Here is a 57671-nt window from a genome sequence, read left to right as displayed (position 1 = left end):
ATCTGTTCCGAGCGTTTCCAGAACTGCCCTCTGGCTCACTCTTGCCTCCGGGATAGTCGAAGTCATGATCCTCCAGTCTCTGTACATCAAAAACTGCCCTGCTGCCACACATACTATGCACAATACCACAGATATCTTCGCATCCATATGCCTGAGTTTTCCTGCTGAAATGATCCACAGCATCACGAGACATGCGCTGAACCACAGACCGACATCGACACGGTTCACCATATACCGCCCCTGATAATACAGGTAAAAATATACCGCCATGAGCATCATCCACTCTGCCAGCACAGAAAGTACGGAAAAGATATCTTTCCGTCCCCAGATCAGCCAGACCAGCACAAAAACAGCAAAAACATAAAACATCGGCATTTTGAGAAGATCAGAAGGATACCGCTTCAGAAATGCCGTCACAGTCTTTCCTGTCAGCGGACGCTTCTGTTTCAGATCCACCAGTTTCTTCATGACATCTGTATTAAATTTCTCTGTGTCATTGAAATTCCAGCTTCGGTACAGTTCATAGGCATCCCTGCTGATCCCGAGTTCTTCATAAATTTCCTGATTGCTATCATAATCCGGAAATCCATAGTCCAGAAGCCTGGAACGAAACTGGTTGAACTCCTGGTATTCTTTCCACTCCGCACTCTGGTAATTTGAAGCATCCCATCTGTCCACGCCAAACACACACGCCAGAAGGACTCCAAATGTCAAAACACACAGTCCCAGTCTGCGAAGTTTCCTGCCCTTATATTTCCTGAGATCAAATAAGAAAAGAAGTCCTGCTCCTGCCATCAGACCGCAGCTTGCCCAGAACTGGTCCTCCCGGTACATATAAGCCATAATTCCGAGGCAGATACCAAAGACAGCCTCAGCCCAGGACCATCTCTCCTTCTCCAGCACATAAAGCAGTAAAAAAACGGATGCCGCCGCTGCAATTCCTGCTGTCTTGGTAAACTGCAGATGAATGTATCCTTCATAACCAAATCCACATACAAGGATCAGAGAAAGACACAGGCCGGAAATTCCTTCCAGCCTGTTTATTAATACATAAGTCACTGCAGTAAATGCCACCAGAAGAATCACATACTGAAAAATCGTGTACCACGGCAGTCTGCCTGTCACTGCGTACAGAAACCGGTAGATCACACCCAGCCCGTAATTCTGAAATACCAGGTGTGCATCCTTCACTCCTCTCAATCCGCTTCCAAGTTCTGCAAAAACAATATCATCATTTGTCTCAAACGATGGGCGCATTACCAGCACCATCGCAAACAGCACCAGAAGATTTGCAGCCAGTGCCATGGATATTTCTTTGCATTTCTGTTTTAAATTCATTCTGTCATTTCCTGTCAACTTTATTTGTTCAGATAATTGTATACTGTTCCCGAAATACTTTTGATGCGCGGGATCGCATAGCCTTCACTTCCGGTTCTTGAAAATACACAGATCACATAATCTGTCTTTTTTCCAAAAACAATTGCCATGTCATGGTCAACACTTGAAGTTTCTCCTGTCTTGTTTGCAACTTTGACTCCCGATGGAAGCCCTGACGGGATCTTCCATCTTCTTGTCTGTCTCAGAAGAAGGTTCAGCATTGCTCTGGAATAGCTGGATGACACACAGGTTCCATTATAAATACGCTCCAGAAGAACTCCGCAGTCCTTTGCAGAAGATACATTGCTGCTGCCATCACCGACATAAGAAGAAGCTGCCGGATGAAGGCTGTGATGACAGCCTGTCTCAGTGTAGCCTTTGGCACTCAGATAGCGGTTAATCGTCCTTGCACCATCGAGGAAACTTCTGGATTTGCTGTTGTATCGGATCAGCTGATTGCATGCCTCATTATCACTTACTGTGATCATATCTGTCAGAAGGCTTTTTACAGTTGCATTATAGCTTAAATTTCCCCGCTTGATCTGGTCGAACGTCGATGCCATGACAAATGCCTTGATCGTACTCGCCGGATACATTTGCTGGTCATTCAGATTGATCACGCCGCCATTCTTAAGGTCTTTGACATAAACGGACCAGGAACCGCCGTAGCTGTTCAGCATCTGACTCAGTTTCTTCTTGAGACTGTTCAGTTTCATATCCTCTCTGGAGCATTTATGCCCCTCAAAGTCCACGTAACTTCCGTCCGGTACTTTCTTACTTCTGGCAATAGTTCCGTCTGACTGAAGATAACAGCCGTATCTCCAGCAGTTCTCATAACGCTTGCCATAAGGTGTGAGTAGATACTTCTTCCCTCCGACAGTGATCCAGCCTTTCTTCCGGTAGAGACTTCCGTTCTGTCCGCCAAAATAATAGGTTCCCTTAAACTGCTTTCTGCCAAGTGTCGTGTTTACCTTGTGGAAATGTTTGCCTGTACAGAGACGTCCTCTGTTGTCAAACATATAGTAGCCACTCTTTAATCGGTTCCCTGCTGGTACTTTGACGTAGTTGAAACCGCCGACACCTCTGCCATTCTTGTCCCTGAGCCACCAGTTATAGCCTGTATCAAGGATATATCTCCCACTGGAACCCACCAGTTTGATCTTTACCGTCTTTTTTGTCGTTGATGCGGCCTGTGTTTCTGATGTCGGGACTGCCACAAGACCCGCAGACAAAATCATAAACAATACTGTAAGCAGCAGACCCCTTGCCAGCCTGCCGCCTGATCCTGCCGTCCGTTTTTCTTTCTCTTTCATAACCGCCACTCCTGTTATCTGATTTCGTTATTCAGTTTTTTCTTCCTGTACACTGTCTTCTTTCTCTGGAACTTCGTTCGCCTCTGACTCTGATACTTCTTCCTGTACAGTCTCTTCTTTGGAGAGGCTGACTTTACTCCCTGTCTCCTCTGTGCCGTCTGTCACATCAACTTCTTCGGAAGTTTCCTCGGTCTCATAAATCTCCTCGGCTGTTCCGTCCACAGTATCACCGGCTTCTTCCTCCGGTTCCGGAATCGGGCAGGCTGCCCCGCATCTGGAACAGAACGCATCATTTCTGCCAATCGGATTACCGCAGGATGGACAGAATCTGTTTCCTTTGACACCGTCCATCTCTTCTTTGTATTTGTCTACCTGGGCCATTCTGTCATCGATCTGTTCACAGATTGCCTTCTCCTCTTCGTCTACCGGAACGCCATCTCTGTAGCGTTTGTAGATGATCTTGCCGAGATCTGCCATCGCCTTGTTGATCTGTCTTTCTTCACCGGAGATCTTGTTTCTGAGGCGCTGTGTCTCATAGACTTCCTCTGCACGGCCGCTCAGTTCTCGTGCTGTCTTTGTGAGTGTTTCTCCTAAGGTGCCAAAAAAATCCTTTGCCATAATAAAATTCCTCTCTTTCTTATGAAATCCTAGTTATTCTCTGTAAGAAGTGGAACTTCCTGCCCGCGGAGCAGGATCTGTGGTCCTCCGGTTCCTTCAATATATTCCTTCGTAATGATAACTTCACCAATGCTGTCATCCTTCGGGATCTCATACATGATATCCAGCATATATTCCTCCAGAATTGCACGAAGTGCTCTGGCTCCTGTATCCTTCTCCATGGCTTTGGCTGCGATCGCATGAAGTGCACCGTCGTCAAATTCCAGTTTCACCTCATCCAGTGCCAGAAGCTTCTGATACTGCTTGAGAATTGCGTTACGTGGCTCAGAAAGGATCTTGACCATCATATCCTCATCCAGTCCGTTCAGCGTAAAGATGATCGGCAGACGGCCAAGGAATTCCGGAATCATTCCGAAGTTTCGAAGATCCTCTACGGTCACTTTCTCCAGAAGATGTGGATCATTGTCGTATTTGTCCTTCAGGTCCGCATAAAATCCAATGGATGCCTGCTTGTTCAGTCTCTCCTTAATGATGTCTTCAATATCCGGGAATGCACCGCCACAGATAAACAGGATATTTCTGGTATTTACTGTAGTCAGCGGAACCATTGCATTCTTGCTGTTTGCTCCGATCGGAACCTCTACATCAGCTCCCTCCAGAAGTTTCAGCATTCCCTGCTGTACAGCTTCTCCACTTACATCTCTCTGATTGGTGTTTTTCTTCTTGGCGATCTTATCGATCTCATCGATAAAGATAATACCGTGTTCCGCCTTCTCCACATCGTTGTCTGCTGCTGCCAGAAGCTTGGAAACAACGCTCTCAATGTCATCCCCAATATAGCCTGCCTCAGTCAGAGAAGTCGCATCCGCGATCGCGAGCGGCACATCCAGAAGCTTCGCCAGTGTCTTGACAAGATAGGTCTTGCCACATCCTGTCGGTCCGATCATAAGCATGTTGGATTTCTCGATAGCGATATCGTCCATCGTATCTGTTGCAACTCTCTTGTAGTGATTGTAGACCGCCACAGACATAACCTTCTTGGCATGCTCCTGTCCGATCACGTACTCATCCAGTGTTGCTTTGATCTTGTGCGGTGCAGGGATCTTCTTAAGATCCAGAACCGGCTCAGCTTTCTTTTCTTTTTTCTTAGGTTTGACCTTCTGATGCTGTGTCGGGTTCTGTAAACTGCTTAAATCAATCATGCTGATATTCGGCATGTTAAAAAGATCATTATAATTAAAATTGCTGCTGCTCATCTGCTGGTTCATGCTGTCAAAACTCTTCTGCATGCAGTCCGAACAGATATGTATGTTATTTGGAAGATCGATCATCTTACCCGCCTGCTTCTCTGATCTGCGGCAGAGGGTACAGAATTTCTCCGATTCATACTTGTTGTCGTCATCCTCATTTTGAATCTCTTCCTCTATGATATCATCGTTGTATTTATCTGACATAATTTGCTCCTTTCGGTTTTGGTTCTGTAAAATACAGAACGCACAGGCCCCCGAACCTGATCCTGGTCCAGAGCCTATGCGTTCATTATATCATAACCATCCAAACTGTAAACTAAAGTTTTTATAAAATACTTATCCTATAACCACGCTTCAGTCTCCATATCCTGACTTCGGGCGTTTCCCCAGAGTTACCTGCACAGTCTGTTCCTCGTACTGTCCATCCTCTGCCCTTGAAATCGTCACATCAACCGTCTCACCGGCTGCATAATAGACCATCTTGCTCTCAAGATCATCCCTGCCAGTAACTGCCTGTCCGTCAAATCCCGTGATGATGTCACCCTTCTGGATCCCTGCGTTCGCAGCAGCTTCACCTTCGCTTACTTCGCTTACAAAAACACCTACAGGCATGTCAAACATCTCCATTGTCTCAGAAGAAAGATCTACTGGTGTAATTCCCAGATAAGACGCTTCCGAGCTGTCTACCTTGTCTCTTGTCTGACGGCTCATCAGTTCCTCCAGGATCGGCTGTGCTTTGGAAATCGGAATAGCATATCCCATTCCTTCTACTGCATTACTTGCAAACTTGGCTGAATTGATTCCGATAACCTCACCCTTCATGTTGAGAAGCGCACCACCACTGTTACCCGGGTTGATTGCCGCATCTGTCTGAATAAGTCCGGATCCGGTCGTATCATCTGTAGAAATGGTTCTGTTCAATGCGCTGATCCAGCCGGAAGTTACAGACTGTCCGTAACCAAGCGCATTACCAATTGCAACTACCTGCTCTCCAACATCCAGATCATCTGAAGTGTCAAGCTGTGCGATCTTAATACTGGAAAGTGTATCTGCCGGAATATCCGACTTCGCAACTGCGATCACCGCCAGATCGTTTGTCTCATCTGTTCCCTTGATCTTGGCACTGACAGCATCCTCTACATTGACATCTCCGGTGCTGTCAGAAGCAGTCTCTGCTGCTTCCTGCTCTGCGCTGACCACATCATCGCCCATAAAGCAGACACTTAAGGTCGTCGCTCCGGATACTACATGATTATTGGTCGCGATCAGGAGTTCGTCGTCATTTTCCCCAACGATAATGCCTGATCCACTGCCCTCACTGGAATACTGCTGTGTGCTTCTGGAAGAAAATCCAAATCCGAAATAATACGGAATTTCCTGAATGCTTACTGATGTGATCGCCACGACCGTCGGCATCGCTGCCCTGGCCACACTTGCTACACTTCCTGCTGTTCCCGTGGCAGCTGTGTCTTCCTGCCCTGTTCCTGAATCAGCAGATGCTTCTGTCACAAGCTGTGCTGTATCTATCTGTTCCTGCACGGTATCTGTCTGTGTCGTATCTGTTATAAAACCTGCTGCCAGATTCACACCCTGAAAAACAATGCCTGCTACCAGACCAAATACAACTGCAAGTCCAATCGTGGTGCCCAGTCTGTTCTGTGGTTTCTGTTTTCCTGGAGTCACTCTTTTATCTGATGTTCCTGAATTCTGCGTCGTTGTTCCCTGATGCATATGATAGTGTGCGTAGGAAGGCGGCACATTCGAATCTTCTACTGTCTTCTCATACTGCGGAGCCGAATTCCATCTTCTTTCATCGTCCATCTTTCTGCTCCTTTCTCTTATCCTTTTCTTGTATGAAAACAGTGTATCAGTCAATTGTGTTCAAAGTGTGATAACTCCTTTAAAAAAGCGTGTGTTGCTGTTTGTTTCCCTTCTCTCAGTCTGGTCAGAATGCCTTCCAGTAATAGGGACTCATTGTACACCACATAACGACTCTGCGAGGAAGTTTTTGATATTTTTTACCTGCCAGATATCCCGCATATTTGCATCCTGACTGCATGACAAAACCCGGGATCAGCCAGATCTTTCCTCTGGAAAGGAGATAGCGGAATGTCTGCTTCACCAGGCGGATGCCCTCACCTTCTGATTTCACCGATGCAAAAATTTCCGGATGCTCTGCCTGTGAAACACCCAGGTCAAAGTTTCTGTGAAACTGCTGCATGCAGGAATAATTGTGAGAATGGATCACCTTTGCATCTGCGGCATAGGCGATCCCGTATCCTGCCTGGATCAGATTTCCGGCATAGATCATATCCTCATTAAAGATCGTACGCTCTACAAAGCCTCCAAGCTTCTCAAAAATATCTTTCTTATAAGCAGCACATACATTGGAGCAGAAATATGTCTTGATACCATACCTGGGAAGATCAGCCTTCGTCTTAACGCAGGAAATTTCCGGATAGTTGAAAGATCTCGTGTAACGCTCCACAAAACTACACTCGGCATTCGGAAACTGTCTGGCATAGGCAGCCCCAATCTGCTCATCAGAACAAAGTGCTCCTGTCAGATTCTGAATCAGCTCTCTGTCTGCCGGAAGTGCATCCTGTGTCATAAATACCATGATATCTGCCTCAGACAGCGCGGCTGCTTTTTTCCTGGTGCCGCCGTGATCAAATTCTGCTTTCGGGATATGATGAACTTCCAGAAATGGATATTTCTCATCCCATTCTTTATTCCAGAATTTCTCCTCTGTATTCATTATGATGATTCTGTGGATCGGGCAGCTCTGTTTCTGAAGACGCTCGATCAGCCTGCCAAATTCTTTTCCCGGGCGATATGTGGGAATGATCACATCTGTTGTTTTTTCCATTGTATAAATCTCCATTTATAACAGAAGGGAATTCCTGCCTGAGAAATTCCCTTCTGATCATCTTATATCATTGTTTCGTAGCTTAAGCTGCTTCTACGGATTCTGTTGCAATGTCTTCACCGCCGCCGTCTCCGCCATAATCAGGTTCGGAGTAATCACCGCCGTCATCGCCGCCGTAGTCGCCGCCATCATCACCGCCGGAAGTATCTCCTCCGGTTGTATCTCCTCCGGTTGTATCTCCTCCGGTGTAATCATCACCGCCAGAGGTATCTCCTCCGGAAGTATCTCCTCCGGTTGTATCTCCTCCGGTGTAATCATCACCGCCAGAGGTATCTCCTCCGGAAGTATCTCCTCCGGTTGTATCTCCTCCGGTTGTATCTCCTCCGGTTGTATCTCCTCCGGTGTAATCATTATCATTGCTTCCACTGTCGTCACTTCCGGCAGTATTTTCCCATGTTGTTCCGTTATTCTCATAAATAACGGTATCATTTGCACTGTTTTCCTCGGTTACTTTCTGTGTATCATCCAGACTTGCCTCACCGCCGACGATTTCAAGGATTCTCTGGCTGTTTGCAAGTACTGTTGCAGAAGGTGTATAGTTCGGATCGTCATACAAGAATTTGTGAAGTTCAATAACGTTTGACTCCAGTGAGGTCGGCACGATAACGCTTCCCTTAACATTGGAGAACTTGAAAGAACTTGGAAAACCGGTTGTATCGTTGACGCTGTATCCGATGAGTGTCGGAAGCATCTGAAGGATCTCTGTCTTGTCCATGGAAGTGGTTACCATCGGGAATACATCATCCATGATCTTGAAGATCGTGCTCAGTCCTGCTGATTTTGCTTTGTCAACGATCATCTGGATAACTTTTCGCTGACGTTCTGTACGTCCCATATCCAGGCTTGCTGTATAACGGATACGGCAGTAAGAAGTTGCCTGTACACCGTTCAGATGGTAAGTATACTGGATTTTTTCGATGTCCTCCGGTTCTTCCGGAAGTTCGATCGGTGTGTAATCTTTTTCTGTTTCTTCTGCGGTTTCCACACAGTAGTTGTTCATATGAACGATCTCTGCATAGGACATATCCATATCCAGACCGCCAAGGTCATCAATAATGGTTGTCAGCGCATTGAAGTTTACGGTCGCGTAATCAGAAATATTCAGGTCAAGGTTTGTATTCAGCATGGTGATTGCCTGCTCTGCTTCTCCATAAGCATATGCGGCATTTGCCTTGGAATAGGTTTCCTTGTCACTGAATCCCATGTTCAGAAGTGTATCACGGTAAACAGATGCAAGTTTAACGTCCTTGGTGTCGTTGTTGACACTTGCAATAATAATTGTATCACTGTTTTCTCCACCAAGAGCAGTGTTCTTGTCACGGTGGTCAATACCAAACAGAGCGTATGTGGTATATCCGGTCAGTGTGGAGGTCTCAGAATCAATGGAATCCTGTACTTCCTGGTTTACCTGGATCTTGCTTTCGTCCAATACCGGCTGCTGGATCTTGTCCAGTTTGGTATTCAGCTGACCGTAAACATAAAGTCCGCCGATAAATACCAGAAGTACAATGATCTCAACCGCAAAAAGTATCTTTTTCTTTTTTGATTTTGGTTTTCTTGCCATCTTTTCTCCTTCTTACTTAATATGCATTTTTGTTAATAAAGCCTTTGAAAATTGTCAGGAACAAAATCTTTATGTCAAATCCGATGCTCCAGTTCTCAATGTAGTACAGGTCACAGTCTATACGCTTCCTGATGGATGTATCTCCGCGGTAACCATTGACCTGTGCCCATCCTGTAAGTCCGGGACGCACCTGATGCTTGACCATGTATCTCGGTATTTCCTCACGGAATTTCTCTACAAAGAAAGGTCTTTCCGGTCTTGGTCCTACCAGGCTCATATCGCCTTTCAGAATATTAAAAAGCTGTGGAAGTTCATCGATACTTGTCCTTCGCATGAACTTGCCGATTCCGGTAACTCTCGGGTCGTTTTTGACCGTCCACGCTTTACGCTCCTCGGCCTCCGGCTGAATCTCCATGGAACGGAATTTGTACATACGGAAAGTCTTGTTGTGAAGTCCCACTCTCTCCTGCTTATAGATCAGCGGTCCTGGTGAGGTCAGCTTGATAAGGATACACATCAGAAGCATGACCGGCGAAGAAACAATAATCGCCATAATAGAACCTACAACATCCATAGTTCTCTTGACCATGGCATTAAATGTATTACTCAGCGGCACATAACGGATATTGATCACCGGAAGTCCCAGTATATCCTCCGTATATGGCTTTGTAGGAATGATCTTATTGTAGTCCGGAATAAACTTCGTGTGTACTCCGGATTTCTCGCACATTGCAACGATCTCCTCCAGACGATAATATTCACTTAATCCCAATGTAATTGCAATCTCATCCAGTCTGTTTGCAGGAAGGATCACGGTCAGATTCGCAATACGTCCGATCACCTTTACTCCATTATAGAGGGTTCCCGCCGGTACATTGTCATCCAGAATTCCACGGACGATATATCCCCACTGAGGATTCTCCTTAATTCTGTCAATGTACTCTTCCGCTGCACGGCTGTAACCTACCAGCAGTATCTGCTTCTGGTTCAGTCCCCTCTTTCGCATATCCTTAAGGATAGAATAGATCAGAAGTCTGACTCCCCATTCCATAAAGATGTTAACTACACAGAAAATATAGACCGTAAGTCTGGAAAAATCAGGCTCTCCGATCATATAAAGACTGAATACTACAAGAAGAAGTCCCAGAACATTTGCCTTGACAATATTGGCAAGCACAAGCCGCCGCCCCTGCAGATGCAAAGGTTCATACAAGGTAAACGCCTGGTATAGCAGCAGATAGCCCGGAATAATAAAGATCAGGGCAAACATATACTGCTCAAACGCCAGTGCCCGGACTGCCGAATACGAAAACGGTCCGATAAAACGGATCATCCACGCAAGGACATAAGCAACCGCAATTACAACGGCATCAATTAACATCTGGAGACGACTGAAATTCTTCTGATTATCCTGAATCAATTTCTGTCACCTCACTGTTTCATTATGTGTGTTTATCTTATAATAGTTGACTGTCAAAATCAATAAAATACCAAATTTTATTTTATAAAATTTAGCTCTGCGATCTGTAAATCCGCCTTTACGCAGTAAATCTGACAAAAATATTCTTCCATAATTCCAGCTGAATCCTGGCATAATTTGGCAGATGTTTCATCGAAAACGGGACTTTTCGACCCTTGTGGCTGATGGAAAATCCATTCTTGATACCTGCCAGATATTCTTTGCCCATGCCCTTGACAGCAAAAAACAAAAACTTGATCAAAAATCCTGCTGCCAGGAACGGAAGATTCAGAATAATCTGAAGCAGCGGCATATTTTTGTAGATCAGATAAACGTTGTTTCTTGAAGAATATCTGGTCTTGAAATAATTATACCTGGATCCGCTCGTGCCGCTTCCCACATGGTAAACGACCGCCTTTGGCGCATACCAGTTCTCGTAGCCGTAGATCCTTGCACGGTATCCGATATCCGTATCTTCCAGATATGCAAAATGTTCTTCGTCAAAATATCCGATCTTTTCAAAAAGTTTTCTTCTGTAGATCGCAGCACCGCCGCAGGAGGAAAATATCTGTTCTTCCTTCTCATACGTATGGATATCCCTGCCCTTGCCTCTCGCAAAAGACCAGCCAAGTGCATTGTAGAAATTGCCTGCATCATCCAGGCGGTCTCTGTCATGATACTGCACCATTCTCGCCGCACAGGAAAAAGCTCTCTTGTGCCTGCGGATCGCGGCGACCATCTCTTCCAGAAAATCCTCTTTCACTTCTGTATCATTGTTCAGAAGAAGGACATACGGTGCTCTGGAAGCTTTGATCCCTTCATTAACTGCCTTGCAGAAACCATAATTTTCAGGCAGTTCAATGATATGCACCCACGGATAATTGCCCGCAACGAAAGAACAGCTTCCGTCAGAAGAACCATTATCCACAAAGATCACTTCGAAATTTTTGAGTGTCTGCCCTTCCAGACTTGCAAGTACGCTGTCCAGAAACGCAATTCCATTATAATTCGGTATGACAACCGATACTTCCATATTATTTCTCCTTATTCTCCATTCCCCGGATCGGACGAAGGGAGTAATTCCATTTGGTCAGAGACAGATTCTTGTTATAGTAAGGATCACCTTTCCTGAGGATGTCGATCCACTGACAGCGCATGTATTCAATTTCTTCCTGAAAACGTCTGACCTTCGCCTCGCTGTCCTCTGCACCTCTCGTCTTGGATTCCATATGATATAACTGAACATATGGATCATACACGATCAGACTTCCATTCTTACGAACTTTCAGACACAGATCCACATCGTTAAATGCAACAGACAGTTTCTCTGTAAATCCGCCTGCTTCCTCAAATACACTGCGCTTCATCATCATGCACGCCGCAGTCACAGCACTCATATCCTGAAGGATCGAAGCCTTGTGGAGATACCCGGTTCTGTTCGCCGGCATGTCAACAAACATATGGCCTGCAATGCCGCCGATACCGATCACACAGCCTGCATGCTGGATCGTATTGTCCGGATAGATCAGCTTCACGCCGACCGCCCCGACCTCTCTTCGCTGGCAGACACCGAGCATTTCTTTGATCCAGCCCGGTGTGATCACCGTCACATCATTGTTAAGGAACAGTAAGTAATCGCCCTTTGCATGGCGGACACCATAGTTGTTGATGGCAGAATAGTTGAATTCCTTCTTCCATCTGAGCAGACGGATCTTTGGATCTCTGGAGAGTTCTTTGTAATAATGAAAGATCTCCTCGGAAGTACTGTTATTCTCAATGATCAGGATCTCGTAATTCTGATATTCTGTTTTTTCCCTGATGGATTCTATGCATGCCTGTAAGGATTCCTTCTCATCCTTATTTGGGATGATGATAGAAACCATAGGCTCTCCGTGGACCGGATATTTCACGCGAAAAAATCCAAGATCCGGTGTATGGCTTACTTCACCCTCTACGCCCACGCGCTTGAGGTGTGCTTCGATTGCTCTTTTGCCTGCATCAAACGCATACATCTTGCTGGCAGGATTATCTGCAGTCGATGCCTTGTGTGTACGCCAATGATAAACGATCTCCGGTACATGTCCGACTCTGCTGGAAGCTTCCTCCACACAGCGGAAAATAAAGTCATGATCCTGTGCCCCGTCAAATTCCTGACGGAAACCGCCGACCTTATCCACGATAGTCTTGCGGACTACAAAAAAGTGGCAGATATAGTTGTTGGACCTCAGGAGATCCAGGTTGAAATCCGGTTTCAGATGAGGCTGGAAATGTTCACTTAAGTCTGTTGTGACCTTGTCCTCGTCTGTGTAAACGGCATCCAGTTCTCTGTCCTCATTGAGTTTCTTAACGATCTCATAAAGGGCATTCGGTGCCAGAAGGTCATCGTGATCCAGAAGACCCACAAACTCTCCTGATGCCATCGTAAGTGCCGCATTGGTATTTCCTGCGATTCCCAGATTCTCGCCCAGATCTCTGACGCAGATCCTCCGGTCTGCTGACGCATATTCCTTAAGGATGGCTGTCATCTCCGTATCATCCGGACTTCCATTTGCAATACAGAGTTCCCAGTTCGGATAGGTCTGGTCAAGAAGTGACTGGATCATCTGGCGCAGAAAAACCTCCGGTGTACGGAATGCCGGCACAGCAACACTGATCCGCGGTGTGTATGCAAACTTATGTTTCTTCTGCTTCTCAAGTTCCGCCTTATCCGGAATATACGCTTCATACCACGGACCATAGGGAACTTCTTCCGGCTCAAAACGTTCATGGAGACGGATCCAGAATTCCTTCGGTCCATAGTGCTTCAGATAGCGGAAGCCCTTCTGGATCGTGTAGGGATTCAGTTTCTTGAGCATGCGTCCCCACTGGATCCCGCCTCCTGCCTGTTGTTTTTTATTCATATATTGTGTCCTCAGACTTTACTTATTTGTTACTGCTCACAGCAACACATATTTTACAATAATTTTACTCATAATCGGCTTTATTTTATCATTCCAGGCCTGTTTTTGCAAGGGGCTATATCATTCTGCTTGAATTGCGTCGAAAAATGGGATATGATATGAATTGATATGTATTTTTTTGTTAAAAACGACACACTATTTTATCAGTCACAGGAGATAGATTATGAGATTAAAAAGATTATACAGCGGTCTTCTGGCTCTGGGACTTTCTTGTTCTGTATTGTTCCAGACACCGGTCCTGGCCGCCGAGGAAACAGCCGCAGATACTGCCCAGGCTGCTACTTCTGCTATAACAACAAACAGCATTCCGGGATGGCCTCAGGGACCAGAGATTACTTCCACAGCGGCCGTAATCATGGAGGACAGCACACAGACGATGCTTTATTCCAAAAACATGGATCGGGAACTGTATCCCGGTGCTACAGTCAAAGTTATGACTGTCCTGGTCGCTCTTGAAAATTCGCAGCTTACTGATGAAGTTACCATGACAGAAACCGGTGTTTCCGGTGTTACTGACGGAGGTGCCAATATTTCCGCACAGCTTGGAGAGGTTTTTACAATGGAACAATGCCTCTATGCGATCATGCTCTCCTCAGCAAATGATATCGCACTTCAGGTTGCAGAACACGTTGGCGGTTCTGTTGAAAACTTCGTTCAGATGATGAATGACCGGGCTGCACAGCTTGGCTGTACCAACACAGTATTTACCAAGTCTACCGGACTTCCAGATGAAAATCAGCATACCACCGCACATGACATGGCACTTATTATGAAGGCAGCTATTGATAATGAATCCTTCCGGACCATTTCCAATACAGTTTCTTATACGATCCCAGCGACTAACGTATCCGGTGGTGAACGTGTACTGACCAACAATTTTCCATTGATGTCTTCATCCAATGCAGCCTATTATCGGTACTGTCTTGGTGGAAGGGAAGGTTATACAGAAGCCTCCGGCAGCACACTCGTCTGTGCAGCCGAAAAGGACGATGTCACCTTGATCGCTGTTGTTCTTCAGGGTGCTTCCGGTGTAACTACAACAGAAGCAGTCAGCCTGTTTAACTACGGATTTGATAATTTCCAGATGCTCTCCCTCGGAGACAACGACTTCAACATGGTTTCCGGCGGCAATGTCTACGTACCTGTCGGCGCCACAGCAGACAGTCTCACTACTGAAGATGGCGAAGAACAGGAAAACGGACAGTACAGCCGTCAGTATTTCTTTGGTGGTACTCCTGTCGGAACAGCAACTATGGCAGCCACCCATGAAGACAATTCTTCTTTTTCTACTGAAAGCAACCAGAATATAGAAGCTGCCAGAGAATATTCCGCAGACAGGAACAATCTTCCATACATCCTGTTCGGCGGTGCCGGTCTCATACTCTTCCTTCTACTTCTCTGGAGAATCATCAAAGTAGCAAAATCTTAAATTTTTTTCACTTCTCATAAACCAGAAAATCAGCGGTGTGCCCTCAAGCACCCGCTGATTTTCTGGTTTTATTCTTTCGTATGATCAGGAGCCTGCTCTGTGCAAACAAGATCCAGAACAGCACACTTCCTATCGTGCCTGCCTTTAATCCCGGTGCCTCGAAGGTAAGAAGGATCGTATGATCTCCCTCTGGCACTTCACATGCAAGGAATCCGATATCGCCGCGGAGCAGTTCCGCTTTTTCTCCATCGATCGTGAGACTCCAGCCTTTTTCATATGGGATCATAAACAGGGCATATCCATCTGCTTCTGCATGGACACTTCCTGTCACAACAGAGTCTTTCTGCGGCGCATCCAGCGTCACGGAAGAATTTTGCTCTGCTGTCTCCTGCTCCTCGGATTTGAGTGTCTGGATCTCAGATGCATCTCCGATCTCCGTTCCATCCTCCAGGGCGATCGCCTCTCCGAGAAGTTCTTCCCTGTTCTCCTCTGTGCAGAGTTCCTTAAGGCTCTCCTCTGAAATATCCTGCGTATAGAAATGCGCTGTCTGTGCATCCAGTACATTCACATGGATATAAAGACTTCCCACCTGATCCAGCAGCTTATATTTTGTCTCGTCCGGTTCTCCGTTTCCGGAAAGGATGTATTTCACGCCCAGGAAAGCAGCCAGCCAGTTATCGTCCACATTGTTCCAGAACGTATAATGATTGTGATCTGCAAAAAACAGTTCCGGATAACAGGTCTCGACAAATTCTTTGACATTTCCGTTCATGACAGAATTATAAGTCGAAATCCCGCGGTATCCCTGCCCGGAAGAATCCATCGAAACAGTTCCCGAAATATAATCCTTCTCTACACGGTAGAACGTCGGATCATTTTCTTTGAGATAGTTCAGGCAGTCCGCAAGATCGACACGGTACATCTCCCGGAAAAAATCCTGCGGTTTCTCGATCTCTGCGCGGTATTTTATCTCCTTGTCATCAGAAGTCCGCATCTCCTCATAGCGCTGTGTTTCCTGCACCATCACTTCTGACGGAACATCTGTCTTTTTCATGGTGACGCGGTTCTGATAATTTGTTCCGCCCTCAGAAACCACGTTCACGACAAGCACAACGCCCATAACTCCTAGGATCACATTTCTTATCTGTGTATCCTTCAGGAAACAGAGCAGCGTCAGGCAGACGGCTGTCAGAATTCCTGTGACGGTCAGGATCAGGATATTTGTCCTGTATTCCTGGAAGCCCGCCTGCTCATATCCGCACCAGTATGCCCAGCCCATGAGGGCAGTCACCGCAAGAATCAGCACAAGGTTCAGCTTGCCGCCTTTTCGCATGTAATCCCACATCCACGCCATCAAAAGCAGAAAGACCGTCATCAGCACAAATGTATAACGCTGTGTCGGCAGTGTGAAGTAATTAAAGACCGTTCCTCCGACCGGGAGTGCAGTTCCGACAAGGATCAGGGCAGCCACTCCATAGAGTACTCTTTTTGCCCGCTTCGTCATGTCTGCTTTTCGGAGAACTGCAAGAAACTGCACATTCAGAAAAACAGCCAGCGTTGAGCAGAAAAGGACTGGATCTTCGTAATAGTTCATCACATACTGCTGCGGTCCTTTTGCCAGTCCGTAACCGTTCTGTAAGTTGCTTGAGAACATTCTCTTGAGCATGGACAGATAAAACTTCCTTGAATATGGCGTAAAACACTGGCGCAGGAAATCCAGGAGCCCTGTTCCGTCGCTTTCCAGTCTAGAAGACACATCCAGGAGAACTTCTGCCATCGGAAGGAACACGACAAGGCTCATTCCCACGCCCATGATCATCTCCGCGCAGCCGAGCAGAAATCTCTGTATCCTCTCTTTCCAGGTAAGTCCGTCCAGCATCAGGATCCGGAAAAGCAGATACAGCCCGGTCGCCGCCAGGCACATGTATGTAAAGTACACGCTGTAGATCCCGCACAGGAATACCATGACCGGAAACAGTGCCTTTCCTTTCTTTTTCTGGATGAACTTCTCACAGAAAAGAAGCATCAGCGGAAAATAGATCACGACCGTTCCAAACTGGTAATGCTGCCCCCACACCAGGAGAAACCCATTCAGCGCATAAGCATAAGACGTGATCATCTTTGACGGCACGCTGAAAGAAAACTGTGACAGAAACCAGTAAAAAGCAAACGCCGCCACCATGATCTTGAGGATCTGAATGACATTGATATACAGAAGCATATGTGCCGGTCCCAGAACAACACCGACTCCATAAAGCAGCATCAGGAACGGATCAAACAGGTTAAAGTTAAACTGGTTGATCCCCAGCCCGTTATTAAAATCCCAGAGAGAAAAGCTGCCGTCCCGCAGATGGTTCACAATGCTGGTATAGTTCATGATGTACTGCTGCCAGGTATCACTTCCGATATCGTTGAAGATCATCAGGTCATTTCCATATAAATAATCCCGGAATATAAAACTACAGCTTGCACTCAGCAGCAGAAATAAAAAACAAAGCGCCCTCACATCAGGGCTTTGACAAAATCCGGACAGCTTCTGCACTGTCCGGATCTTTGAGCTTGATTTCATCTTTTCTTTCATCAGTTTACATAATTTCCTTCAGATAACGTCCAACAGCATCTTTCCAGTCCGGAAGACGGGTAAATCCATGCTCGTCGAGTTTCTTCTTCTCCATACGGCTGTTGGACGGACGTTTTGCCTTTGCCGGATATTCCGCAGAACTTACCGGGAGGACTTTGACATCCATACCTGCCTGAGCGAAGATCTCTTTTGCAAAATCATACCAGGAAATGTAGCCGCCTTCATTTGTTGCATGGTATTTGCCGTACTCTTCTTTTTCCAGCATATCTACAAGAAGTCTTGCAAGGTCGTAGGTGTAAGTCGGTGTACCGATCTGGTCATTTACAACAGTCAGGGTATCATGTGTTTTGCCAAGATTGATCATGGTCTTGATGAAGTTTTTGCCGTTCAGTCCGAATACCCATGCAATACGCACGATGTAGTGCTTCGGAGCATATTTTTCCACGGCAACTTCACCTTCGTATTTGGACTGTCCATAGACATTCAGCGGCTCTACGACCGGATCATCCGGCTCCCACGGGCGGATTCCCTGTCCGTCAAACACATAGTCTGTGCTGATGTATATCATCGGAATGTCGAGTTTTCCACACATCTTTGCAATATTTGCTGTTCCATCCACATTTACTTTGTGGCAGACCTCCTGGTTATCCTCCGCTGCATCCACAGCAGTCCACGCTGCACAGTGGACAACTTTATCCGGATGAACTTCTGAGATCACTTTTTCTACGGCCGCGCTGTCTGTGATGTCCATCTCGGCAACATCAACGCCGACTCCTTCGTAGCCTCTTTTTGCCAGCTCGTTCATTACATCATAGCCAAGCTGTCCTTTTACGCCTGTTACTAATACTTTCATCAGAAAATCCTCCTATATACGTCTCAGTGAAAAATCCTGACTCTTTAAGGTCAGATTTGGATTGTAATACGGATCGCCGTTTCTCAGGATATCCGGCCAGCGTTTCTCAAAGATCTGGATCTCTTTGTTGAAACGTGCCACTTTTTCCGGTGTGTCCTCAAGTCCTCTGGATTTGGATTCGTAGTGATACAGTTCTGCATATGGATTATACACGATCAGGTATCCGGCTGCACGGAGCTTCATACAGAAATCAATATCATTAAAGGCAACGGCAAGTTCTTCTGTCAGACCGCCTACCTTATCAAATGCTTCTTTCTTCACCATCATGCAGGCTGCTGTCACCGCACTGTAATCCTGCGCGCAGATGATCCTGTGGCAATAGCCTGTCGTTCCACGAGGCTGGAGCACGAAACAGTGTCCTGCGATTCCACCAAAGCCAATAACTACACCGGCATGCTGGATCGTATCATCCTCATAATACATTCTCGCACCGACTGCACCTACATCACTTCTCATACAGTAGCCAAGAAGTTCTTCCAGACAGTCATCATTGATGATCTCTGTGTCATTGTTCAGAAGCAGGATATACTCGCCCTTCGCAAAGGATGCGCCGTAGTTGTTGATCGCGGAATAGTTGAACTCTCTGTCCCAGTAAACAACATGTGCTTTCGGGTTGGATGCTTCCAGTTCCTTGTAATATGCAAAGGTCTTATCATCTGTACTGTTGTTTTCCACAATGATGTATTCGTAGTTCTGATACGTTGATTTCTTATCGATTGAATCCATGCAGCGTTTCAGATCATCAATATGATCCTTATTCGGAATGATGATGGAGATCAGCGGATCATGGTCACGGATAAATCTTGTTCTGTAAAGTCCCAGGAACTCTCCCTGGTATACTTCCGCATGGATGCCTGTTCTCTCATAATGTGCCTCGATCGCACGTTTTCCTGCCTCAAATGCATACGCCTTGCTCTCCGGATTCTCGGCCGTGGAGTCCTCATGACATCTCCAGTGGTACAGGATCTTCGGGATATGATAGATTTCTGAAGGATCTACCGCCTCAATACAGCGGAAAATAAAATCATAATCCTGCGCGCCGTCAAATTCACTGCGGAGAGTACCGACTTTATTAATGATCTCTCTGTCAACCACAAACAGATGGCAGATATAGTTTACGGTACAGAGAAGATCTGGGTTGTAATCTGGTTTGAAATGCGGCTGGAAGAACTTATGTCCATCCATCGACATCTTATCTTCATCAGAATACAGAACACGGATCCTGCGGTCTTTATTCAAGGCCTTGACGCACTCAAACAGTGCATGCGGTGTCAGTTCATCGTCATGATCTGCAAAAGCGATGTAATCCCCCGTTGCGATCTCGATTCCTGCATTGGTATTCTCAGAGATCTGAAGCTGCTGGTCATGAGGAACTACTTTGATACGTTCATCCGATGCTGCAAGCTCCTTAAGGAGTCCTGCGATCGGTGAATCTGCACCGCTTCCGTCAGAAAGACAGAGTTCCCAGTTCGGATAAGTCTGTGCCTTGACGGTATCAACCAGCTGTCTTAAGTATTTCTCAGGGGTCTTGTATAACGGGATCACGATAGAGATCTTTGGCTGGAAGTCGAATTTCTCTCTTCTCTGTTTCTCCAGTTCTTTCTGGCTCGGAAGATGCCTGAGGATCCACTTCTGATATGGAATTTCTCTTGTAGAAGCTGTCTTAACCTTGGCTGCGATTTTGCCCACCAGCGCCACGCTTCCCTGGCTTCTCCAGTAACGTAAGCCCTTTTTGGCATATTTCTCGACCTTTTTGCGAAGGACGACAGTCGGCTGAAGGTGTGCGATATGGACAGACTTCGTATTTCCTGCATAAAAAACAATATAGACAAATTTGCCTGTAAGGTTTGTCAGTTCTACAAAGAATCCTGTCTTATCATGGATCTCTGTCTCCTCATAAAGCTGTTCCACGTCGACACGTTCTGTACGGAGGATTTCTGCTGAAATCTTCTCTTTATTTTCATCAAAGATCTGAATTTTGACCGGTTCAGATGCCACAGCCCATCCACGTACTCTCAGGAAGCCCTGCTGCACCTTTTCTTCTTCGATAAAAAACTGCGGTTTGCCTCTGCGTCGTTCCAGTTCTTTGACCGGAACAGAAAACCAGCAGAAGTTTTTGTCCGGCATATCTGCATAAACGGAAAGTTTCTGAAAGCCTTCCAGTGATTCCGGGAGACGGATCTCAGCCGTGATCCTCTCGCCGCGCATCAGATCAGGATCCTTGAAACGCTCCAGTGCACTGACCATCTCCAGTTTCTTGATCTCTGCCTTTACTTCTGATCCGTCCAGGCAGGCACGCATTCTTGCTTCTTTTGGCCAGGTTCCCTGAAGGATGTAACAACATGGATTCTGAAGATGGAACCTGTCCTTGGTCACTTCAAAAATTTCTCTTGCCATAATCTATATCCAACCTCATTTCTCAGTCTTCTCTCAGGGAACAGTCCCCTTCTGTCACAGAAAGATTCGGGCTGTAATACGGGTCCCCCATCTCAAGCTGCTGCGCCCATTTCTCCTGGAATCTCTTTACTTCTTTGTCAAATCGGAACTGTTTTTCCGGTGTATCTTCCAGTCCTCTTGATTTTGATTCATAGTGATACAGTTCTGCATACGGTGTAAAAATGATCTTCTTTCCTGCCGCACGGAATTTCATGCACAGATCGATATCATTAAATGCCACCTGGAAAGTCTCATCAAGACCGCCCACGGCATCAAAATCGGATTTCTTTACCATCATGCACGCCGCTGTCACCGCACTGATCTCCTGCACGCTGATCATACGTCCAAAATAGCCCGGGTCTTCTTTCGATGCACGGCACATGATATGGCCTGCGATGCCTCCAAGTCCCAGGACAACACCCGCATGCTGGATCGTATCATCCGGGTAATAAAGCTTCGCTCCCACAGCCGCCACGTTTTCCTGCTGGCAGTTCTGGAGCATTTCTTCCATCCAGTCCGGTGTCAGGATCTCCACATCGTTGTTCAGGAAAAGAAGATACTCTCCCTTCGCTTCCTTCGCAGCGAAATTGTTGATCGCGGAATAGTTGAATTCTTTTTCCCAGGTCAGTACCCTCGCCTTCGGATAACGGTCCGGGAGTTTTCTGTAATATTCAAAGGTTTCTTCCTTCTCGCTGTTGTTCTCTACGATCAGGATCTCATAATTGCGATATGTTGATTTCCGTGTCATAGAAAACAGGCACAGCTCCAGATCATCTGTATGATCTTTGTTCGGAATAATGACAGAAATAAGTGGATTTCCCTGAACCTTCACATGGCTTCGATACCAGCCAGGACGTTCTGTCATCTCCACCTTCGCATCGATGCCCAGTCTCTGGTAATGCTCACGGACGGCTTTTCTTCCTGCTTCATATGCGTATGCCTTGCTGGAAGGATCTGCCGCTGTGGAGTCCATGTGGCATCTCCAGTGATACAGCACTTTCGGGATATGCGTGATCTTCTGCGCCTTTTCGCAGCAGCGTAAGATAAAATCAAAATCCTGCGCGCCGTCAAATTCAGACCGGAGAAGTCCCGTTTCGTCTGTCAGGCTTTTTTTCACAACAAAAATATGACAGATATAGTTGTTTTCCCTCAGACGGAACAGGTTAAAGTCAGGTTTGAAATTCGGGTCAAAGTAATGCCGGCCGTCCATGCTGACCTTATCCTCATCGGTATAAAGCACATCGGCACCTGTATCGTTGATCGCTTTGACGATCTCATAGAGAGCATCCGGTTCCAGGGTGTCATCGTGATCGCAGAGCATAAGATACTCGCCTGCTGCCAGCGCGACCGCCTCATTTGTGTTGACGGAGATCCCGCCATTCTCTTCCAGCTTGCGGTAAACAATACGTTTCTCTCTGCCGTAATGCTTCTCAATGAATTCTTTTGCCTTGTCATCCGGGCTTCCGTCTGCCAGACAGAGCTGCCAGTTCTCATAGGACTGTCTGCGGACAGACTCCAGCAGTTCCTTAAGATAAGGAAGCGGTGTGCAGTACAGCGGAATCACAATGCTGATGAGCGGCTTCTGTGCAAAAGCAGAATGTTTCTGCCTGCGAAGGGTTCTCTTATCCACCTTATGGCGCGCAAGCCATGCTTCATATCCACCTTCTGCCACACTCTCTTTGCCAAAAAGCCTGCTTAAGAATCCTTTTGGTTTATTTTGTTTCCGAAGTTCCTCGATGTCAATCGTATATGTTTTGGTGACAGAATCACCACAGAAATGAAGAATGATCTCTCCGCCTTTGATCTCCGGAAGCGCCGCAGAGATCCGGAATCCGATCTCCTGCGTCTTATATTCCTCATCAAGATTCCTTCTCTCGACCACATCCGGTCTGCGTCCTCTGCTGATCCGGCAGTCCAGAAGTGATGCATCCTCCTGATGTACCGTCACTTCCACGCTTCCTCTCTGATCAACGACCCATCCCTGGATCTCCAGCATCGTATCATACAGGATCTCAACACGGTCCAGATGATATTCCACAAGATTTTCTTTGATCAATTCATCCAGTTCGTCTGCACTGATCTCCCAGATACTGACACGTTCTTCCCCGTCGCGGAGAAAAAGTTCCAGACTCTGATATTTCTCTGCCAGTTTCAGTACCTCCGGGATCTGAACGGTAAATCCCGGCAGAAAATCCCCGAATTCACATCCAAGAGCCTGTGCGACATCCGGTCGCTCCCGTCTCTGGATCTCTGGCAGTTCTACCGTATCATAGCCATCTCCCAGAAGTTCAAATCCATATGTTTTTCTGTCAGGATGTGAATACCATCCGTCCAGACTCAGCACATGACCATGTCTGTCATCGTAACGTTCTTCATCTATGCTGAAACAAAAATCACCCATTCTACATCCTCTTTAATTTTTTTTAATGCTTCGGTACAGCTTCCAGACTTTTGTGTTTTCCATCTGCTGTATTTTCTGGTTCAGTCTCTGGATCTCCTGCTCTTTCTGTGAAGATACCTGTGAGAATTTCTGCCAGAATTCTTCCCTTGCTTCCTGCTCTTTCAATACTTCGATCTCGATATCCAGAGTTTTGCCCTGAACATGCTCAATGATAAACTGCGGGTCACCGGCTCCGAAATAATATCTTCCATCGCCCATGTCAAATCCGTTACTGTAAAAAACAGCCTTGCTGCCATCATCAAAGGCAAGTCTGTGAAGGAGAAGTCCTCCTGCTGCCTCACCAGGATCAAGTCTCAGACGTTTTGCATCCTTCGAAATCGGAATCTTCAGAGAAAGTCCGGTCTTCGCCATCGGATAGACGGCTGAATCGCTTTCGTTGAAATCATTTCCTCTGTCATAAAATACCTGCAGTTTCCGCTCTGCACCTGCGATCCGGAGCTGCTCATAATAAGACAGTACATCAACTTTGCCCGGTGAAACATCCTCATACATGTCAAGAAGCGGTACATGGCTGCCCTTGATATAATTCTGGAAATTACGCTCCATTGCAGCATAGATCTCCAGTTCTTTCTCTGTCAGACCTGCCTTCGTATAGAAATCCATATCCTTGAGCGCACGGCGCTTGCCGTCACTTTCCAGATAATAATGGATCATCCTGTAAATGATAAAGTTGCCCGGGATCGGGAAACGGAACGTCCACTCATAATCGATCACGGAAATCCTGTCATTGTCGATCAGAATATTTGCCGGAATCAGATCGATATTGGAGATTCCACTACAGGAAAGTGTTCCTTCCTGTGAAACATTTCCGAATACTTTGACAAATTCCGGTGTTTTATAAAAAGCTTCTCCACTGTGGATCCGGCGTACCTTCTCAACATAACGGAACAGAAGCTTCTCTGCCTCTTCGTTTCTGCCCTGTTCTACCAGCGCATCGAGATGTTCTTCCAGCGTCTTTCCCTTGAGGAATTCCAGACGGACACCCTGTTTTTCCAGTATGCACTGGTTCAGTTCCAGACCTTCTTTGGCATAGATCCTTGCCATCTCTCTGGAAAGGGATTCCAGATTCCGTACATGTTTCTCTGCTGTAGTTTCTGTCGGAACTTTTCGAACAAAACGATCTTTTTTGCCTTCTTTGCAGATATCGGTACGAAGGGCGAATTCCGATGATCTCTCATTGGAAAATTTGGAATATACCGTTGCGATCTCCGGCTTTTCCCTGCCGATCAGAAGAAGGAATGAATTGGAAAACTCCGGGAACAGATCATTGTCCAGAAGAGAATCATATACTGGTGACTCCTGGAAAAGCTGCAGGCGCAGTCTGTCATAATTCGTCTCCAGCCTGTTCAGTTCGCCCTTGAACGGAAGACGCTCATCAGAATAGATCGTCATTGGAAGTTTGTAGTCTGGAAATGGATAATACCAGGATGCTTTGAGGTCCCCTGCCTCTCGTAAGATGGCATTGAATTCCTTCTTCGTAAAGGTCTTGACACCTTTTGTCGTCGGATATCCTTCCAGTCCTTCAAAAAGCGTTCCGAAATGATCTTCTGTACAGCCCGCCCAGTATTTCAGTCCAAAACGGTTTTCGATCGCAAGGACGATCTTGCCGTCCGGTTTGAGATGTCTGGAAATGATCTTCAGGAAATCTACATAAGGAGTACTGCTCTGAATATAAGCCTCTCCATATTCAAATACACCGATCAGCGTGATGTAATCATACTTTTCGGTAAGATTTTTCTCAATATCCTGAAAGTTGCCCATAAGAATCTTAAGATTATCAAAGTCCTTATGTCTGTTGGCATTGATCAGGCTTCTCTTGCGTGACAGTTCGATACAGGTCACGCTCTTTGCCTTCTTACACAGTGCGCCAGTCACCGCGCCGCAGCCGGAACCGATCTCCAGGACATTTTCTTCTCCTGTGAATGGAAGCCAGCTTAAGATATTTTCTCTGATATGTGAAAAATGATACAGGATCGGCCAGCTTTTGCGCTCTGCGATCACCTGATTCCATTTTTCTTCTGGATAAGTCCTGGCGATCTCCAGCATCTCATCTTCGATCGCACCGTCTGTATATAAATCTTTTCCCGGATAATACGTGTCATCCAGCACAACCTGTCCTATTTTTTCACTCATTTTTCTTCTCCGTATTGTATCTCTACCTGTGAATCCATGTCATAAAAACCTACGGTGTTCTGTTCGGAAACAACCGTGATGTTGCATGCATCATAAAGTCTGTGGAATACCGTGAATTCTCCATCCTTGTATCCCGTGCAGCCAAATGCGAGCAGATACTCTCCGCCCTGAAGGAACATCTTCTGTGTGAAAGTCACCGTACAGGTGTCACCTTCATCCGAATGCTCGATATGCATCTTTTCGAACATGGTATTGGTTCCGGTGATCTCCGTACCCTTGATATCCTTGAAAGTATATGCCATGATCGGCTCCTGGATCGCCTCGTGGAACACAGCTTTCATGCGGATCTGGAAGGAACTTCCTTTCTCGATGGTATTCGTGGATCTGCCCTTGTCATCGATCACGGCAAAGTCTGTGATCTCTGCAAGCTTACTGCCATATTCCAGCATGTTCGGATTGACCTGGAATTCTTCACTCCAGCTTTCCTTCGGCTTCTCTTCCTGCACCTGCTGCTTCGTCGGGTCCTGCCCGACCAGAAGCTGCTTGTACATATCTACCATCTGCTTCGGTGATCCCTCTTCCAGCTTCACACCCTTGTTCAGAAGAACGACCCTGTCACAGTATCTCGCGATACTGCTCAGATCATGGCTTACAAAAAGGATGGTCCTTCCCATCTTCTTGAATTCTTCGAACTTACGGTAGCATTTTGCCTGGAAGAAAACATCTCCTACAGAAAGCGCCTCATCTACGATCAGGATCTCCGGATCGATATTGATCGCCACTGCAAAAGCAAGGCGGACAAACATACCGCTTGAATACGCCTTGACCGGCTGGTGGACAAAATCTCCGATATCAGCAAAATCCAGAATATCCTGCAGACGGGAATCAATTTCTTCTTTGGAAAATCCCATCATGGTTCCGTTGAGATAAACGTTTTCGATCCCTGTGTATTCCATATTGAATCCGGCTCCCAGCTCAAGAAGTGCTGAGATACGTCCATCTACCGTCACTTCGCCGCCGGTAGGATTCAGTACGCCTGTGATGATCTTAAGGATCGTGGATTTACCGGAACCATTTGTTCCGATGATTCCCACGGTCTCGCCCCTTCGGACCTCAAAGCTCACATCGCGGAGCGCATAATGCTCCCGCACCGGAACCTTGAACCCCAGTGCCTCTTTGAGACGGTCTGAGGGTTTGTTATATAATTTGTACATCTTGTCCAGATGTTTTACCTGAATTGCAAATTCACTCATTCTACTCTCCATGTTACAGTACATCTGCAAAGTGTACCTGAAGTTTTTTGAACAGTCTGGTTCCGAAGATAAATACTGCCAGCGTGAATACCCAGAAATAAAGTGTCAGTACAGGGTGGTCCCAGATTGCCACTTTGTTTATCAGGGAGTCACGATACCCCTGGACAATATAAAACAGCGGATTCAGTTTGAGTATTTTCTGAAGGATCCCGCCAAGCCCGAGATCATTGAAGTCCCACATGATCGGAGTCACCCAGACACCTACTTGCAGGACAATGTTGATGATCTGGCTTAAGTCGCGGAAAAATACGACTGCCGCACTTGTCATATAAGTCACAGCAAGGATCAGCATAAAAATACAGAAACTGTAGTACACAAGCTGCAGGGCGTACAGGCTCGGCGGGTATCCCATGCAGGTGTAGATCACCAGAACGATCACTACAAAAAAGCAATGGACAAACACCGCTGAAAATACCTTTACTACCGGCAGGATGCGGATATTGAATACCACTTTCTTGACCAGATAATTATATTCCAGAAGTGCATTCGTTCCACCCGTCAGTCCCTCCTGGAAGAAAAACCACGGGATAAGACCTGCGATCAGCCAGAGTACAAACGGAACGCCCTTGTCAGAACCATTCCGAAGTGCCAGACCAAACACAAACCAGTAGACACAGATCGTAACGATCGGCTGGATAAACGCCCATACTGTTCCGAAATAGGAACCGGCATATTTTGTTTTGAAATCATTTTTTGCCAGAGAAAAGACTAATCTTCTGTTTCTGTAGATTTCTCCAGGCAGCCAGGTATTTTTATTCAATCCTTTTTACCCCTGTTTGCAGTGTATTCCTTGAAGCTTCCCCATTTCTGGTCTTTGTCAGAAAGAATCAGTTCCATATCCTCCGGGATCGGCCACTGTACGCCGATGTCAGGATCATTGTATGCAAGTCCACCCTCATCATTCGGATGATAGAAGTCTGTACATTTGTATGCGAACTCTGCTGTATCAGAAAGTACAACAAATCCGTGTGCAAAATTCTTCGGGATGAAGAACTGTTTCTTATTCTCAGCAGACAGAACAACACCGTACCACTGTCCGTAAGTCTCAGAACCTTCTCTCAGATCAACAGCAACATCAAACACTTCTCCGCTTACAACACGTACAAGCTTGTCCTGCGGATAGTTGATCTGGAAATGAAGTCCGCGGAGAACGCCCTTGCGGGAGCTTGACTGGTTATCCTGAACGAATTCCATGTCGATTCCTGCTGCCTTGTAATCATTGTAATTGTATGTTTCCATGAAATAACCGCGTTCATCCCCGAATACAGTTGGTGTGATGACCTTAAGTCCTTCGATATGACAGGTTTCTACTGTGATCTTACCCATTTTATAATCCCTCCGCTACTTCGATCAGATATTTGCCATAGGCAGTCTTGAGAAGCGGCTGTGCCAGTTCGACAAGCTGCTCTTTTGTGATAAATCCACGTTTGTACGCGATCTCCTCGATACAGGAAATATAAAGTCCCTGACGTTTCTGGAATGCCGCAACGAAATCTGCCGCATCAAGAAGAGAATCATGGTTTCCTGTATCCAGCCATGCAAATCCTCTTCCAAGAGTTTCTACTTTAAGAGTTCCTCTTCTCAGGTATTCGTTGTTGATGCTGGTGATCTCGATCTCGCCTCTTGCGGACGGTTTCACGTTCTTTGCGATCTCCACAACATCATTGTCATAGAAATAAAGTCCCGGAACTGCATAGTTTGACTTCGGATGCTCCGGTTTTTCTTCGATGGAAAGGGCTCTGCCGTTTTCATCAAATTCTACAACACCGTATTCTCTCGGGTCTCTTACATAGTAGCCGAAAATAATTGCTCCCTTTTCTTCCTCTGTACGCTTGTAAGCATTCAGAAGTACTCTGGAGAAGCTCTGTCCATAGAAGATATTGTCTCCGAGGACAAGTGCCACTGCATCATTGCCGATAAAGTCAGCACCGATGATGAACGCATCTGCCAGTCCTCTTGGCTGTTCCTGCACTGCATATTCAAATCTCATGCCAAGCTGCTTACCATCTCCGAGCAGTTCACGGAATACCGGAAGGTCACGTGGTGTGGAGATGATCAGGATCTCACGGATTCCTGCAAGCATCAGAGTTGACAGTGGATAATAGATCATCGGTTTGTCGTATACCGGCATGATCTGTTTGGAAATTGCTTTGGTCAGCGGATATAATCTGGTTCCGGAGCCGCCTGCTAAAATAATACCTTTCATTGATTGTCCTCCTTTTATCTTATAAAAGTACTCTAATAATTTTTTCTGTGAAGCAGGATCAGAAGAATGATCAGGAGTACACCCATACCAGCCATAACTCCAAGAAGGATTTTGGATGTCTGGGAAAGTCCCTTTGTTTCCGTCTGGCTGTCCTGTACTGCTGTTTCCGTCTGCTCTGCAGTCTGATCCGTCGAAATGTCTGCTGTCGCTTCCTCCTCATTCTGCGGAGCCTCCGTAGGTGTCGGTGTAGGATCTGCAGCCACCACATACCCTACATACTGCCCATTGTAATAATAACGGTTCATGGTTTTTCCGTTTCTGTCTACGCTTTCTGTAGTCAGATCATTGACTGTAGTTCCCGCCGGAACCGTCATCTTTGTTCCATTTACATCAATTGTATCAAAATTATTAAATGCATAGTCAAATAATGCAGTACTGTCTGTACAGTTGATTCCCAGATCAGCAGCCCTCATGGTCACTGCAATATAAGTCCTGCCGTTTCTCTCCGCCGCAACAACCAGTGTATGCTCTGCTTCATTCGCAAACCCGGTCTTTCCTCCGATACATCCTTCATAATAAAGATCAGATTCCTTTGCCATCAGCGGCATATGTGTGTGCATCGGTCTGGATTCACTTAAGTTTGTTGCCGGAATCGTGTAGCCGACTCTCTCGATCACCTTGCGGAATCTCGCATTCTGGAGTCCTGCACGCATGATCTTTGCGAGATCCAGGGCACTGGAATAATGATTTTCATCCGGAAGACCGCTGGCATTTGCGAAATGTGTGTGCGTACAGCCAAGCTCTTTGGCTCTCTGATTCATCATATCGACAAAATTCGCCTCTGAACCGCCGACATACTCTGCAATCTGTGCACAGACTTCATTCGCAGACTTAATGTAGGCAGCAAACCAGCAGTCTTTCATTGTCATCTGCTCCCCGAGCTGTGCATTGATATTACTGCTGTCCCAAGTCACGTCACGGATTCCTGTCTCTGTAAATGTTACAATATCCCTCGGCGAACTGTTTTCGGTTGCCAGAAGGATCGTCATCAGTTTCGTCGTACTTGCAGGATAACGGCATTCATTCATTCCCTTGTCATAAAGAACCGCTCCTGTATCGGCATCGATCAGAACCGCTGCTTCCGATGTAGTTTCCGGACCAGCCGGCCAGTTCTGAATATTATTGGTCGCAACTGCCGCAGGCGTACCGTTCGTAGTAACAGCAGCTGCCTGTACGGGTGCAGAAAACGCCAGAAGCAGAGCACTTCCCAACGCAGCCATCTGGCATATTCTTTTTTTCATGGTGTTACCTCCATTTAAAACTCAAATTGCTGTATTTTTTCTACAATGTATTCCATATCTGTCTCTGAGAGATCGTAGAACATCGGAAGACGCACCAGACGCTCACTCTCTCTTGTTGTATATACATCCTCGCCGCTGAATCTGCCGAATTTTTCGCCGGCCGGTGAACTGTGCAGCGGAACATAGTGGAATGCTGTACAGATACCATTTTCTTTGAGGTAAGCGATCAGACGGCTCCTTACGGACAGATCCCTGGTCTTGATATAATACATATGTGCATTATGCACACAGCCTTCCGGCACAAACGGACGCTGGATCTTGCCCTCGTCCTCAAGATTCTTAAGATTTGCATGATAATAATCATAGATCTCATGGCGTTTGTGATTGATCTTTTCACATTCCTCAAGCTGTGCATAAAGATATGCCGCATTCATCTCACTCGGAAGATAGGAAGATCCATAATCGATCCAGCGGTATTTGTCTACCTGTCCACGGAAAAATTTGCTTCTGTCAGTTCCCTTCTCACGAAGGATCTCTGCTTTTTCCTGGTATTCGTCTTTCTGGAAAACGAGCGCGCCGCCCTCTCCCATCGTATAGTTCTTTGTCTCATGGAAACTGTAGCAGCCAAAATCGCCGATCGTTCCAAGAGCCTTGCCGTGGTAATATGCCTCCACGCCCTGTGCGGCATCCTCAACAACTTTGAGGTTGTATTTCTTCGCAAGTTCCATGATCTTGTTCATCTCACAGCCCACACCTGCATAGTGGACAGGAACGATCGCCCTGGTCTTGTCTGTGATCGCCTGCTCGATCAGGTTCTCATCAATATTCATGGTATCCGGACGGATATCTACAAAAACGATCTTTGCTCCGCGAAGCACGAATGCATCTGCAGTTGAAACAAACGTGTAGGAAGGCATGATCACCTCATCCCCCGGCTGAATGTCACAGAGAAAAGCCGCCATCTCCAGTGCATGTGTACAGGAAGTCGTAAGAAAAACCTGATTTACATCAAAGCGTTTCTTCATCCACTCTGAGCAGAGCTTTGTATACTTGCCGTCTCCACAGAGCATCCCCTGCGCCACAGCATCCTGAATATATTTTAATTCATTTCCGACGATCGCCGGTCTGTTAAAATCTATCATGTATTACCTCTTTTCTTCTTCGGATGTGATATTTGCCTTATCCCGGATCACGTACTGAGGAGTCCTGTTGATATTCAGCATCAGCTTACCGAGATATTCTCCGATGATTCCGAGCATCAGGAATGCAATTCCAAAGAGCACCAGCATCGCGCACATCAGAGAAGACCAGCCAATCGCGATCGTTGGATCCAGAAGCTTACGGACCAGTACAACGATTGCCCCGATAAAGCCAGCCGCTGAAAACAATGTTCCGAAAAATGTCGACACACGGAGCGGGATCACTGTAAAATTCAGGCAGGAAAGAAACAGATTCAGTCCCTTGCGGAAGTTATAGTTAGACGTTCCTACCTCGCGTTCAAAGTGCTCGATCTCGATATTGGCAATATTATGTGTTGTGCGGAAAAACAGTACCTGAAGGAAGATATTGTATCCATCATACTTCACGATCTCATCACGCACATAACGGCGGCAGCACCAGAAACTGCTCATCTGGATATCCTTCGGACGGTCCAGCAGATGCCACAGAAGAAATCTGCTGACTGCTCCTGTCAGATTCTTGAATGCAGAAAACTTTCGTTCTTTGAACACGCCGAATACAATGTCATATCCCTCCTGGATCTTGTCCAGAAAAAGTGGAATCTGCGACGGATGGTTCTGCATGTCATCATCCATTCCAATGATCAGATCTCCCTCCGTATGATTCATAGCCGCCATGATCGCATTGTGCTGTCCGAAATTCTTGGCAAGGTTGATTCCCTTGACATTCGGATGCTTCTCTGCCAATGCATGGATCGCATTCCACGTTCCATCCCTGGAATAATCGTTGACCAGCACAAATTCACACTCGTAGTCTTTCAGTTTCTCAAATTCTTCTATAGCCAGTTCTACCACTTTGCCGATGGTATGTTCTGAATTATAGCATGGTATGACAATGGATACCAGCATGTCCTATATCCCTCATTTCTCTATATGTTAAATATAATAACTCCTGCCAGGATCAGTGCAAATCCTGCCAGTTTTCTCTTCGTAAATTTCTCTTTCAGAAAAAAGTATCCCATCACCGACACAAAAATATAACCTGTAGATTCCAGGATCGGTGACATGGAAAGCGGCACATACTTAAGTGCCAGCATCGTCAGGATCACAGAGCAGAAAAACATTCCATACGCTCCTATCACCAGCGGATTCAGATATTCTTTCAGTGGACTCTCGTAGGTTCTGTTGGCTGCTTTTTTCAGTAAGATCTGGGAAACAGATGAAATAAACACAGAAAAAAGCAGAATGCAGACAGATATCTCCAGACGGTTCATGAATTCTCACCGCCTTTCTCTCCATCCTCTCCTGTTACAAGATAAATCCCGGCAAAGATTACGGCCGCACCTGCGATCATATTCCAGGTGACTTTTTCGCCAAAGATCAGTGCTCCCCATATGATTCCCCATATCAGTGTGACCGGACGGTTGGCATAGGCAACAGTCAGCGGCATCCGTTTCAGGATCTGCTGCCAGATGATCGCATATCCAAACATGATCACAAAAACAAGCCCGAACCAGAAAATAAAGCTCACAGAGAATATATGATCTGTATACCGGGATGCCATTTTGGAGCAGACTCCACTCAGTGAACTGAACAGAAGGCTGATATGAAGCATCAGAAAAATACTTTTTTTTGAACTAATGTAATTTCTCATGTTATTCTCTCACAATCATACCGTAAATTCAATGTTTATTTTCGACAAAATCTCCTGCAGACGTTTCTCGCAGGACTCAAGGCTTTCTCCCTGAAGGATCACCTGACCCAGCCGGTCTCTGCCGTTTGTGTAGTGATGTACTTCCTCACCCGGTGCAATATTAAAGGAAAGATCCATAATATCCTCTGCCGGTTCATTCTCATTGTGGATAGCTTTTACAACACCATCTTTCTCTGAAAGCAGCGTTCTGGAAAGATTTGCCACACCGGATGTTTTGCCACGGAACATCTCTTCCACATCCATTCCGAGAGCCAGTCGGACGATCGCCTCGTAATAGTTGATTCCATAATAAATGCTTACCATTTCCGGCAGGCAGGTTCCTCCCGCTCTTCCGGTGATCTCGATCACATAGATCTTTCCGTCTTTTTCGATCAGGTCGCAGTTAACCGGACAGTTATCAAGTCCCACTGCTTTGATGGCAAGTTCTACCTGATGCCGGACCTCTGCCCCAAGTTCTTCCTGTTTCCTGTACGGAACGGAATGACCGATCGGAGTCGGCACATAGCTCTGAAAAGCTTCGATATTGTTCGGCAGACAGTAAAGCAGTTTTCCATCACGGATCATAGCTTCACATCCGAGCACCTGACCCTCGATAAATTCTTCGACCAGACAGTAGTCCTTTCGTGTTGCTTCCATAGTCTTATTATAATAGAAAAAAGTCTCCTCCCTGGTATTGCAGCGAAAGATTCCTCTGCTTCCCATAAGGTCTACAGCCTTGAGGACTACCGGAAATTCCAGTTTCTCAAGTGCTTCTTCCAGTTCTTCCAGACTGTGGATGCAGATATGTCTCGCGCACTGCACGCCTCCTGCCATAAAAGCTTCTTTCATCTTGAATTTATCATTGCTAATATCAGCAGCTCTGGCTGACGGACCGATCAGCCCCATCTTCTCACAGGTGTATCCAAGTGCACGCACGCCTGCATCCAGACAACAGGTTGCAATGCCATCGATTCCCTTTTCCTGTGCTACTTTAAGGATTGCTTCCGGATTGGTGATGTCTGCATAGACGCTCTCATCTGCCACTGCAAATCCCGGCCAGTCTCCCGGTGTGCTGGCGGCTACGGTTGCTGCGCCAAGCTTCCTGGCAGCTTCATAAAGAGGGAGCTGAGAATAACTCGCTCCCAGGATCATTAATTTTTTCATGCTTATTTATCCTCTTGTTCAAGAAAGTCAAAAAACAGAGGTGTTCCTCCTGTATGAAGAAACAGGATCTGTTTTCCCTGGATCTGATTCTCTTCCAGATATTTAACCATACCATAAAAAGCCTTTCCTGTATAGGTCATATCAAGAGGGATTCCTTCACTGCCATAGATCTGACGGATCAGATCTGCTGCCGGTTCTGACCATGCACCATATCCGCCCTCCATATAGGAATCTGTAAAATGAATATGGTCTTCCAGATCGTCCGGAAGTGTTCTGTGGAATTTTTCTGCATATTCTCTGAGATTTCCGGTGATGACTTCCCTGCCTCTTGCGGCATTTCGGGAAACGGAGATCCCCACGATCCTGCGGTCATCTCCCTGACGCAGACTTCCCGCAAGAAGTCCGGACTGTGTCGCATTTGTACTGGATGCAAGAAAAATATAGTCAAAATGAACACCGTGTCTGTTTTCGTAACAGCAGATCTCGTCATACACAGCTTCGTAGCTTCTCATCGGAACCCATTCTCTGCCCTGGCCTCTGGAATTCCCGTAAATATAATACGGTTTGTATCCCTTTTCACGCAGTTCTGCCATAGCCTGTTCCACTGCTGCTGCGATTCCCGCCTTGCCGCATGGGATCTCTACAACTCCCATCTGCCGGATGATACGGCTGTTACTCGTCTCTCTGTCTTCTTTGATATCCTCAGTATTATGGACCATATAGCACGGGATCTCCAGCTCATGACAAAGCGTTGCAAGGATACGGCAGAGATTGGAGTGATAATTTCCGTAGATGATCATGCTGTCGCAATGCTCTTCCTGCATATCTTCCACAAACTTCCGCGCAAAACGCACCTTGTTTCCACCAAAAGCAAACGGAAGAAGATCATCTCTCTTCATAAAAAATGTATTTTTGCCATCATTATAGCGGAGTTTCTGAACCGGTGTGTCAAAAACATGGATTGGATTTTCCCACGGTCCATGATGAAGGAGTGTTTCCATCTCTTCATAAGACTCTGCCTGCAGGATAAAAAATCCCGGACGGCTGCTGCTGTCTGTGATGCTGGCGGTTTTTACATCGCCCTCGATCACAACTTTTTTGAGATTAGATGGATGATTCTGTTTGATATCATTCAAAAGACGCAGGTCATTTTCATTCATCAGGAAACGGATCGCAGATATATGCGGCTCATTCGCTTTGATGACAGGCGGATTTCCGGCTGCGGTGTCCACAACCATGCCCACAAAATCCTGTCCGGTCGAAAGAGGTACAAGGTCGGAACCAATGCAGTCGCCGCCCATACGTGACCCGATCTCTATAATGCGGATCTCGCCTTTTTTATTGATCCTGAGTTCACTGTGTCCCGCTCCAAATTCCACTCCCAGTGCATCCAGTGCACGAAATACGGTCTCTTCTACCTGCTTTCTTATATCATCTGTCAGTGGAGCCGGCTGTAAATGACCAACCTCGATATAATGCGGACTTCCAGTCGTAAATTTCCTGGTAATTGCAAGGCAGGTGTGTTTTCCCCGATAGCTGATCGTTTCCACACTGTATTCTGCTCCGGAAATATATTCTTCCACGATCGCTTTCTTCTCAAAAGACTGTGCGATCGCGGCTTCGATCGCTGCCGGAAGTTCAGACGGATCTGTGACCTTGGTGATCGCTCTGCTGCCGGAACGATCTGTCGGTTTGACGATCACCGGGAAATGCTCCGGTTCCACGCTCTCGCCTTCTCCGACGCATGCAAAATACGGAACCGGGATCCCGGCTTTCTGGAAAGCGCTCCGCATGGCATATTTGTTGGTAGACTGCCTGATACATTCACTGCTGTTTCCCGGAAGTCCCAGTTTCTCTGCCAGATACTGTACCGTGATATTCGCAAGATCTGAGCCTATGGTAGCAACTGCATCCGGTTTGATCTTCCGGCATTCTTCCAGGATCGCATCCATCTCCACAATACTGATCTCATAAAAAAAATCCGCATCCTCCGCACCGGTTGCGCCCTCTCTCCAGGCGAATACGTGCGTTTCATATCCCATTTCTTTTGCTTTTTGAATCAGTGGCTTCTGAAAATCATTTGCCCCGATGATTACAATCTTTTTCATGATTATCCTTTCTAACATCAAAAAATGCCGCAAGCCTCAGAGACTCCTCCGATGCCTGCAGCATTTCCAGCCTCCGTCTGAATGATCGGAGCGTTTTATTTGGTTTTGTACATTTCGTTGTAATATTTCTGATAGTCACCACTGGTAACATTCTTCATCCAGTCCTCATGCTCAAAGAACCACTGGATCGTCAGGCGAATTCCATCCTCAAAACATGTCTCCGGATACCAGCCAACTTCTTCTTTGATCTTGTCCGGTGCGATCGCATAACGACGGTCATGACCCTTGCGGTCCTCTACGTAAGTGATCAGGTTTTCGCTTACGAGTTCTTTACGCGGATCTCCCTCCGGAAGCATTTCCTGAAGAGTATCAAGAATGATATGGATGATCTGGATATTCTGTTTCTCATTGTGTCCGCCGATGTTATATGTCTCGAACAGACGTCCCTTCTCCTGTACCATGTCGATTCCCTTGGCATGATCCATAACATAGAGCCAGTCGCGGACATTCTTGCCGTCACCATATACCGGAAGCTTCTTGCCCTGGAGCGCATTGTTGATGATCAGCGGGATCAGTTTCTCCGGGAACTGGTATGGTCCGTAGTTGTTACTGCAGTTTGTGATGTTTGCCGGGAATTTGTAGGTATCCATGTAGGATTTTACCAGCATATCAGAGGATGCCTTGCTTGCAGAGTACGGGCTGTGCGGATCATATGGAGTTGTCTCATAGAAAAAGCCGCCATCTTCCTCGAGGGAGCCGTATACTTCGTCTGTGGATACATGAAGGAATTTCTTGTCCGGTTTAAAGGTTCCATCCGGAAGTTCCCATGCAGATTTGGCTGCATTCAGCATGACCAGAGTACCAAGTACGTTTGTCTTGACAAAGACTTCCGGGTTACGGATGCTTCTGTCTACATGGCTCTCTGCTGCAAAATGAACGACACGGTCAATATCATTCTCATCAAAGATCTTCATGATAGCTTCGCTGTCGCAGATATCAGCCTTAACGAAAGTGTAGTTCTCTCTATTCTCAATGTCCTTGAGGTTCTCAAGGTTTCCTGCATACGTCAGCTTGTCTACATTGATGATACGGATCTCGTTGTCGTATTTCTGAAACATGTAATGAATGTAGTTGGAACCGATGAATCCGGCACCGCCTGTTACCAGGTATGTTCTCATATTTTCTTTTCCTCCTGAAAAACGCCCTCCCCCCAGGGGAGAGCGTTTATTTTGTTCTGATTATCTGTTTGCGTAATTCGGGTCTGTCGGGTCGAAAGTCTTGCTCCCTCTCAGTGGTGTAAGAGGTCTTCTTCCCAGAGGTCCCTTGTAGCATTCATCGGCACTGTATTTACCATCGAATACGCGGAGCTTGGAACCATTGCAGTTCTCATATACCCATTTCGCGTCTGCAACGCAGGCACGGATACATCCATGAGATGCAGGGCTTCCAAGTTTCAGATATTCGCTTGCCGGAAGGTTATTTCCATTCATCAGACCACTTGCTACGGAATGAACAAAGATTCCATTTACTACATGAGTACCATACTGTCCCCAGGATGGTCCCATCAGCGGCTGCCAGCGAAGAGATCTTGTCAGTGTGAAGGTTCCTGCTATAGTCAGTGATGTAGGATTACCTACGGAAACACGGATCGTCTTGATCGGATACTTCTTGCTGCTGTCTGTGTATACAGTCATAACACCGTTTGTACGGTCACATTCCAGATAATATCTGTTGCGCTTGAACTCGCTGGTTCTGTCATAAACACGGTTTCCGTATTTATTGAAACGATAGTTTACACCGTCAATCCATGCTGAGGTATTTCTATACCATTTACCTGTTGCCGGGTTGATATAACGTGCCAGGTTTCTGCTGGAATCGATGGTTACCCATCCTGTTGTAAATCTTCCTCTGCTGTCCAGCCATCCCTTGGTTCCTGCGCGGGTAGCACTTCTGTTTGTCAGTGCTGCACAATTGGAGAAGCAGAAGTAATACATCTTACCGTCACATCTGATTCTTCTCCATCCGGAAACCGGAAGAACACCATTGGATGCTGCATAATAATATTTATTATTATACTTGATCCAGGTTCCTTTATACATCTGACCACGATACTGTGTTGTGCTGGATCTCTGGAAGAAATAGTATTTGCCATTTACCTTGGTAACACCACTTGCCATACGTCCGTCTTCGAGGAAGTATCTGGAACCACTCCATGCTTTCTGGTAGTTGTTACCACCATTTGTAAACAGGAACCATCCGATAAATTTGTTGTTAACAACTACCTTCTGCATTCCCTTCTTTTCTTCTACACGTCCTGCAACGCTTCCGAAGTAGTAATATCTGCCGTACTTGGTAGAACCTGTTCCTGCAAGCTGTACCCAGCGATTTCTCCATGTTGCACGACGGCCGTTGGAAGTAAAGTAGTATCTATAGTTTCCAACCTTAACAAGACGGTTTGCATATGCAATACCTGAGCTGTTGGACATGTAATAATATCCATCAGCGCCTTTGACCTGTTTTCCTTTGATAAGATATCCGTTTGCATCAAGGAGATACAGCCTGGAGCTGTTATTCAGAACCTTGTATGCTCCGACACCTTTCTTTACATAACGTCCGTCACTTCCGAAGTAACGCCATCTGTTGTTGTTGATTCCAATCCAGGTATTTCTTGCCATCTTACCCGGAATATCCTTTGAACCGGATGCACTCTTGAACCAGTAAAGTCCTGATTTGCCATTGTATGTAGTGCTTTTTTCTCCTATGAACGGCACACCGGTGCTCTTGAGATAATAATAGTCACTGCCGATCTTGTAGATTCCCTCTTTTTTGGATTCCAGGACACCTGTCTTGTTAAAGTATGTGAATTTCTTTCCATCCCATACCCATTTATTTGTCTGCATCTGACCAAGTGCGGAGTTGTATGGAGCTACAACTTCACTGTAAGCACTGTTTACATCCGGTTTTGTGATCTCTACTTCATCTGCTGTTGCAAAATAATAGCGGTCATTTCCGTTGGTGCCTACAAGGCTTGTTCCTGTGATCAGATAGCCTTTCTCATCAAAAGCGTATTTTGCGGTGAAAACTGTATTTCCATCTCCATCCAGTGTGGTGATCTTTACCAGACCATCCGTTGCTGTGTAGTAAGATTTTGTTGTACTCACTGCATCTGTATCCGTATCTTCGGTAATTTCAGATACTTCTTCTGCTGCATCTGCTGCTTCCTCGACTGTTCCGGATACCTCCGCTGTTTCTCCATCTGTTTCAGATGTTTCTTCTGCTTCTCCTGCCACATCTGCCTCAACAGCCTCATCTGTTGAAACATCAGCATCTGCTGCATCGTCTGTCTGTACAGCATCTCCTGCTTCCTCTGCGGATGCTGTCTTGGTTCCACTGATTTTTTCAAGTTTCCATCTGAGCTGTCCACCAACAGTGATTGGCTCCCATCTGTGATAAGAAAGAACTGCCTCTGTGCTGCTTACTACATTCTCTCCTGTATAAGAAACTGCATCAGCTGTGCTGTCATCAACAACCTGGTCTGCTGATACTGCATCAGAAGTAAAATCTTCTTCTGGGCTGAAATCTACAACTACTTCATCCTCTGAATCAGCTGCATCTGCCACATCTGCTTCCGGTGTTGTCTCTGCATCATTCTGTTCTTCATCAGATACTTCACCGTCCTCTATTGTTACTGTAGAATCCTCTACATCCTGACTGTCCGCTGTTTCATCTGCAACAGATTCATCATTATCCTCTGCAGCTGTAATTTCCGCAGAAAAATCCGCTGCACTGGCAACTGTCGCTTCTGCTGCAGTAGCCATGCACATAGACAGACTCAGTAAAACTGCCACAACTCGTTTCTTCACAACTTCTCCTCCTTATTCTCATAACACCTTTATTCACCAAGACCATTGCTGATTGCACTGGTCAAAGCTTCCATTGCCGCCTGCTCATCAATGCCATCACAGATAAGTTCAATCTCATCTCCACATTTCACGCAGGCACCCAGAACGCTCAAAACGCTTTTGGCATTTGCGCTTCCTCCGCTAAAGAGAAATTCAATTCTGGATTCATACTTAATTGCTTCATTACACAAATTCCCTGCCGGGCGCAGATGCAGCCCTGACGGATTGCTGACTGTTATCTTCTGACTGATCATCTTCTGTATCTCCTGTAATTAATTACCTGTATCTGCTGTGGAAATTCTGGAAACTTCCACGCCTGTGGTAACTTCATCTACCAGTTCATATCCCTTCGGAACACTGACATTTACCGGAACTTCATAACTGCCCTCTTCCTTGCCATCCAGATCAATAGAAGCTTTGATTTCATCTTCTGTCAGATCATCCAGGCTTTCATCGGATTTCTTTATCCGGACTTCTATATTGGCGGTATCAAATGCCACCTGCATTCCATCCGGCTGGTTCTCAACAGTAATGTTCTTGGTTGGAACCTCACAGACATTGCTGCCTTCCGGCAGAATATTCACTCTGACAAAAACATCCTCACTGGAATCACTGGTCAGCTTCAGTCCTTCCGGCAAATAATCTGAAATATTGATCTTTGCCTCAAAATCACTGTCCCGACCTGAAATATCAACCGCATTTCCTGATACCCAGATTGTATTATTCTGATCCTTCAGGCTGTCCAGTGCCTCCTCACTTCCTGCGATACTGATCACATTCGGAGTCGTACTGACACTCTCCACCTGATATCCACTTGCCGGAGTACCTGTGTATTCCGCACTTATTTTAACATCAGTTTGAACTTTCCACAACCTTGCAGTCACATAAACTTTGGAAATATTAAGATAACCTGCATCTGTGTCGGAGAATTCCTCTCCATTCTTGTCAATGATCTTCACTTCTGTTTCCTGGGTCACATCCTCTGTTGCCCCGTCCACATCAATAGAAGCATTCACTTTATCTATTTTATTAATAAGAGACTTCGGTCCTGTAATCTTGATTTTCTCCGGATTGGAGGTCAGAGAACCTACCTCATATCTCTTGTCTGGTTTCGTATTATTGGTAGTAACATTTACCACAAATTCCTGTGTATCCTTATCTTCCAGATGGAGACTCAAATTATTCGGAGTTACCTCAATATTATTCGGTAAAACCTTCTCACAGGAAACCGTAATCGGCACCATCACAGGATCTGTATCCAGGCTTACTGCCTGCTGCAGATCTGCTGTTGCGCGAAGATCCGCGACTGTGAGCTTATCAAGGATCTTGCGCTGTGCCTTGATCGTCACACGGATCGGTGTCTGTTCACTGTCCTGTATACACATCTTACCGTCTGCATCAATATATGCCTCATTTAGAAGCTGTACATCTGAAACCACGAAAGACTTCGTCCCGATCGGATTGTCAATGTTTACAACCAGGAGCCATACGACTACTGCAATAATAAGAGACAGGATTTTCAGAGAGATATTATTTGCCACTTTTTTCTTCATGCTTCACTCTCCCCTTAAAAAATTGTCTCAGTTTATTGTTATCTACAATTTTCTTGTTCTGTGCCCTCTCAAGCACTTCACGGAGTTCAGTGCTGCTGACATTCCGCATCAGCCTTCCTCCCTCTGCCACGGAAACCTGACCGGTTTCCTCAGAAACAATGATCGTCACAGAATCTGTCACCTCACTGATTCCCACACCTGCACGGTGTCTCGTTCCAAGCTGCTTGCTCAGTTCCATATTATCTGAAAGCGGAAGATAACAGGTAGCCGCCACGATCCGGTTCTTTCTTACGATCACCGCCCCATCATGAAGTGGTGTATTGTGTTCAAAGATATTGATCAGAAGCTGGCTCGTCAGGATCGCATCTACATTAATACCTGTCCGGATATACTCATCCAGGCGGATCTCCTGCTCAATTACAATCAGTGCTCCTGTCTTGACTTCACCCATGTCGAAGCAGGCTTTGATCAGTTCGTTAACTGTTTTGTCTGCAAAACGTTCCTTGACTTCCTTGCCGGAATCAAACGGAATAATAGAAGCCATGATCTTCTTCTGTCCAAGCTGCTCCACAACCTTGCGGAGTTCCGGCTGGAAAATAACCACGATTGCCGTAATCAGTGCCCCCGCCAGCCTGGACACGATCCAGAGGATCGTATTCATCTTGAAGATATAAGCGATCACAAGAAAAGCGCCAATGACCAGAAGTCCTTTGAGCAGGGTATAAGCACGGGTAAATTTGATCCATACCATAAACTGATACACAAAAAATGAGATCAGAATAATTTCTATGATATCAATGATATTCATGGATGGTAAATTGATATCCGAAAGATACCTTCCCATTATACCCGTGATATTCTGCATAAACACGCTTTCCTCCTAGTCTTTTTATTTGTTGTTATATTCTGTCTGTTATAAATTACGGTTCTGATCACAGATCCTTCAGTGATTCTTCCAGTTTCTTTTCGAAATCGATGTCATCGAGATCTGCTTTCTCGATAGCAGCCGTATTTTCTGTCACATCCGGTTCTGCTTTTTCTTTTTCCGGAGGAACCGCTCCCTGGAACAATGGTGCAGAAAAATTCACTACACGCTCATTCTGTTTCCTGTCATCGCGTGCAGGCTCGCCGTTGATCTTCTTGATGCTTCTCTCAGAAGTTGCAACCAGCGCCTTCGGCACAGCCTTGACATAATAGTAATAATCATCATCCTCATATTCCAGACGCTCTGTTCTTGTATAATCGCCTCCGAACACAAAGAATTCAAGAACAATTCCAAGCAGAACTGCAACTACGGTAAAAATAACCTGTGATGCAACAGGAACAGAAAATCCAAAATACATGCTGCCTGCAAGCATAAGTACAAGATAGAGCACGCCGCCTGCAATGATTGCAATTCTCCATGCATAATCAAACTGTCTCGTACGGATCAGCTGGACTGCAAGAATCACAACAACAAATGTAAGCAGTGTCAGCCACATCTCACCATTCTTCATAATGCCATCTGAAAGAAGTGTCAGTTTGTCTACTATCTGCATATCAGCACTCATAAGTGCCTGGGACTGTACTCTCACATAGCGAACAAAATAGTAAATGATCACGCCACCGCCTGCCGGAAGTGCAGATACCGGTGAACTCAGAAGGCCGCATCCGATTGGCAGCAATGCCGGAAGATCAAATGCAAATGCCAGTGGCGTAAACACCATTACAATGTTCTTGCCTGCGCTGAATCTCAGAAACAGAATCAGCATGAAAAGAAGAAGCACCAGCAGGAAACCGGCAACTTCTATTCCGAGTGCATAACAGTGTGCCACCATCATCGCACATCCTGCAAAAACAATCATTCCTGTCGGAAGGACACTGCAGACAAGTGCCAGAATCAATACTACAAATATATTATCAAGAGCTTTCACATATCCCATGTTGCTGTTAATCCATATAAAATAAACCAGTGCCAGGATAAATTTCAAAAGAGGCATCACATACACTTCATACTGTGCAAATAAGCCTTTGATTTTCTGTTTAAATTCCAGTAATGCTGTCATTTCCGATAACCTCCCGCTGTTCCTCTGGCGGACATTTTCTTTTCTTCCCGCGCATAGATCTTATTCAGCTCTGTAAGCTGGCTGTAATATTCCCGTACACTCTTCTTTGCCTGATAATATTTCACGGAATACTGAATATACGTCAGAATAGAATACGCTGCAAGAACAATCACATAACCGATAATCAGATAGATTCCAAGTGTGACCAGATTCATTCTGTGAATATTCTCCAGAAGATATTCTCCAAAATATACCGCTACTGCCGCAACAATCAGCACATATCCGATCGTAACCAGGAAAAAATTCTTGATCAGTGCCAGCCCGATATAGTCACTTCTGTAATATCTGCTGACCGGAAGATGTTTCCTGCCCCTGCCCTGCTCATACATGGCGAGCTTTGTCATTATCTTAACTTTTTCTTCGTTGATCATAGTCTGCTCCTTACAAAACCGTATTTCTTTCCACCGGACAGAAATACTCATATAGATTAATTGTAACATATATCCATGACCATGAAAAGCCTTTTTTCACCGCCAATGCCCTGCTGTTATCATATCCAGCCCATGCAGAGGGTCACAAAAAACACTCTTTCTGCACCTGCTCCCTTAAGGACATGAGCCATTGCTTCTATCGTACTTCCTGTTGTGTACACGTCATCCATGACAAGTATACTGAGTCCGTCCATTCTCTCAGTAATCTGAAAGGCCTCTCTCAGATTCTGCTTTCTTTCAGCAGCACTCAGTTTTTTCTGCGACCGGGTATTCTTTGTCTTTCGTATGATCTGATCCGGTACCGGAATCTTCAGATTTCTTCCGACCCTGTCTGCAATGTCTGCCGCCTGGTTAAATCCTCTCTCCCGCTGCTTCCGCGGATACATAGGAACGGGAATGATCACATCCGGGTTCCATGCCCGGATGTCTCTTTCCATATATCTGCATATAGAAGCAGCATAGTATTCACCATATTCCCGGCTCCCATAATATTTGTAGTGAAGCAGCGACTGCCGCATTCTGTTATTATAGAGAAAAACGCCTCTCCCTCTGTCGAACTCTCTGTGCACTTTCCGACACTCCGGACAGAATTCCACCTCCGGCGCCACCGGTCTTCCGCATTTGAGACAATAATCCTTTATGATCGGATGCAGCTGGTTCTCACATGCCCGGCAGACAAGTATTCCCTTTTCAGTAAGGATCTGATGACAGACCGGGCAGCGTCTCGGATACAGGATATTCAAAAATTTCTCCAAGTAAGTCCTTTCTCCCCGATGAAGCACTCTTACTCTTCTGTCTCACAGATTCTCCGATCCAGTGAGCTGTATCTCTGCTGTTGTTTCTCATTCCGGATCATTTCCCGGAATGTCTCCTCACTGCCGACAACGGTTACGCACTTACGCGCCCTGGTGACAGCTGTATAAAGAAGATTTCTGTTCAGAAGCATCCTTGGTCCGGACAGAAGCGGAATTACAACTGCAGGATATTCAGACCCCTGCGATTTATGTATCGTGATCGCATAGGCAAGTTCCAGTTCATCCAGCTGTTTGAAAGAATATTCTGCCCATCTGCCATCCTCAAATTCCACCTCGGCTGTCTCGGCAAAGTCATTGATCGTCCTGAGGATTCCGGTATCTCCATTAAATACACCAATACCTTTCTCAATTGGAATACCATACAGGCCCCGGATTTCCCATTCCATCTGGTAGTTATTCCGGATCTGCATGACTTTATCGCCCTCGCGGAAAAGTCCGTGTGCATTTTCTCTTTCTTTCTTTGATGCATCCGGCGGATTCAGGTATCTCTGGAGAATCTGATTCAGCCGTTCCACGCCAAGAAGTCCTTTCCTCATAGGAGTCAGGACCTGAATATCAAAAGGCTTCGCCTCTACATATTTCGGAAGTTTTTCCTGAATCAGTGCAATTACCACGCGAATGATAATGTCTGCATCATATCTCTTAAGAAAAAAGAAATCACGGCTCTTATTGTCAAGAACCACCTGTTCTCCCTTGTTGATCTTGTGTGCATTTACGACAATATCACTCTCTGATGCCTGCCGGAAAATCTTCTTAAGCTCTACCACCGGAAATGCCATGCTTCTGATAATGTCGCGAAGTACATTTCCCGGTCCCACGCTTGGAAGCTGATTCTCATCACCTACCAGAATCAGTCTCGTCCCTGCAATGATTGCCTGGAGAAGTGAATGTATCAGCTGAATATCCACCATCGACATCTCATCAATGATAATGACATCTGCTTCCAGAGGATTCTCCGCATTTCTCTCAAAATGAACTGCCTGACCACTCTTATTGTCATCCTCAGGCATTCCGGATAATTCCAGGAGTCTGTGAATTGTCTGTGCCTCGTAGCCGGTCGCCTCTGTCATTCGTTTGGCCGCTCTTCCTGTCGGTGCAGCAAGCCGGATCTCTGCTCCCTCTCCCTCAAAATACTGGATGATCGCATTGATCGTGGTTGTTTTTCCTGTTCCGGGACCTCCTGTCAGAATAAACAGGCCATGACATGCCGCCTCTGTGACAGCTTTTTTCTGCATTTCATCCAGAACAGTGTCTGTTTCCTTTTCAATCTGTGCGATTCTCCTGTTGATCATCTCTGGATCTTCCGGATAGAGAATATCCAGTTCCTTAAGCATTCTTGCTGTGTTAAGTTCCAGATAATAGTACATGGTCGGATAAACCAGGACCACTCCGTTCTCTTCTTTCTGCACCAGCTTGCGGTCTACAGAAAGATCCATCAGATGTTTTTCCATATAGGAAGGATCCACCCCCAGAAGTTCCGAAGCCCTCTGGAACAGTTCTTCCCTTGGAAGATATACATGTCCGTCTCCTGATGCCTGCAAAAGAGTATACATCATCCCGCTTCGGATTCTGTAATCTGAATCTGTATGGATTCCAATCCTGTAAGCGATCTCGTCCGCAATCTTGAAACCAATACCACTGATATCATCTGCAAGCCGGTAAGGATTTTCCTGAAGTACACTGTAGACTGTTTCTCCATATTTCTGATAGATTTTGGCTCCGAGATTCAGAGAAATCCCATATTTCTGCAAAAACATCATTGCTTTTCGCATGTCAGCCTTCTCAGAAACCTGCGCTGCAATTTCTCTCGCCTTTTTTTCACTGATCCCCTTGACCTCTGCCAGCCGTTCCGGCTCTTCCTCCACGATCCGAAGTGTCTCACGCCCAAAACGTCTCACAATCCTTGCCGCCAGTGCCGCACCGATGCCTTTGATCGCGCCTGATCCCAGATAACGTTCCATTGCCATGGCATCTTCCGGCATTTTTTCGGTAAGAGTTGCTGCCTGAAACTGTTTTCCATAGACCGGATGCTGGATATAATTTCCGGTAAGTTCCACGGAAGCCCCCATCGTAATCACCGGAAATGATCCGACACAGGTCAGTTCTTCCTCATCTTCTACGCCCTTTAATATCATTACGGTATATCCGTTTTCTTCGTTTCGAAAAATCACATGATCGATATACCCTGTCACGCTTTCACTCATAGTTCCTCTCTTCTGCTTCTCAGAATTCCGTACAGCAAAACCAGGACATCCAAAGTAAACTTCAGATATTCCTGGTTTCTGTGTTCACGGATCTCTGCGGTCATTCTTCCATTCTCGCCATGATCTCTGCATATTTTCCAGTTCCAACAGCTACTACATTCACTGCATTCTGTACCGTCAGTGTATTTACCCCTGTTCTCTGTTCGATCAGAGTGTCCATTCCACTCAGCATTGCGCCGCCTCCTGCAAGAACAATTCCACGGTCCACGATATCTGCTGCAAGTTCCGGCGGTGTCTTTTCCAAAACGCCATGAACGGTCTCTACGATCTGATTTGTGGCATCTTTAAGTGCCACACGGATTTCTTCCGAAGTCAGCTTGATGGTCTTTGGAAGACCCGTCAGGATATTTCGTCCCTTGACTTCCATCACTCTCGGATTTGCTTCCTCAATCGCGGTACCGATCTTGATCTTGATCGTCTCGGCAGTGTCCTCTCCAATAAAAAGTCCATGTGTCCGGCGTATGTAGCTCATGATCGCCTGATCAAACGTATCTCCTGCTACCTTGATCGTAGAAGAGACGACAACACCGCCCAGGGAAATCACTGCCACATCTGTCGTTCCGCCTCCGATATCCACGATCAGATTTCCAAACGGTTTCGTAACATCCACACCGGCGCCGATTGCTGCTGCGATCGGTTCTTCGACCAGAAAAACTTCCCGTGCGCCAGCCTGGAAGGTTGCTTCCTCCACTGCCCGGCGCTCGATCTCCGTGATCCCGCTTGGCACACAGATGCTGATGCGGGGTTTGCGAAAAGCTCTTCGTCCCATTGCTTTCGGGATAAAATATTTGAGCATTTTTTCCATTACAATGAAATCCGTGATCACGCCCTGGCGGATCGGACGGATCACCTCTATATTGGAAGAGGCATGTCCCGCCATCTGTTTTGCTTCCTCACCAATTGCTTTGATCTTTTCTGTATCCTTGTCATATACTACCACCGTCGGCTCCTTGAGGATCAGACCTTTGCCGGTGGAATAAACCAGACAACTGCTGGTTCCCATATCGATTCCAATATCATTTGCAGGCATAATAGCCTCCTTCCCAATTTTCTCTATTGCTGCAGGTATTTCTTCACATACTGGCCCGTGTAGGATTCCGGACACTCTGCGATCTGTTCCGGTGTTCCTGTTGCGATCACCGTACCTCCACGGTCACCGCCTTCCGGTCCCATATCTATAATATAATCTGCTGTCTTGATGACGTCCAGGTTATGCTCGATGACTACAACGGTATTTCCGCCGTCTGTCAGACGCTTCAGGATCTCAACCAGCTTGTGTACATCCGCGAAATGAAGTCCTGTCGTCGGCTCATCCAGAATGTAGATCGTCCTTCCGGTGCTTCGTTTGCTGAGTTCTGTCGCAAGCTTGATCCTCTGCGCCTCGCCGCCGGAAAGTTCAGTGGACGGCTGACCAAGACGGATATAGGAAAGTCCTACATCGTACAGTGTCTGGATCTTACGGCGGATAGATGGAACGTTTTCAAAAAATCCCAGTGCTTCCTCGACTGTCATATTCAGGACATCGTAGATACTTTTGTCTTTGTATTTCACTTCCAGCGTTTCTCTGTTATAACGTTTGCCCTTGCACACTTCACATGGAACATAGACATCTGCCAGGAAATGCATCTCGATCTTGATGATTCCGTCACCGCTGCACGCCTCACAGCGTCCGCCCTTGACGTTAAAACTGAAACGTCCTTTCTTGTAACCTCTTGCCTTCGCATCTGCAGTCGCGGCAAAAAGATCTCGAATCTGGTCAAAAACGCCTGTATACGTTGCCGGATTGGACCTCGGTGTACGTCCGATCGGCGACTGATCGATATTGATGACCTTATCAAGCTGGTCAAGTCCCTGGATTTCCTTATGTTTGCCCGGGATAGTCCGCGCACGGTTCAGGTCTCTTGCCAGAGTCTTGTACAGCACTTCGTTGATCAGGGAGCTCTTGCCGGAACCACTGACTCCCGTAACACTCGTCATAACGCCCAGTGGGATATCCACATTGACCTGCTTGAGATTATTTTCCGCTGCTCCGCGGATCCTAAGCCATCCTGTCGGCTGTTTACGCTCCGTCGGCACCGGAATCTTGATCCTGCCACTTAAATATGCGCCTGTGACAGAATCCGGATTCTGCATCAGTGTCTCTGCTGTTCCGATCTCGACAAGTTTTCCACCGTGTTCGCCTGCCCCCGGTCCGATATCCACAACACAGTCCGCAGCACGCATGGTATCCTCGTCATGTTCCACCACGATCAGGCTGTTCCCCAGATCACGGAGGCGCATCAGTGCCCTCAGCAGTTTGTCATTATCTCTCTGATGAAGTCCAATACTCGGCTCATCCAGGATATAGGCAACTCCGACCAGCCCGGAGCCGATCTGTGTCGCAAGACGGATTCTCTGCGCTTCCCCGCCGGAGAGTGTCGCGGTCGCACGGCTTAAAGAAAGATAATCCAGACCTACTTCTGCAAGGAAACCAACTCTCGCACGGATTTCCTTGAGGATCTGCTTTCCGATCAGTTCCTGCTGGCTGGAAAGCTTCAGGTCTTTCAGGAAATCACACAGCTTCTCTATGGAGAGCGCTGTTATCTCATAAATATTCTTATCTCCGACTGTGACAGCAAGTGATTCTTTCTTCAGTCTCTGTCCCTTACATGTCTTACATGGGGTGATGCGCATAAAAGATTCATATTCCTGCTTCATTGCGTCGGAACCTGTTTCTTTGTATCGCTGCTCCACGTTCTTGATAAGACCCGGGAACGCAATGTCATAAATTCCCTCTCCGCGCTGTCCCTTGTAGTAAACCTTGACAGAGTGTCCATTAGTTCCGTGGATCAGAATGTTCTTGATTTCTTCCGGATAATCCTGAAATGGAGTATCCAGACTGAAATGGTATTCATTTGCCAGTGCATCCAGGATCGCTCTTGTAAAACTTCCCTTGTCTGTGCAGGACTGCCATCCCATCACAGTAATGGCTCCCTCTGAAATACTTAAGGATTTGTCCGGTATCATCAGGTCGACATCGAACTCCATCTTGTATCCCAGACCGAAACAGTCCGGGCAGGCTCCAAACGGATTATTGAAAGAAAAACTTCTCGGCTCGATCTCGTCAATACTGATCTGGCAGTCCGGGCAGGAAAAACTCTGGCTGAAATTTATGATATTTCCATCCATCGTGTCCACCATCAGAAGTCCGTCTGCAAGATCAAGGACAGTCTCGATGGAATCTGACAGTCGTTTCTCAATACCTGGTTTGACTACCAGACGGTCTACTACGATCTCGATATTATGCTTGATGTTCTTGTCCAGTTTGATCTCTTCGGAAAGTTCATACATGTTTCCGTCGATCAGAACGCGGACATAGCCGCTTCGCTTTGCCTGATCCAGAAGTTTCGCATGGGTTCCCTTGCGTCCTCGGACTACCGGTGCAAGAAGCTGGATCTTGGTCCTCTCCGGCAGTGACATGATGTGGTCTACCATCTGGTCTACGGTCTGTTTCTTGATCTCCTTGCCGCACTTCGGACAATGTGGGATTCCGATCCTTGCATACAGAAGACGGAAATAATCGTAGATCTCAGTTACTGTTCCTACGGTAGATCGCGGGTTTCTGTTTGTGGATTTCTGATCAATGGAGATTGCAGGCGGCAGTCCCTCGATCGACTCCACGTCTGGTTTCTCCATCTGTCCCAGAAACTGTCTCGCATAAGAAGACAGAGACTCCATATAGCGTCTCTGTCCTTCCGCATAAATGGTATCAAAAGCCAGAGAAGACTTGCCGGAACCACTGACTCCTGTCAGTACTACAAATTCATCTCTTGGAATATCTACGCTCAGATTCTTGAGGTTATTTACATTCGCACCCCGAATCCGGATAAATTTCTTCTCAGTTGTATGTCCCGCCATAGTTTCTTATGCTCCTCTGCTTTCTCATTATATCTAATTTGCACTGTTTCTCTGTAGTATTACTGTTCTCAGTAACTCTACTATTGATTCTGTATTACTGTTTGCTCCGGGAGTTCCAGCTCTCCTCCCGTTTCACTCATCCAGCAGAAAATCTGCCAGGACTGGATTGCTCACATGGATTCCTTTCCTTGTAAATCGCCAGAACTCACCTGTATGTTCCAGCAGATCCATCTCTTTATATTTTGCCAGAACAGAGCCATAAATATCCTCTATCCTGCATCCAAAATTTCTCTCAAACTGTCTTTCAGAGATTCCTTCTGTCATACGCAGCCCCAGGAACATGAATTCTTCTATTTCGTTGTTTCTGGAAAGCGCCGTAACATCCTCCCGGATCTTCTCCGGTTCTGTGCTGTCTGCCAGATACGTCTGCATATCTCTGGTATTGCTGAAACGCTTTCCCTGAAATAATGATGCCGCTCCCAGACCGGCTCCCAGATATTCTGTGCGCTGCCAGTAACCCTTGTTATGCCTGCACTCGAAGCCGTCACGGGCGTAATTGGATATCTCATATTGATGGAATCCATATTTTCTCAGGATTTCCGCGGTGTCCTCGTACATCTGGTATTCTTCATCTTCTGTTGGAAGGATCAGTTTCTTCTGTGCGAAAGGCGTTCCCTCCTCGATGATCAGACTGTAAGCCGAAATGTGCTCCGGTGAAAGTTCTGCGATGGTTTCCAGATTGTGCTTCCAGTTCTCGCAGGTCTGCCCCGGTATTGCAAACATCAGGTCTACATTGATGTTGGAAAATCCAGCTTTCCTCGCCCAGTGATAACTCTGGAGAAATTCTTCGTAGGTGTGGATCCTTCCGAGCATGTCAAGTTCCTGCTGCACCGTGGACTGAAGTCCAAAACTTATTCGATTGATACCGGCTTCGTGGCAAAGTTTCAACTGCTCCGGACTGACTGTTCCCGGATTTGCCTCCATTGTGATCTCTGCATCTTCACTCAGAATAAATGCCTGTTTTATCTCATCCATGATCCGGCAAAGCTGCTCTCCACTGAGCACAGATGGAGTTCCGCCGCCGATGAATATAGAAACGACCTCATATACTTCTTTCTGTGAGATGCTTCTTATCTCCCTGCACAACGCATCTACATAGTCGTCCCGTGTCTTCTGGTCTGACGGTCCGGAAAGGAAATCACAGTACTGGCATTTGCGGACGCAGAACGGAATGTGCACATATAACTCCAGCGGAATCTTAGTATTCCTCACTGTAATCTTCCTCACTGTCGTCATATTCTGAATCATCCTGGCTGCTGTCATCTTCTGAATAATCTTGGCTGTCTCCGCTGTCGGAAGAATCGCCCTCTGTATCAGAAGACATATTTGCATCCGCAGATGTGCTGTTGTCTGACAAACTGGAATTATCTGCTGTCGAAGCATTATCTGACGTAGTACTGTCTGACACAACCGCAGCTCCACTTGCTGTATTGGCAGATGTAGATCCGGCATTCTCATCAAGATAGCTGTTTACCATCGTTACGCCACCACTTGAAACAACTGCTGCAGAATTTACCTGCTCCGGTGCAGTCGTAGGCGTTGGCTCCGGTGTGATGCTGATCTTGATAACTTCTTCTGTTTCCGGATCTGCTGCTTTCTTCTTGCCGCATCCGCAGCCCGCCAGAAGTGTACACATCAGAAGGACTGCACCTGTCAGCAATAAACGTGATCTTGTTTTTTTCATTATTATCCTCCGATTCCCGAACGATTATTTATCGTCCAGCTTCAGAACACTCATAAACGCTTTCTGCGGGATTTCTACGTTTCCTACCTGGCGCATACGCTTCTTACCTTCCTTCTGTTTCTCCAGAAGTTTCTTCTTACGGGAAATATCACCACCGTAACATTTGGCAAGTACGTCCTTACGCATGGCACGGACAGTCTCTCTGGCGATAACCTTGCTTCCGATCGCAGCCTGGATCGGGATCTCGAATAACTGTCTCGGAATTTCTTCTTTGAGTTTCTCGCACATCTTACGTCCTCGCTCGTAGGCAGTATCTGCATGTACGATGAAGGAAAGGGCATCGACTTCTTCCTTATTAACAAGGATATCCAGTTTGACCAGATCACTGCGCTCGTAACCGCAGAGCTCGTAATCGAGGGAAGCATATCCTCTGGAACGGGATTTGAGTGCATCGAAGAAATCATAGATGATCTCATTCAGAGGCAGTTTGTATTTCAGAAGTGCTCTCGTCTCTTCCATATATTCCATTCCGATGTACTGGCCACGGCGTTCCTGACAGAGATCCATGATTGCGCCGATAAACTCGGTTGTTACCATGATCTCGGCATTTACCATCGGCTCTTCCATGTATTCGATCTCTGACGGATCCGGGAGATTGGATGGGTTGGTCAGTTCGATCATATCGCCGTTTGTCTTGTAAACCTTGTAGATAACACCCGGTGCTGTCGTTACCAGATCCAGATTGTACTCTCTCTCCAGACGCTCCTGAATGATCTCCAGATGAAGAAGACCAAGGAAACCACAGCGGAAACCAAAGCCCAGTGCCACAGATGTCTCTGGTTCGAAGAACAGGGAAGCATCGTTTAACTGCAGCTTCTCAAGTGCATCTCTCAGATCGCCGTACTTGGCACCATCTGCCGGATAAAGTCCGCAGTAAACCATCGGCTGTACTTTCTTATATCCTGGAAGTGCTTCTGCACACGGTCTCTCATTATCCGTTACTGTATCACCGACTCTGGTATCTCCGAGGTTCTTGATACTTGCTGTAATGTATCCAACCATGCCTGCTGTCAGCTCGTCACATGGAATGAACTGACCTGCGCCAAAATAACCTACCTCTACAACTTCTGTCGTAAATCCTGTCGCCATCATGCGGATCTGTGTTCCTTTCTTTACACGGCCATCCAGCACACGGCAGAATACGATAACGCCCTTGTATGCATCATAAATGGAGTCAAAGATCAACGCTTTGAGCGGTGCATCCACATCACCGTTCGGTGCAGGGATCTTCGTAACGATCTGCTCCAGAACTTCCTCTACATTCAGTCCTGTCTTGGCTGAGATCCTCGGTGCATCGTGTGCCTCGATTCCGATCACGTCCTCGATCTCATTGACAACTCGATCCGGCTCTGCGCTCGGAAGATCGATCTTGTTGATGACCGGAAGGACATCCAGATCATGATCCAGTGCAAGATATACGTTCGCCAGTGTCTGTGCCTCGATTCCCTGTGCCGCATCCACGACAAGAATTGCGCCGTCACAGGCTGCAAGGCTTCGGGAAACCTCATAGTTAAAATCGACATGTCCTGGGGTATCGATCAGGTTGAAGATATATTCCTCCCCGTCACTCGCCTTGTACACGATACGGACTGCCTGGGATTTGATCGTGATACCACGCTCCCTCTCCAGTTCCATATTGTCAAGGACCTGAGACTGCATCTCACGCTCAGTCAGCGTACCAGTCATCTCGATAATTCGGTCAGCAAGCGTAGACTTGCCATGGTCTATATGTGCAATGATACAAAAATTACGGATTTTGCTCTGATCTATCATTCTTGGATGTGCTCCCTTCTATATATATGTGCTTCACGAAAATTCTCTATATCGTGGGTCATTATAGCATAGCCATTCGCGTTTCGTCCAGCCATTTAGCCCCTTATTCCCGCTCTGTTTCTATATTATTTCCATCTACCCAGCGCCACCTAAGTTCCGACGCGCAAATTGAAATTCCCCTGTAATCTGGAAATTCTTCTTTTGATATGCCATCACAGTCACACCAGAATATTTTGCCGTCCTCCAATATCAGAGTTACTCCAAGGATTTCACAGGTATATTCTTCATCATACGGAAACAATTTCAGATACTCAATGCCCGAGAATTCCAGTTCGACTATATTTTTCCCTCGATTTATGGATTTGCTATTGTATATATCGGACACCACAGATTTCGTACAGAACGTATGTAGACCCTATATTTATTTCTTCTTTTCTACAATACATGACTTTCTTATAGATGTTATTAGTTTTGGTTGTCTTTACAGTATAGTATGTCCTGAAAAAAATCCTGTTTTCCTTTGTTATCTCACAATTTCCCAGTTTATATTGTTTCGGCAGTTTTTCACCGATGTTACACCAACCTATATGATATCGAAAATTTTTCCATGTCAGACGTTTGAGCCTTCTATGCACTGTACGAAACCCAGAAATATATTCCAGACATATAACAGGCACAATGCCATAAAACATTATAAGTGCCGGAGTGCCTTCAATATCTTTACTGAAGATGCATTCAATCCATAACAAAAGCGTCGCCGCCCCCAAACAGCATACCAATATCCAGACATCAATTACATTTGCCCTGCTAACAGGAATTACATTACCTTTATACAGTACTTTGTTACAGGTAGATGATGTTCTTAGCTGATCTGGCAAATAATATTCGCCCAGTTGAACATACTCTCGATGAATTCGCCTCACCCCATACAGTCCGCCAGAAAAGAAAAACAATATAAGACACTGTTCACTCAACACGTAGAGTTTTAACACCCAAAAAGCACCACACAACAGCAGACAAATCGTGGTTACCTTACTGTTCCTGTCAAACAATTCCTTATACAGTTCTTCGTATTTCCTGGCCTTTTCTAACTGTTTCATACATTCTCCTTATCCATTCTTTATTAAGTATACTACACTTCCATTTTTCGAACAAGTGTTTTCTTTGGGTGAATATAGAAAAATCAGAGGCAGCAAAAAGTCGCCTCCGATTTATGCTCATTCTTCTTCCCTTGTAGTACTCAATCCCAGGATAGAACTGACTTCTTCTTTCATTTCATCATATTCTTTCTTACCACGCCACTTTGAATATAACGGTAAAATCTGAACCTGCGGTTCTTCCTGATGCAGGATAACTACTGGAAGTCTGTATCTTCCCTGTTCTCCATCTTTTTGGTCAACGTAGCATAGGCTTAATAAATGTCTCCTCAGTTCCCGGTTTGCATTTTCTATGCACAAGATTGCAATAACTTTTACTTTTTGTTTTTCCGCACTCAGTTCCTGTTTCCAGAAATGTGCAAAAAATTCATTTAATATCTGCATGTTTTCTTCGGAATATTTCTGCATCTGCCCCAACTGTAAAATCTCAACAGACTTCTCCGTTTTCTTCCAGTAAATTATAGAGTGCACTTCCTTTTTGCTATATGCTCCTGCAAAAATATATTGCTGCGAAGTACATTCTTGCTCTATTTTGTTCTTAATCTCTTCAAACGGCACACGATAATAATAATACGAACTTGCAAATTGAGGATTTCTGGAATATTCCGCTATATTGCTGAAAGGTTTCCATATATGATCCGGTCCCTCTGTGTAACGAAAAGCCTCATTGTAATACCATTTATAATACAGAGCATAATAACACCAGACCACTTCAACAACCACAAAACAGCCTCCAAATATATAGTCACATATTTTCCAGATATTTGCATTCATATATATTTTGCATATAAACGCTATTGCCCAAATCCCACATAACGCAGTTTCACAGTAAAATTTCCCTTTAAGATTCGATAATATATTCTTATCTGATGCGTTTTTCCTGAAAAATCCAGCCACATAAAGAGGATTTACTTCACTTATACAATCTGCCCATCGATACTTCATTTCTCTGCCAATGTGTATTTTGTGTCTTCCAATCGGACACAAACAAAAGAATGAAAAAAGTGCACCTATCAATGAAACCGGGGCATCACAAAACAATATTGCTGATGCCAAAAAATATACATAAAAAAAAGCAATGGCAAATATAATCATTCCTACGCTTACCAGAATTTCCATCTTTTGTGCTCCCAATCAATATCTATTGACCCAAACTGTATTTATACAAAATATTCCTGCTGCCCAATTCCAAGGATGATATTCACCGGTACCTGCAGAACCTCTGACATCTTGATTAGAAGTTCTGCATCAATCTTTGTCATGCCATTCTCTATCCGGGATATTGTGATAACAGATACATCCAGTTTCTCCGCAAATTCTGACTGACTTCCCACTCTTCTCTTCCGCAATGTACGTATGCGATTCCCCATTTCTATACGCTTACTGTCAAACACACACTTCATAAAAAAAGCACCTCCTTCGTCTGATAGCTCTTAATGCAATTATACGAACATTAGTTCTTATTTGCAAGTTTTTTTTCATAACTGGCACTTTTCACAAAAATGAGGGTTAAATGTATTTTTAAATTCTACCTTGCAAGAGTAAATTCTATACCTGTAGAATTTACTTCTGCATGGATTTTTC

The 57671-nt window shown here is 45.9% G+C and carries 44 protein-coding genes (1 of these 44 running past the window's edge); 1 reads left to right on the top strand and 43 read right to left on the bottom strand.

The features are described 5' to 3' along the window. From WMO75_RS06045 to WMO75_RS06000, 10 genes are all read right to left on the bottom strand, one after another. Positions 1-1338, bottom strand: the 5' portion of a protein-coding gene (locus WMO75_RS06045; protein WP_303218794.1) for a hypothetical protein. The gene continues 327 nt to the left of window position 1, outside the view; only the first 1338 of its 1665 coding nucleotides appear in the window; the start codon lies at positions 1336-1338; the stop codon falls past the left edge of the window. A gap of 20 nt (positions 1339-1358) precedes the next feature. Then, a complete protein-coding gene (locus WMO75_RS06040) occupies positions 1359-2690 on the bottom strand; it encodes a serine hydrolase (RefSeq protein WP_349077757.1) in 1332 nt (443 codons plus the stop codon). Positions 2691-2717: 27 nt separating this feature from the next. Beyond that, positions 2718-3308: a zinc ribbon domain-containing protein gene (locus tag WMO75_RS06035; protein WP_118698804.1), complete on the bottom strand. Its 591-nt coding sequence runs from the start codon at positions 3306-3308 to the stop codon at positions 2718-2720. A 29-nt stretch (positions 3309-3337) separates the two neighbouring features. Then, positions 3338-4762, bottom strand: coding sequence for an ATP-dependent Clp protease ATP-binding subunit ClpX (gene clpX / locus WMO75_RS06030; protein WP_118698805.1), 1425 nt, complete (start codon positions 4760-4762; stop codon positions 3338-3340). Positions 4763-4912: 150 nt separating this feature from the next. Continuing rightward, positions 4913-6379 carry a S1C family serine protease gene (locus WMO75_RS06025; protein ID WP_022214282.1) on the bottom strand — a complete coding sequence of 489 codons (1467 nt, stop codon included), beginning with the start codon at positions 6377-6379 and terminating at the stop codon, positions 4913-4915. Between the two features lie 124 nt (positions 6380-6503). Continuing rightward, complete coding sequence (locus WMO75_RS06020; RefSeq protein WP_349077756.1) at positions 6504-7427, bottom strand: glycosyltransferase family 2 protein; 924 nt, start codon at positions 7425-7427, stop codon at positions 6504-6506. Positions 7428-7509: 82 nt separating this feature from the next. Continuing rightward, positions 7510-9051, bottom strand: coding sequence for an LCP family protein (locus tag WMO75_RS06015; protein ID WP_227222504.1), 1542 nt, complete (start codon positions 9049-9051; stop codon positions 7510-7512). Between the two features lie 16 nt (positions 9052-9067). Further along, entirely contained in the window at positions 9068-10471 is a 1404-nt protein-coding gene (locus tag WMO75_RS06010; protein WP_022214285.1) for an undecaprenyl-phosphate glucose phosphotransferase, read from the bottom strand. Between the two features lie 118 nt (positions 10472-10589). Next, on the bottom strand, positions 10590-11543 hold the full coding sequence (locus WMO75_RS06005; protein ID WP_022214286.1) for a glycosyltransferase family 2 protein: 954 nt from the start codon (positions 11541-11543) through the stop codon (positions 10590-10592). A gap of 1 nt (position 11544) precedes the next feature. Then, on the bottom strand, positions 11545-13410 hold the full coding sequence (locus tag WMO75_RS06000) for a glycosyltransferase (protein ID WP_349077754.1): 1866 nt from the start codon (positions 13408-13410) through the stop codon (positions 11545-11547). Positions 13411-13633: 223 nt separating this feature from the next. On the opposite strand from WMO75_RS06000, the gene WMO75_RS05995 reads away from it, so the two are divergent. Continuing rightward, a complete protein-coding gene (locus WMO75_RS05995) occupies positions 13634-14899 on the top strand; it encodes a D-alanyl-D-alanine carboxypeptidase family protein (RefSeq protein ID WP_349077751.1) in 1266 nt (421 codons plus the stop codon). 43 nt (positions 14900-14942) lie between these two features. On the opposite strand, the gene WMO75_RS05990 is transcribed toward WMO75_RS05995, so the two are convergent. From WMO75_RS05990 to WMO75_RS05830, 33 genes are all read right to left on the bottom strand, one after another. Then, positions 14943-17480 (bottom strand): YfhO family protein, encoded by a 2538-nt coding sequence (locus tag WMO75_RS05990; RefSeq protein WP_349077750.1) that lies wholly within the window; start codon positions 17478-17480, stop codon positions 14943-14945. A 4-nt stretch (positions 17481-17484) separates the two neighbouring features. Beyond that, positions 17485-18333 (bottom strand): dTDP-4-dehydrorhamnose reductase, encoded by an 849-nt coding sequence (gene rfbD, locus WMO75_RS05985; RefSeq protein WP_303019268.1) that lies wholly within the window; start codon positions 18331-18333, stop codon positions 17485-17487. Positions 18334-18345: 12 nt separating this feature from the next. Then, positions 18346-20790, bottom strand: a complete 2445-nt coding sequence (locus WMO75_RS05980; RefSeq protein WP_349077749.1) for a glycosyltransferase family 2 protein — start codon at positions 20788-20790, stop codon at positions 18346-18348. Positions 20791-20812: 22 nt separating this feature from the next. Continuing rightward, positions 20813-23230 (bottom strand): glycosyltransferase family 2 protein, encoded by a 2418-nt coding sequence (locus WMO75_RS05975; protein WP_349077748.1) that lies wholly within the window; start codon positions 23228-23230, stop codon positions 20813-20815. 12 nt (positions 23231-23242) lie between these two features. Beyond that, positions 23243-25423, bottom strand: coding sequence for a methyltransferase (locus tag WMO75_RS05970; RefSeq protein ID WP_303217379.1), 2181 nt, complete (start codon positions 25421-25423; stop codon positions 23243-23245). Then, the gene (locus tag WMO75_RS05965; RefSeq protein ID WP_022214294.1) at positions 25420-26676 is read right to left on the bottom strand and encodes an ABC transporter ATP-binding protein; all 1257 of its coding nucleotides are present in this window, start codon (positions 26674-26676) and stop codon (positions 25420-25422) included. Before WMO75_RS05965 ends, WMO75_RS05970 begins: the two co-directional genes overlap by 4 nt. A gap of 13 nt (positions 26677-26689) precedes the next feature. Continuing rightward, entirely contained in the window at positions 26690-27496 is an 807-nt protein-coding gene (locus WMO75_RS05960) for an ABC transporter permease (protein WP_291579541.1), read from the bottom strand. Then, the gene (rfbC, locus tag WMO75_RS05955; protein WP_022214296.1) at positions 27493-28062 is read right to left on the bottom strand and encodes a dTDP-4-dehydrorhamnose 3,5-epimerase; all 570 of its coding nucleotides are present in this window, start codon (positions 28060-28062) and stop codon (positions 27493-27495) included. Before rfbC ends, WMO75_RS05960 begins: the two co-directional genes overlap by 4 nt. A gap of 1 nt (position 28063) precedes the next feature. After that, positions 28064-28942 (bottom strand): glucose-1-phosphate thymidylyltransferase RfbA, encoded by an 879-nt coding sequence (gene rfbA / locus WMO75_RS05950; protein ID WP_118698817.1) that lies wholly within the window; start codon positions 28940-28942, stop codon positions 28064-28066. A 32-nt stretch (positions 28943-28974) separates the two neighbouring features. Next, positions 28975-30243, bottom strand: coding sequence for a D-alanyl-D-alanine carboxypeptidase family protein (locus WMO75_RS05945; protein ID WP_022214298.1), 1269 nt, complete (start codon positions 30241-30243; stop codon positions 28975-28977). A 14-nt stretch (positions 30244-30257) separates the two neighbouring features. Next, positions 30258-31385 (bottom strand): dTDP-4-amino-4,6-dideoxygalactose transaminase, encoded by a 1128-nt coding sequence (rffA, locus tag WMO75_RS05940; protein ID WP_022214299.1) that lies wholly within the window; start codon positions 31383-31385, stop codon positions 30258-30260. A gap of 3 nt (positions 31386-31388) precedes the next feature. Then, positions 31389-32330, bottom strand: a complete 942-nt coding sequence (locus WMO75_RS05935) for a glycosyltransferase family 2 protein (protein WP_022214300.1) — start codon at positions 32328-32330, stop codon at positions 31389-31391. Between the two features lie 20 nt (positions 32331-32350). Next, positions 32351-32695 (bottom strand): DMT family transporter, encoded by a 345-nt coding sequence (locus WMO75_RS05930; protein ID WP_022214301.1) that lies wholly within the window; start codon positions 32693-32695, stop codon positions 32351-32353. Then, complete coding sequence (locus WMO75_RS05925; protein ID WP_022214302.1) at positions 32692-33075, bottom strand: EamA family transporter; 384 nt, start codon at positions 33073-33075, stop codon at positions 32692-32694. Before WMO75_RS05925 ends, WMO75_RS05930 begins: the two co-directional genes overlap by 4 nt. Before the next feature lie 15 nt (positions 33076-33090). Continuing rightward, positions 33091-34278, bottom strand: a complete 1188-nt coding sequence (locus WMO75_RS05920) for an ATP-grasp domain-containing protein (RefSeq protein ID WP_349077747.1) — start codon at positions 34276-34278, stop codon at positions 33091-33093. A gap of 2 nt (positions 34279-34280) precedes the next feature. Then, entirely contained in the window at positions 34281-36386 is a 2106-nt protein-coding gene (locus WMO75_RS05915) for a pyridoxal-phosphate dependent enzyme (RefSeq protein WP_118698820.1), read from the bottom strand. Between the two features lie 95 nt (positions 36387-36481). After that, positions 36482-37564, bottom strand: a complete 1083-nt coding sequence (gene rfbB, locus WMO75_RS05910; protein WP_022214306.1) for a dTDP-glucose 4,6-dehydratase — start codon at positions 37562-37564, stop codon at positions 36482-36484. A gap of 60 nt (positions 37565-37624) precedes the next feature. Next, positions 37625-40249, bottom strand: a complete 2625-nt coding sequence (locus tag WMO75_RS05905; protein ID WP_118698821.1) for a L,D-transpeptidase family protein — start codon at positions 40247-40249, stop codon at positions 37625-37627. 29 nt (positions 40250-40278) lie between these two features. Next, positions 40279-40542 carry an HPr family phosphocarrier protein gene (locus tag WMO75_RS05900; RefSeq protein WP_022214308.1) on the bottom strand — a complete coding sequence of 88 codons (264 nt, stop codon included), beginning with the start codon at positions 40540-40542 and terminating at the stop codon, positions 40279-40281. Between the two features lie 18 nt (positions 40543-40560). Next, positions 40561-41841 (bottom strand): CdaR family protein, encoded by a 1281-nt coding sequence (locus WMO75_RS05895; protein ID WP_022214309.1) that lies wholly within the window; start codon positions 41839-41841, stop codon positions 40561-40563. Continuing rightward, positions 41819-42706, bottom strand: a complete 888-nt coding sequence (gene cdaA, locus WMO75_RS05890) for a diadenylate cyclase CdaA (protein WP_022214310.1) — start codon at positions 42704-42706, stop codon at positions 41819-41821. Before cdaA ends, WMO75_RS05895 begins: the two co-directional genes overlap by 23 nt. Positions 42707-42773: 67 nt before the next feature. Next, complete coding sequence (locus WMO75_RS05885) at positions 42774-43886, bottom strand: hypothetical protein (protein WP_118252241.1); 1113 nt, start codon at positions 43884-43886, stop codon at positions 42774-42776. Then, entirely contained in the window at positions 43883-44317 is a 435-nt protein-coding gene (locus WMO75_RS05880; protein WP_022214312.1) for a hypothetical protein, read from the bottom strand. Before WMO75_RS05880 ends, WMO75_RS05885 begins: the two co-directional genes overlap by 4 nt. Before the next feature lie 119 nt (positions 44318-44436). Continuing rightward, complete coding sequence (locus tag WMO75_RS05875) at positions 44437-45132, bottom strand: ComF family protein (protein ID WP_349077746.1); 696 nt, start codon at positions 45130-45132, stop codon at positions 44437-44439. A gap of 29 nt (positions 45133-45161) precedes the next feature. Beyond that, positions 45162-47396 (bottom strand): SF1B family DNA helicase RecD2, encoded by a 2235-nt coding sequence (recD2, locus tag WMO75_RS05870; RefSeq protein WP_118698822.1) that lies wholly within the window; start codon positions 47394-47396, stop codon positions 45162-45164. Between the two features lie 100 nt (positions 47397-47496). Further along, on the bottom strand, positions 47497-48486 hold the full coding sequence (locus WMO75_RS05865) for a rod shape-determining protein (RefSeq protein WP_118252243.1): 990 nt from the start codon (positions 48484-48486) through the stop codon (positions 47497-47499). 23 nt (positions 48487-48509) lie between these two features. Continuing rightward, entirely contained in the window at positions 48510-51353 is a 2844-nt protein-coding gene (uvrA, locus tag WMO75_RS05860; RefSeq protein WP_118698824.1) for an excinuclease ABC subunit UvrA, read from the bottom strand. Positions 51354-51485: 132 nt separating this feature from the next. Further along, positions 51486-52649, bottom strand: coding sequence for a radical SAM family heme chaperone HemW (gene hemW / locus WMO75_RS05855; protein ID WP_118252245.1), 1164 nt, complete (start codon positions 52647-52649; stop codon positions 51486-51488). Beyond that, a complete protein-coding gene (locus WMO75_RS05850) occupies positions 52612-53097 on the bottom strand; it encodes a hypothetical protein (protein ID WP_022214319.1) in 486 nt (161 codons plus the stop codon). The genes hemW and WMO75_RS05850 overlap by 38 nt, the downstream gene beginning before the upstream one ends. A gap of 24 nt (positions 53098-53121) precedes the next feature. After that, positions 53122-54930 (bottom strand): translation elongation factor 4, encoded by a 1809-nt coding sequence (gene lepA, locus WMO75_RS05845; protein WP_022214320.1) that lies wholly within the window; start codon positions 54928-54930, stop codon positions 53122-53124. Between the two features lie 365 nt (positions 54931-55295). After that, a complete protein-coding gene (locus WMO75_RS05840; protein ID WP_022214321.1) occupies positions 55296-56030 on the bottom strand; it encodes a hypothetical protein in 735 nt (244 codons plus the stop codon). Positions 56031-56147: 117 nt separating this feature from the next. After that, on the bottom strand, positions 56148-57206 hold the full coding sequence (locus WMO75_RS05835) for a hypothetical protein (RefSeq protein ID WP_022214322.1): 1059 nt from the start codon (positions 57204-57206) through the stop codon (positions 56148-56150). Positions 57207-57247: 41 nt separating this feature from the next. Continuing rightward, entirely contained in the window at positions 57248-57490 is a 243-nt protein-coding gene (locus WMO75_RS05830) for a helix-turn-helix domain-containing protein (RefSeq protein WP_022214323.1), read from the bottom strand. Positions 57491-57671 lie beyond the last annotated feature (181 nt).

The sequence above is a fragment of the Blautia intestinihominis genome, assembly GCF_040096655.1.
GTDB lineage: Bacteria > Bacillota > Clostridia > Lachnospirales > Lachnospiraceae > Blautia_A > Blautia_A intestinihominis.
The sequence above is the reverse complement of the archived record's forward strand: the minus strand, read 5'-3'. Positions and strand labels throughout refer to the sequence as shown.

What these genes read in the sequence shown, in the direction of transcription:
- rfbB (WP_022214306.1), bottom strand. Translation starts at nt 37,564, where the DNA reads ATGAGAACATACCTGGTAACAGGCGGTGCCGGATTCATCGGTTCCAAC.
- WMO75_RS06015 (WP_227222504.1), bottom strand. Translation starts at nt 9,051, where the DNA reads ATGGCAAGAAAACCAAAATCAAAAAAGAAAAAGATACTTTTTGCGGTT.
- rfbC (WP_022214296.1), bottom strand. Translation starts at nt 28,062, where the DNA reads ATGGGTAAGATCACAGTAGAAACCTGTCATATCGAAGGACTTAAGGTC.
- WMO75_RS06005 (WP_022214286.1), bottom strand. Translation starts at nt 11,543, where the DNA reads ATGGAAGTATCGGTTGTCATACCGAATTATAATGGAATTGCGTTTCTG.
- WMO75_RS05975 (WP_349077748.1), bottom strand. Translation starts at nt 23,230, where the DNA reads ATGGGTGATTTTTGTTTCAGCATAGATGAAGAACGTTACGATGACAGA.
- WMO75_RS05900 (WP_022214308.1), bottom strand. Translation starts at nt 40,542, where the DNA reads ATGATCAGTCAGAAGATAACAGTCAGCAATCCGTCAGGGCTGCATCTG.
- WMO75_RS05995 (WP_349077751.1), top strand. Translation starts at nt 13,634, where the DNA reads ATGAGATTAAAAAGATTATACAGCGGTCTTCTGGCTCTGGGACTTTCT.
- WMO75_RS06025 (WP_022214282.1), bottom strand. Translation starts at nt 6,379, where the DNA reads ATGGACGATGAAAGAAGATGGAATTCGGCTCCGCAGTATGAGAAGACA.
- WMO75_RS05885 (WP_118252241.1), bottom strand. Translation starts at nt 43,886, where the DNA reads ATGACAGCATTACTGGAATTTAAACAGAAAATCAAAGGCTTATTTGCA.
- cdaA (WP_022214310.1), bottom strand. Translation starts at nt 42,706, where the DNA reads ATGCAGAATATCACGGGTATAATGGGAAGGTATCTTTCGGATATCAAT.
- WMO75_RS05925 (WP_022214302.1), bottom strand. Translation starts at nt 33,075, where the DNA reads ATGAGAAATTACATTAGTTCAAAAAAAAGTATTTTTCTGATGCTTCAT.
- WMO75_RS05895 (WP_022214309.1), bottom strand. Translation starts at nt 41,841, where the DNA reads ATGAAGAAAAAAGTGGCAAATAATATCTCTCTGAAAATCCTGTCTCTT.
- WMO75_RS06020 (WP_349077756.1), bottom strand. Translation starts at nt 7,427, where the DNA reads ATGGAAAAAACAACAGATGTGATCATTCCCACATATCGCCCGGGAAAA.
- lepA (WP_022214320.1), bottom strand. Translation starts at nt 54,930, where the DNA reads ATGATAGATCAGAGCAAAATCCGTAATTTTTGTATCATTGCACATATA.
- WMO75_RS05935 (WP_022214300.1), bottom strand. Translation starts at nt 32,330, where the DNA reads ATGCTGGTATCCATTGTCATACCATGCTATAATTCAGAACATACCATC.
- rfbD (WP_303019268.1), bottom strand. Translation starts at nt 18,333, where the DNA reads ATGAAAGTATTAGTAACAGGCGTAAAAGGACAGCTTGGCTATGATGTA.
- WMO75_RS05930 (WP_022214301.1), bottom strand. Translation starts at nt 32,695, where the DNA reads ATGAACCGTCTGGAGATATCTGTCTGCATTCTGCTTTTTTCTGTGTTT.
- rffA (WP_022214299.1), bottom strand. Translation starts at nt 31,385, where the DNA reads ATGATAGATTTTAACAGACCGGCGATCGTCGGAAATGAATTAAAATAT.
- WMO75_RS05970 (WP_303217379.1), bottom strand. Translation starts at nt 25,423, where the DNA reads ATGAGTGAAAAAATAGGACAGGTTGTGCTGGATGACACGTATTATCCG.
- WMO75_RS05830 (WP_022214323.1), bottom strand. Translation starts at nt 57,490, where the DNA reads ATGAAGTGTGTGTTTGACAGTAAGCGTATAGAAATGGGGAATCGCATA.
- WMO75_RS05850 (WP_022214319.1), bottom strand. Translation starts at nt 53,097, where the DNA reads ATGAAAAAAACAAGATCACGTTTATTGCTGACAGGTGCAGTCCTTCTG.
- hemW (WP_118252245.1), bottom strand. Translation starts at nt 52,649, where the DNA reads ATGACGACAGTGAGGAAGATTACAGTGAGGAATACTAAGATTCCGCTG.
- WMO75_RS05915 (WP_118698820.1), bottom strand. Translation starts at nt 36,386, where the DNA reads ATGAAAAAGATTGTAATCATCGGGGCAAATGATTTTCAGAAGCCACTG.
- clpX (WP_118698805.1), bottom strand. Translation starts at nt 4,762, where the DNA reads ATGTCAGATAAATACAACGATGATATCATAGAGGAAGAGATTCAAAAT.
- WMO75_RS05880 (WP_022214312.1), bottom strand. Translation starts at nt 44,317, where the DNA reads ATGATCAACGAAGAAAAAGTTAAGATAATGACAAAGCTCGCCATGTAT.
- WMO75_RS05865 (WP_118252243.1), bottom strand. Translation starts at nt 48,486, where the DNA reads ATGCCTGCAAATGATATTGGAATCGATATGGGAACCAGCAGTTGTCTG.
- WMO75_RS05945 (WP_022214298.1), bottom strand. Translation starts at nt 30,243, where the DNA reads ATGAAAAAAAGAATATGCCAGATGGCTGCGTTGGGAAGTGCTCTGCTT.
- WMO75_RS06035 (WP_118698804.1), bottom strand. Translation starts at nt 3,308, where the DNA reads ATGGCAAAGGATTTTTTTGGCACCTTAGGAGAAACACTCACAAAGACA.
- recD2 (WP_118698822.1), bottom strand. Translation starts at nt 47,396, where the DNA reads ATGAGTGAAAGCGTGACAGGGTATATCGATCATGTGATTTTTCGAAAC.
- WMO75_RS06040 (WP_349077757.1), bottom strand. Translation starts at nt 2,690, where the DNA reads ATGAAAGAGAAAGAAAAACGGACGGCAGGATCAGGCGGCAGGCTGGCA.
- WMO75_RS05840 (WP_022214321.1), bottom strand. Translation starts at nt 56,030, where the DNA reads ATGAAACAGTTAGAAAAGGCCAGGAAATACGAAGAACTGTATAAGGAA.
- WMO75_RS05990 (WP_349077750.1), bottom strand. Translation starts at nt 17,480, where the DNA reads ATGAAAGAAAAGATGAAATCAAGCTCAAAGATCCGGACAGTGCAGAAG.
- WMO75_RS06000 (WP_349077754.1), bottom strand. Translation starts at nt 13,410, where the DNA reads ATGAATAAAAAACAACAGGCAGGAGGCGGGATCCAGTGGGGACGCATG.
- uvrA (WP_118698824.1), bottom strand. Translation starts at nt 51,353, where the DNA reads ATGGCGGGACATACAACTGAGAAGAAATTTATCCGGATTCGGGGTGCG.
- WMO75_RS05965 (WP_022214294.1), bottom strand. Translation starts at nt 26,676, where the DNA reads ATGAGTGAATTTGCAATTCAGGTAAAACATCTGGACAAGATGTACAAA.
- WMO75_RS05920 (WP_349077747.1), bottom strand. Translation starts at nt 34,278, where the DNA reads ATGAAAAAATTAATGATCCTGGGAGCGAGTTATTCTCAGCTCCCTCTT.
- WMO75_RS05980 (WP_349077749.1), bottom strand. Translation starts at nt 20,790, where the DNA reads ATGGCAAGAGAAATTTTTGAAGTGACCAAGGACAGGTTCCATCTTCAG.
- rfbA (WP_118698817.1), bottom strand. Translation starts at nt 28,942, where the DNA reads ATGAAAGGTATTATTTTAGCAGGCGGCTCCGGAACCAGATTATATCCG.
- WMO75_RS05835 (WP_022214322.1), bottom strand. Translation starts at nt 57,206, where the DNA reads ATGGAAATTCTGGTAAGCGTAGGAATGATTATATTTGCCATTGCTTTT.